The organism is Devosia psychrophila, from assembly GCF_000971275.1.
GTDB classification, from domain to species: domain Bacteria; phylum Pseudomonadota; class Alphaproteobacteria; order Rhizobiales; family Devosiaceae; genus Devosia; species Devosia psychrophila.
In genome coordinates, this window is the sequence record NZ_LAPV01000166.1 from 56,342 (window position 1) to 101,708 (window position 45,367).

At 62.3% G+C, this 45,367-nt stretch carries 43 protein-coding genes (1 of these 43 only partly in view); 13 read left to right on the forward strand and 30 right to left on the reverse strand.

The window, feature by feature from the left end; all coding sequences use genetic code 11:
• Window positions 1-1,043, forward strand: the 3' portion of a protein-coding gene (locus tag WH91_RS18930; RefSeq protein WP_046172566.1) for a cryptochrome/photolyase family protein. 508 nt of this gene lie to the left of the window's left edge; the window shows 1,043 of its 1,551 coding nt (coding positions 509-1,551); its start codon lies off the left edge, out of view; its stop codon occupies window positions 1,041-1,043.
• 132 nt (window positions 1,044-1,175) lie between these two features.
• On the opposite strand, the gene WH91_RS18935 is transcribed toward WH91_RS18930, so the two are convergent.
• From WH91_RS18935 to WH91_RS18955, 5 genes are all read right to left on the reverse strand, one after another.
• Window positions 1,176-1,802, reverse strand: a complete 627-nt coding sequence (locus WH91_RS18935) for a L,D-transpeptidase (RefSeq protein WP_046172567.1) — start codon at window positions 1,800-1,802, stop codon at window positions 1,176-1,178.
• Window positions 1,803-2,061: 259 nt separating this feature from the next.
• A complete protein-coding gene (gene pnp, locus WH91_RS18940) occupies window positions 2,062-4,203 on the reverse strand; it encodes a polyribonucleotide nucleotidyltransferase (RefSeq protein WP_046172568.1) in 2,142 nt (713 codons plus the stop codon).
• Window positions 4,204-4,703: 500 nt separating this feature from the next.
• Window positions 4,704-4,973: a 30S ribosomal protein S15 gene (gene rpsO / locus WH91_RS18945; protein ID WP_046172569.1), complete on the reverse strand. Its 270-nt coding sequence runs from the start codon at window positions 4,971-4,973 to the stop codon at window positions 4,704-4,706.
• A 132-nt stretch (window positions 4,974-5,105) separates the two neighbouring features.
• Window positions 5,106-6,800, reverse strand: coding sequence for a sensor histidine kinase (locus WH91_RS18950; protein WP_046172570.1), 1,695 nt, complete (start codon window positions 6,798-6,800; stop codon window positions 5,106-5,108).
• Window positions 6,801-6,941: 141 nt separating this feature from the next.
• Window positions 6,942-7,133, reverse strand: coding sequence for a hypothetical protein (locus tag WH91_RS18955; RefSeq protein WP_046172571.1), 192 nt, complete (start codon window positions 7,131-7,133; stop codon window positions 6,942-6,944).
• 194 nt (window positions 7,134-7,327) lie between these two features.
• Here WH91_RS18955 and miaB point away from each other — a divergent pair, with 194 nt between their 5' ends.
• Window positions 7,328-8,722: a tRNA (N6-isopentenyl adenosine(37)-C2)-methylthiotransferase MiaB gene (miaB, locus tag WH91_RS18960; RefSeq protein ID WP_046172572.1), complete on the forward strand. Its 1,395-nt coding sequence runs from the start codon at window positions 7,328-7,330 to the stop codon at window positions 8,720-8,722.
• 2 nt (window positions 8,723-8,724) lie between these two features.
• Here the strand turns inward: miaB and WH91_RS18965 are convergent, their stop codons facing one another.
• Complete coding sequence (locus tag WH91_RS18965) at window positions 8,725-9,126, reverse strand: type II toxin-antitoxin system VapC family toxin (protein ID WP_046172573.1); 402 nt, start codon at window positions 9,124-9,126, stop codon at window positions 8,725-8,727.
• Entirely contained in the window at window positions 9,123-9,359 is a 237-nt protein-coding gene (locus tag WH91_RS18970) for an AbrB/MazE/SpoVT family DNA-binding domain-containing protein (RefSeq protein ID WP_046172574.1), read from the reverse strand. Before WH91_RS18970 ends, WH91_RS18965 begins: the two co-directional genes overlap by 4 nt.
• 214 nt (window positions 9,360-9,573) lie before the next feature.
• Here WH91_RS18970 and WH91_RS18975 point away from each other — a divergent pair, with 214 nt between their 5' ends.
• From WH91_RS18975 to WH91_RS18985, 3 genes are all read left to right on the forward strand, one after another.
• Complete coding sequence (locus tag WH91_RS18975) at window positions 9,574-10,605, forward strand: PhoH family protein (RefSeq protein ID WP_244542288.1); 1,032 nt, start codon at window positions 9,574-9,576, stop codon at window positions 10,603-10,605.
• A gap of 65 nt (window positions 10,606-10,670) precedes the next feature.
• A complete protein-coding gene (ybeY, locus tag WH91_RS18980; protein ID WP_280140221.1) occupies window positions 10,671-11,075 on the forward strand; it encodes an rRNA maturation RNase YbeY in 405 nt (134 codons plus the stop codon).
• 186 nt (window positions 11,076-11,261) lie between these two features.
• Window positions 11,262-12,176: a hemolysin family protein gene (locus WH91_RS18985; protein WP_143077988.1), complete on the forward strand. Its 915-nt coding sequence runs from the start codon at window positions 11,262-11,264 to the stop codon at window positions 12,174-12,176.
• 253 nt (window positions 12,177-12,429) lie between these two features.
• On the opposite strand, the gene WH91_RS18990 is transcribed toward WH91_RS18985, so the two are convergent.
• From WH91_RS18990 to WH91_RS19040, 11 genes are all read right to left on the reverse strand, one after another.
• Window positions 12,430-12,996 (reverse strand): NifU family protein, encoded by a 567-nt coding sequence (locus WH91_RS18990; RefSeq protein ID WP_046172617.1) that lies wholly within the window; start codon window positions 12,994-12,996, stop codon window positions 12,430-12,432.
• A gap of 194 nt (window positions 12,997-13,190) precedes the next feature.
• A complete protein-coding gene (locus WH91_RS18995) occupies window positions 13,191-13,661 on the reverse strand; it encodes a universal stress protein (protein ID WP_046172578.1) in 471 nt (156 codons plus the stop codon).
• A gap of 9 nt (window positions 13,662-13,670) precedes the next feature.
• Window positions 13,671-14,702, reverse strand: coding sequence for a tryptophan--tRNA ligase (gene trpS / locus WH91_RS19000; protein WP_046172579.1), 1,032 nt, complete (start codon window positions 14,700-14,702; stop codon window positions 13,671-13,673).
• A 207-nt stretch (window positions 14,703-14,909) separates the two neighbouring features.
• The gene (murJ, locus tag WH91_RS19005) at window positions 14,910-16,472 is read right to left on the reverse strand and encodes a murein biosynthesis integral membrane protein MurJ (protein ID WP_046172580.1); all 1,563 of its coding nucleotides are present in this window, start codon (window positions 16,470-16,472) and stop codon (window positions 14,910-14,912) included.
• 195 nt (window positions 16,473-16,667) lie between these two features.
• Window positions 16,668-19,463 (reverse strand): [protein-PII] uridylyltransferase, encoded by a 2,796-nt coding sequence (locus tag WH91_RS19010; protein WP_052952976.1) that lies wholly within the window; start codon window positions 19,461-19,463, stop codon window positions 16,668-16,670.
• Entirely contained in the window at window positions 19,444-22,137 is a 2,694-nt protein-coding gene (gene mutS, locus WH91_RS19015; protein WP_046172581.1) for a DNA mismatch repair protein MutS, read from the reverse strand. The genes WH91_RS19010 and mutS overlap by 20 nt, the downstream gene beginning before the upstream one ends.
• A 230-nt stretch (window positions 22,138-22,367) precedes the next feature.
• The gene (locus tag WH91_RS19020; RefSeq protein WP_046172619.1) at window positions 22,368-23,183 is read right to left on the reverse strand and encodes a DUF2189 domain-containing protein; all 816 of its coding nucleotides are present in this window, start codon (window positions 23,181-23,183) and stop codon (window positions 22,368-22,370) included.
• Window positions 23,184-23,476: 293 nt separating this feature from the next.
• Window positions 23,477-25,087, reverse strand: a complete 1,611-nt coding sequence (locus WH91_RS19025; protein WP_046172582.1) for a glycoside hydrolase family 43 protein — start codon at window positions 25,085-25,087, stop codon at window positions 23,477-23,479.
• A 154-nt stretch (window positions 25,088-25,241) separates the two neighbouring features.
• Window positions 25,242-26,549, reverse strand: coding sequence for a xylose isomerase (gene xylA / locus WH91_RS19030; RefSeq protein ID WP_046172583.1), 1,308 nt, complete (start codon window positions 26,547-26,549; stop codon window positions 25,242-25,244).
• Window positions 26,546-28,009: a xylulokinase gene (gene xylB / locus WH91_RS19035; RefSeq protein ID WP_046172584.1), complete on the reverse strand. Its 1,464-nt coding sequence runs from the start codon at window positions 28,007-28,009 to the stop codon at window positions 26,546-26,548. The genes xylA and xylB overlap by 4 nt, the downstream gene beginning before the upstream one ends.
• Before the next feature lie 167 nt (window positions 28,010-28,176).
• Window positions 28,177-29,205 carry a LacI family DNA-binding transcriptional regulator gene (locus WH91_RS19040; RefSeq protein ID WP_052952981.1) on the reverse strand — a complete coding sequence of 343 codons (1,029 nt, stop codon included), beginning with the start codon at window positions 29,203-29,205 and terminating at the stop codon, window positions 28,177-28,179.
• A gap of 133 nt (window positions 29,206-29,338) precedes the next feature.
• Here WH91_RS19040 and WH91_RS19045 point away from each other — a divergent pair, with 133 nt between their 5' ends.
• Together WH91_RS19045 and WH91_RS19050 are read left to right on the forward strand one after the other, a co-directional pair.
• Window positions 29,339-30,349, forward strand: a complete 1,011-nt coding sequence (locus WH91_RS19045) for an aldose epimerase family protein (protein ID WP_046172586.1) — start codon at window positions 29,339-29,341, stop codon at window positions 30,347-30,349.
• A 134-nt stretch (window positions 30,350-30,483) separates the two neighbouring features.
• Window positions 30,484-31,188: a helix-turn-helix transcriptional regulator gene (locus tag WH91_RS19050; protein ID WP_046172587.1), complete on the forward strand. Its 705-nt coding sequence runs from the start codon at window positions 30,484-30,486 to the stop codon at window positions 31,186-31,188.
• 31 nt (window positions 31,189-31,219) lie between these two features.
• Here WH91_RS19050 and WH91_RS19055 read toward each other — a convergent pair whose 3' ends face one another.
• The 3 genes from WH91_RS19055 to WH91_RS19065 all read right to left on the reverse strand — a co-directional run bounded on the left by WH91_RS19055 (window position 31,220) and on the right by WH91_RS19065 (window position 34,066).
• Entirely contained in the window at window positions 31,220-31,858 is a 639-nt protein-coding gene (locus tag WH91_RS19055; protein ID WP_046172588.1) for a DUF1294 domain-containing protein, read from the reverse strand.
• Between the two features lie 228 nt (window positions 31,859-32,086).
• Window positions 32,087-32,542, reverse strand: coding sequence for an NUDIX domain-containing protein (locus WH91_RS22815; RefSeq protein ID WP_052952977.1), 456 nt, complete (start codon window positions 32,540-32,542; stop codon window positions 32,087-32,089).
• Window positions 32,543-34,066 (reverse strand): YifB family Mg chelatase-like AAA ATPase, encoded by a 1,524-nt coding sequence (locus WH91_RS19065; RefSeq protein WP_046172589.1) that lies wholly within the window; start codon window positions 34,064-34,066, stop codon window positions 32,543-32,545.
• Between the two features lie 230 nt (window positions 34,067-34,296).
• Between WH91_RS19065 and WH91_RS19070 the strand changes: the two genes are divergently transcribed.
• Together WH91_RS19070 and WH91_RS25845 are read left to right on the forward strand one after the other, a co-directional pair.
• Entirely contained in the window at window positions 34,297-35,085 is a 789-nt protein-coding gene (locus WH91_RS19070) for a glycoside hydrolase family 25 protein (protein WP_244542287.1), read from the forward strand.
• Window positions 35,086-35,221: 136 nt separating this feature from the next.
• The gene (locus WH91_RS25845; protein WP_280140220.1) at window positions 35,222-35,344 is read left to right on the forward strand and encodes a hypothetical protein; all 123 of its coding nucleotides are present in this window, start codon (window positions 35,222-35,224) and stop codon (window positions 35,342-35,344) included.
• 64 nt (window positions 35,345-35,408) lie between these two features.
• On the opposite strand, the gene WH91_RS19075 is transcribed toward WH91_RS25845, so the two are convergent.
• From WH91_RS19075 to rsmI, 5 genes are all read right to left on the reverse strand, one after another.
• Window positions 35,409-36,050, reverse strand: a complete 642-nt coding sequence (locus WH91_RS19075) for a MarC family protein (protein WP_046172591.1) — start codon at window positions 36,048-36,050, stop codon at window positions 35,409-35,411.
• A 206-nt stretch (window positions 36,051-36,256) separates the two neighbouring features.
• Entirely contained in the window at window positions 36,257-36,637 is a 381-nt protein-coding gene (locus tag WH91_RS19080) for a hypothetical protein (protein WP_046172592.1), read from the reverse strand.
• Window positions 36,637-37,587, reverse strand: coding sequence for a glutathione synthase (gshB, locus tag WH91_RS19085; protein ID WP_046172593.1), 951 nt, complete (start codon window positions 37,585-37,587; stop codon window positions 36,637-36,639). Before gshB ends, WH91_RS19080 begins: the two co-directional genes overlap by 1 nt.
• Window positions 37,588-37,713: 126 nt before the next feature.
• Entirely contained in the window at window positions 37,714-38,100 is a 387-nt protein-coding gene (locus WH91_RS19090) for a YraN family protein (RefSeq protein WP_052952978.1), read from the reverse strand.
• Window positions 38,069-38,956: a 16S rRNA (cytidine(1402)-2'-O)-methyltransferase gene (rsmI, locus tag WH91_RS19095; RefSeq protein ID WP_046172595.1), complete on the reverse strand. Its 888-nt coding sequence runs from the start codon at window positions 38,954-38,956 to the stop codon at window positions 38,069-38,071. Before rsmI ends, WH91_RS19090 begins: the two co-directional genes overlap by 32 nt.
• Window positions 38,957-39,038: 82 nt before the next feature.
• Here rsmI and WH91_RS19105 point away from each other — a divergent pair, with 82 nt between their 5' ends.
• Complete coding sequence (locus tag WH91_RS19105) at window positions 39,039-40,250, forward strand: penicillin-binding protein activator (protein ID WP_052952979.1); 1,212 nt, start codon at window positions 39,039-39,041, stop codon at window positions 40,248-40,250.
• Window positions 40,251-40,374: 124 nt separating this feature from the next.
• On the opposite strand, the gene hemW is transcribed toward WH91_RS19105, so the two are convergent.
• The 4 genes from hemW to rph are packed head-to-tail and all read right to left on the reverse strand — an operon-like array spanning window position 40,375 to window position 43,013.
• On the reverse strand, window positions 40,375-41,532 hold the full coding sequence (hemW, locus tag WH91_RS19110; RefSeq protein ID WP_046172598.1) for a radical SAM family heme chaperone HemW: 1,158 nt from the start codon (window positions 41,530-41,532) through the stop codon (window positions 40,375-40,377).
• On the reverse strand, window positions 41,522-42,166 hold the full coding sequence (locus WH91_RS19115) for a non-canonical purine NTP pyrophosphatase (RefSeq protein WP_046172599.1): 645 nt from the start codon (window positions 42,164-42,166) through the stop codon (window positions 41,522-41,524). Before WH91_RS19115 ends, hemW begins: the two co-directional genes overlap by 11 nt.
• Window positions 42,163-42,300, reverse strand: coding sequence for a hypothetical protein (locus WH91_RS24780; protein WP_158409610.1), 138 nt, complete (start codon window positions 42,298-42,300; stop codon window positions 42,163-42,165). The genes WH91_RS19115 and WH91_RS24780 overlap by 4 nt, the downstream gene beginning before the upstream one ends.
• Window positions 42,297-43,013: a ribonuclease PH gene (rph, locus tag WH91_RS19120; protein WP_046172600.1), complete on the reverse strand. Its 717-nt coding sequence runs from the start codon at window positions 43,011-43,013 to the stop codon at window positions 42,297-42,299. Before rph ends, WH91_RS24780 begins: the two co-directional genes overlap by 4 nt.
• Before the next feature lie 140 nt (window positions 43,014-43,153).
• Here rph and hrcA point away from each other — a divergent pair, with 140 nt between their 5' ends.
• The 3 genes from hrcA to WH91_RS19135 all read left to right on the forward strand — a co-directional run bounded on the left by hrcA (window position 43,154) and on the right by WH91_RS19135 (window position 45,226).
• Window positions 43,154-44,227: a heat-inducible transcriptional repressor HrcA gene (gene hrcA, locus WH91_RS19125; RefSeq protein ID WP_046172601.1), complete on the forward strand. Its 1,074-nt coding sequence runs from the start codon at window positions 43,154-43,156 to the stop codon at window positions 44,225-44,227.
• A 153-nt stretch (window positions 44,228-44,380) separates the two neighbouring features.
• Window positions 44,381-44,959: a nucleotide exchange factor GrpE gene (grpE, locus tag WH91_RS19130; protein ID WP_046172621.1), complete on the forward strand. Its 579-nt coding sequence runs from the start codon at window positions 44,381-44,383 to the stop codon at window positions 44,957-44,959.
• A 48-nt stretch (window positions 44,960-45,007) separates the two neighbouring features.
• Window positions 45,008-45,226, forward strand: coding sequence for a DUF6500 family protein (locus tag WH91_RS19135; protein WP_046172602.1), 219 nt, complete (start codon window positions 45,008-45,010; stop codon window positions 45,224-45,226).
• Window positions 45,227-45,367: the final 141 nt, after the last annotated feature.

The following is a 45,367-nucleotide window of genomic DNA, read 5'->3' on the forward strand; positions in this document are numbered from 1 at the left end:
AGCCGCTCGGCGGCCGATGGAACTTTGACGCGGAGAACCGCAAGACCGCCAAGCCCGATCTGTTCATGCCCAAGCCGCTGAGCTTCCCGCCTGACACTATCACGCGCGAGGTGATGGAGCTGGTCAGCACCCAGTTTGCCGACAATCCGGGGCGGCAGGAGCGGTTTGGATATGCCGTTACGCGCGCCGATGCGGAGCGCGCGCGGGCTCATTTCCTCGATGCAATGCTGCCGCGCTTTGGCGACTATCAGGACGCAATGCTGACAAGCGAGCAAACGCTCTACCATTCCGTCCTGTCACCCTACATCAACCTTGGCCTGCTCGATCCGCTGGCTTTATGCCGGGCTGCAGAGGTCGAATATCTCGAGGGCAGGGCGCCTCTCAACAGCGTCGAGGGCTTCATTCGCCAGATTATCGGCTGGCGAGAGTATATGCGCGGTGTCTACTGGCATGAGATGCCTGCCTATCGCGACCGCAATGCGCTCGGTGCAAAACTCGACCTGCCCTGGTTCTACTGGGATGGCCAGACCGAAATGAACTGCCTGGCGCAAGCCATCGGCCAGACGCTGGAGACTGCCTATGCCCATCACATCCAGCGCTTGATGATCACCGGCAACTTTGCCATGCTGGCAGGCGTCGACCCGTTCCAGGTGCATGAATGGTATCTGGCGATCTACATCGATGCGTTCGAGTGGGTTGAATTGCCCAATACGCTGGGCATGAGCCAGTTTGGCGACGGCGGCCTGGTGGGCTCCAAGCCCTATGCCGCCAGCGCCAACTACATCTCGAAAATGAGCGATTATTGCGAGGGCTGCCGCTTCAATCCCAAGTTGCGGCATGGGCCCAATGCTTGCCCGTTCAACGCGCTGTACTGGGATTTTCTGGCACGAAACCGGCAGGTTTTGGCCGCCAATACACGGATGAAGCGCAACTACATGGTCTGGGACCGGATGGATCCGGCCGAGCAAAGCGCAACGCTTGCTCATGCGGCCGTCGTGCTGGGACATCTCGAAACAGAGGCCAAGCGACGGTCCGGCGCATAAAAAAGCCCGCTCGGTGAGCGGGCCTTTCGATGTTGATCCCGGGCCCTTGTCGCGGCAGCAGAAAACTTTGCTCCGGTGACTACGGATTCCGAAACAAGGCGTCCCACTGCCGCGGCAGTGGCCCCGGATTGTTTAGTTGATCACGACGACTTTCGCGCCAACCGGCACGCGGGCGTAAAGATCGATAATGTCTTGGTTCATCAGGCGGATGCAGCCCGAGGAAACGTTGGTGCCGATGGTGTAGGGCTCGGTGGTGCCGTGCAGACGGAACAACGTGTCGGCGCCATTCTTGTAGAGGTAGAGCGCGCGTGGGCCGAGCGGGTTGGTCGAGCCACCCTCAAGGCCGCCGGCATAGGCGCCGTAACGGTCGGGTTCGCGCTTGATCATTGCCTGGGTCGGAGTCCAGCGTGGCCATTCAGCCTTGCGGCCGACGCTGGCCGTGCCGCGGAACACCAGGGCTTCGCTCTTGCCAACGCCGACGCCGTAGCGCAGCGCGCGACCGCCTTCGAGGACGAGGAAGAGAAAGCGGTTGGGGGTATCGACCACGATCGTACCGGGGCGCTCGGAGGTGATGTAGGGCACTTCCTGGCGCCAGAACTGGGGGTCAACACGACGCAGGTCCATGGCAGCCACCGGGAACTTTTCGTTCGGCAGGGCGCCATACATGGCCTGGTAATAGGGATCGATCTGCGGCTCCTGCACGACTGGCGTGCGGGTGGAGGAGCAGGCGGCCAAAGCCAGGGCAGGCAGGCCGATCATGAACAAACGACGAGAGAGCAAGACAAATCCTGGGGCAGGGGTGACGCGAAAAACTGTGGGTGGCCAATGACCTAAGCTGCGACCAAATGGTGCGCTAGTGCAGGAAAGCCTCATTCGCCTAACGGGGCGTAACCAAGGCGGTTCCTCGCGTCAATGTGATGATTTTGCAGTGTTGCAAGGGCGCCACATCGATCCGATTGAACAAAAGAAAAGGCCCGGATCGCTCCGGGCCTTCCAAAGATGAACGGATTCTGCACGCTTATTCGGCGGCGGCTTCCGAGCCCGAGATTTCCTTGCCGGTTGCCTGATCAACAACCTTCATGGAAAGGCGGACTTTGCCGCGCTCGTCAAAGCCCAACAGCTTGACCCAAACCTTGTCGCCTTCCTTGACCACGTCGGTCGTCTTGGCAACGCGGGCTTCAGCCAACTGGCTGATGTGGACCAGGCCGTCCTTGGCGCCGAAGAAGTTCACAAAGGCGCCAAAATCGGCGGTCTTCACAACGGTGCCCTGATAGACGGCGCCGACTTCGGCTTCGTCGGTGATCGAGCGGATCCACTTCATCGCGGCTTCGATTTCCGAACCGTCCGAGGAGGAGATCTTGATGGTGCCATCGTCGTCGATGTTGATCTTGGCGCCGGTCTTTTCGACGATCTCGCGGATCACCTTGCCGCCGGTGCCGATCACTTCACGGATCTTCTCGGTCGGGATCTTCATGGTCTCGATGCGCGGAGCGAACTCGCCCACTTCCGAACGGGACGCGGTGATGGCATTGGCCATTTCGCCCAGGATGTGGATACGGCCGCCCTTGGCCTGCTCGAGCGCGATCTTCATGATCTGCTCGGTGATGCCGGCGATCTTGATGTCCATCTGCAGCGAGGTGATACCGACTTCGGTACCAGCCACCTTGAAGTCCATGTCGCCGAGGTGATCTTCGTCACCGAGAATGTCGCTGAGGACAGCAAACTTCTCGCCTTCGAGGATCAGGCCCATGGCGATACCAGCGACGGGGCGAGCCAGCGGCACGCCGGCGTCCATCAGTGCGAGCGAGGTGCCGCAGACGGTTGCCATCGAGGAGGAGCCGTTGGATTCGGTGATCTCGGACACGATACGGATCGTGTAGGGGAATTCTTCGACCGAAGGACGGATCGGGTTGATGGCGCGCCAGGCGAGCTTGCCGTGGCCGATTTCGCGACGACCCGGGGAACCCATGCGGCCAGCTTCACCAACCGAGTAGGGAGGGAAGTTGTAGTGCAGCAGGAAGTTCTGCTTGTGGGTGCCTTCCAGCGAGTCGATATACTGCTCGTCTTCGCCGGTGCCCAGCGTGGCAACGACCAGCGCCTGCGTTTCGCCGCGGGTGAACAGCGCCGAACCATGGGTACGGGGCAGGACGCCAACTTCGGAGACGATCGGACGGACGGTCGACAGATCGCGGCCGTCGATGCGCAGGCCGGTGTCGAGCACATTCCAGCGCACGATCTTGGCCTGGAGAGTGTGGATCACTTCGCTAAGGGCTTCGGCGGATACTTCACCGGCTTCGACCTTGGCGGCAAAGGCGGCCTTGACCGACTTCTTGGCCGCGTCGACGGCAGCGTAGCGCTGTGCCTTGTCGGTGATCTTGTAGGCAGCGCGCAGGTCGGTCTCGGCAACCTTGAGCACTTCGGCTTCGAGGGCCGAGTAATCGGGAGCGTGGAACTCGCGGGGTTCCTTGGCAGCCAGCTCAGCCAGCTTGATGATCGCCTGGATCACCTTGCGGCTTTCGGCATGACCGAACATCACAGCGCCGAGCATGATCTCTTCGCTCAGTTCCTTGGCTTCGGACTCAACCATCAGCACGGCGTCTTCGGTGCCGGCCATGACGAGGTCGAGCTTGGATTCGCTACGACGATCGACGGCGAGGTTCAGCACATACTGGCCATCGACATAACCGACGCGGGCAGCGCCGATCGGGCCCATGAAGGGAACGCCCGAAATGGTCAGGGCAGCGGATGCCGCGACCATGGCCAGCACGTCAGGATTGTTTTCCATGTCGTGCTGCAGGACGGTGATGACCACCTGGGTCTCGTGGCGGTACCCATCGGGGAACAGTGGGCGGATCGGACGATCGATCAGGCGAGACGTTAGGGTCTCGTTTTCGGTCGGGCGGCCTTCGCGCTTGAAATAGCCACCCGGGATCTTGCCGGCGGCGAAGTATTTTTCCTGGTAGTTGACGGTCAGCGGGAAGAAGTCGATGCCGGCCTTGGCGGTCTTGGCGCTGACGACGGTTGCCAGCAGGACGGTTTCGCCCAGGGTGGCGAGCACTGCGCCATCGGCCTGGCGGGCCATCTTGCCGGTCTCGAGCGTCAGGGGCTGGCCGCCCCAGTTGAGCTCGACCTTGTGGTAATCAAAATTGATCGTGGACATGTATCGTCTTTCCATTCTGCCGGCCGAGCGGTAACGCAGGGGCGTAGTCATCCCGCGAACTCAGTCCGGTGCGCCCGCACTTGGCCCTGCACCCCATGTGCAGCCCAAGCTCAAAATCAGGCGCGGTTTACGGCTTTGGCGAAGACGAAACATGAGCAAGACAACAAGCAGCTCCCTGACTTGTCAGGTGCCCCACGGATCAAAACCACAGAGATGATTTTGCGAGCGTGAGGCGGATAGGAGCGGCCAATAATCCTGCCATGCTCCGGCATTCGCCGGTCTACGCTTGGAGCCTGTTCGCAAACTCTACTGTGTCGGCCAACTGCCGGCGTTTTCTGCGCTTCCGGTGCTCACGTACAGGCGTACGCTCCGCTCCGGTTCTCGAAAGACACCGACATTTGACTCGCAACAGCGAATTTTCAAACGGGCTCCTATCGCCAATATCAAGGCGAAGGCAGATGCGAGGGTTGCCCCGCATCCGCAATAGTTGGTTGCGCGCGTTAGCGACGCAGACCCAGCTTTTCGATCAGGGTCTTGTAACGGACATCGTCGACCTTCTTGACGTAATCAAGCAGGCTACGACGGGTCGACACCAGCTTCAGCAAACCGCGGCGAGAATGGTTATCCTTGCCATGGTCCTTGAAGTGTTCGGTGAGGTTGGCAATGCGTTCCGACAGGATGGCAACCTGGACTTCCGGCGAGCCGGTGTCGTTTGGCTTGATTGCGTATTCCTGGATCAGTTCGGTCTTGCGTTCAGCAGTGATCGACATCGGATAGATCCCTTACATAGGAGGATTGGGTCGCCCCGGCCGGGATGTCGTCCAGGAGGGGCCATGAGTGTCCGGGCCCGAAGAGCCAAGACAGCCGGGTCTATAGTGCAAAGATGGCCAGAATACCAGAATTTATTCCGCTGCTTCCTCGGCGGGCGGGGTCGCAGCGGCATCCTCTGGGTCGATGGCCTGGAGCGGAATGACGAAGCGCCATTCGATGCCATCATCGTGGTAGATGCGCTGCACATCGGCGCTGAGCGAGCGGCCGACCATGGACTTGAGCACCGTGGTGCCGAAACCCGTGCGCTCGCTGGTTGGAAGCTTTTCGCCAACCGTCTCGCGCCACATCAGATCCAGCTTGTCATCGACAATTTTCCAGCGCACCGCGAGGCTGCCCGTGTCGCCCAAAAAGGCACCGTATTTGACCGCATTGGTCGAGAGTTCGTGCACCGCCATGCCCATGATCTGGGCAGCCGGGGCATTAAGGCGGATCATCGGGCCGGTGGCTTTGACGCGGGCCGGATCGTCGGGGCTGAAGGCGGCGATCTGGCTATCGATCAGATCACCCAGCGAAATGCCCGCCCGGCCATGCGTCAACAATAGGTCGGTGGAGCGCGAGAGCCCGAGAATACGCCGCTCGAAGGCCTGGACGTAGCCTTGCAGGTCATCAGCGCTGCGAGCTGTCTGCTTGGCCATGGCGGCAATCACCGTCATCTGGTTTTTGGAGCGATGTGCGACTTCCCGCATCAGGAAGCGCACATCGCTTTCAGCGGACTGACGATCAAGCGAAGCCTGGGCCAGCGCTTCGGAAATTTCGGCAATCTCGGAAACCGGGTAGCGGGTCGCCGCGACGGGCTGGCCCGCGCCTAACCGCTGAGCGTCTCGCGCCAGGCCGCGCACCGACTGGCCGATGCGCCGGCTGACCCAAAACATCGCCGCGACGATCAGGCCCAGCAGGATAAACCCGCCCGCTATCAGAAAGACCATCGTCGTCATCAGCGGCTGGTTGATGGTCCAGACCGGTGCCCAGGCCACCAGCCGCCACCCTGTGGTCGCCGACCGCTGGAGAACGCCGAGCGCCGGTCCCGCCGTGGTTTCGATGTCCTGCCACCCCACCGCGTAGCGCTGTGCCATCGGATCGAAGACCGAGAACTGGTCACCGACATTTGCTACACCGGGGCTGGCTGCAAGGACGCGACCATCGTTATCGATCAGGGCGGAATTCCAGCCATCCGGCAGGCTGTTGGACGACAGTGCCGACGCAAAATTATCGGCCTGCTGATTGAGGGCGATGAGCTTTTTGCCATAGGGGCCAAGATCGACCGGCAGCAGGATATTGTAGACCCAGCGCTTGGACACCGCACCGAGTACCAGGTCGCTCACCACGATCTCGTTGGTTTCGAAGGCCTTTTTTGCCGAAGCAACGTCGCTGGTCTGGTTGGGCGGGGTGTCATAGGGCACCCGCGTGCTGGCAAAGGTGGAGAAATCCGGATTGACGACGAACAGATGCGCTTCGGTACTGTCAAGCGCCAGCTTGGTGCGGTCGTAAAAGCCCTCAAAGTCCCCGTCGCGTAGGGATGGGGAGGCGGCCAGCACATGCAGTGTCGTAATATTGGCCGCGATCTCGCGTTCCATCGCCTGCACGATCGAGCGTGATGTCGCGACGATCAGGGTTTCGACGATGTCTTCCTGGGCGGATTGATTGCGCTGGATCAGCACCCCAGCAAAGATAAAGCTGGGCACGACGCTAATCAGCACCAGCGCCACGAGATAATAGACAATCGAACGGCGGCCCGGTTTGGCCTGGGTCTTGTCCGCCTGTTCCATGCTTGCCTGCAACCCTATCCCGAGGGCCACGCGTTTCCTTGGGGATTCGCGCGATCACTGCTGAATTGTCAGAAAGCATAGTAGTTTTTGGCCTTTGCGGGCAATCGCAAAGGCCGTGCGCTGGCAGTTTAGTAAATTAGATCAGTACTTGGCACTCGAATCGCTTGCAGGGAAGCTCTCGTCGACGGCCTCATCGACCTCGTCCCAGTTTTCGGGCTTGCCGGTCTGGGCGTCTTCACCGGCGTCACGCACCTGCACCGGGGAACTCTTGGGCCCGGGCTTCTTGCCGTCCTTCATGCCGGCGGCGTCATCAGTCTTCTTGATCTCGGTCATCTCGAACTCCTGTGGTGTCCAGCACTTAAACCTTTGGGGCAGGGGCATGGTTGCAGGCTGTTTGAGTATTGGCGCAGCCATTCGGGCCTTGCCGTAGCCATTCGGCCGTAGGCCGCATGGCCTTCTCGCCTCAATTCGCTTCACTGGAGCGATTTGCCCCTTGGGGACGGCTCGAAGTCTGGTAAATAGCGGCCATGACCGAGACGCGCGCCAATACCAAGAAGCTGTTCATCAAGACCTATGGTTGCCAGATGAACGTCTATGACAGCGACCGCATGATGGATGCGCTGGCGCCGCACGGCTATGAGACGACGCTGGACATGGCGACGGCAGACCTCGTGCTGCTCAACACCTGCCATATCCGCGAAAAGGCTTCGGAGAAGGTATTTTCCGAGCTGGGCCGGCTCAAGGAATTGCAGAGCGAGCGCCGGGCGCTGGGCGGCGACATGATGATCGGCGTTGCCGGCTGCGTGGCGCAGGCGGAGGGCGAGGAGATCGCCCGCCGCGCGCCGGTAGTCGACATGGTGTTTGGGCCGCAGGCCTATCACAAGCTGCCCGAAATGGTCAGCCGCACCGAAAGCACCCGCCATCTGCATCAGGCGTTGCGCAAGCCGATTGTCGACACCGATTTTCCCGAAGAAGACAAGTTTGCCCACCTTCCGGCGGCCCGCAAGGAAGTCACCATCAAGCGCGGGCTGACCGCATTCCTCACCGTGCAGGAAGGCTGCGACAAATTTTGTTCGTTCTGCGTGGTGCCCTATACGCGCGGTGCCGAAGTTTCGCGGCCGGTTAGCCAGATCCTCGCCGAGGCGCGCGGGCTGGTGGAAGCCGGGGTCAAGGAAATCACGCTGCTTGGCCAGAACGTCAACGCCTATCACGGCGACGACGAGGGCCGGGTGGTGGGGCTGGGCGAACTGGCGCATCGACTAGCCGAAATCCACGGGCTGGAGCGGCTGCGCTACACCACCAGCCATCCGCGCGACATGGACGATGCGCTGATCGCGGCGCATCGCGACCTCGATATCTTGATGCCCTATCTGCACCTGCCAGTGCAGTCTGGCAGCGACAGCATCCTCAAGGCGATGAACCGGCGGCACACCGCCGCGGAATATCTCAAGGTGATCGAGACCATCAAGACAGCGCGGCCCGACATGGCGCTATCGGGCGATTTCATCGTCGGCTTCCCCGGCGAGACGGACCAGGACTTCGAGGACACGCTCAAGATCATCGCCGATGTGGGCTATGCCTCGGCCTATTCGTTCAAATATTCGACGCGGCCCGGCACGCCGGGGGCGAACCTCGGCGATCAGGTCGATGAGGCGGTCAAGAATGAGCGGCTGTGGCGACTGCAGGACTTGGTCAATGCGCAGACTACGGCGTTTCATGCGTCATGCGTGGGCAAGACAATTCCGGTGCTGGTCGAACGGCCGGGTCGCATGCCGGGGCAGGTGGGCGGCCGCTCGCCCTATCTGCAGGCGGTGCATCTGGACGGCGGCGCTGAGCTGATCGGGGCGATCCATCAGGTCGAGATCGTGGGGACCAGCACGAATTCGCTGGTCGGGCGGTTAAAGGTCTCGGTGGCGGCTTAGTCTCACGGAGGAACGATAAGCTCGATTCCCGGAAAATAGGTTTGATATTTCCTGGCGTCGCGGGTCAGCAACGGCAATCGGCTGACCACCGCGTGCGCACCGACAAAAAAATCGGCCAGGATATTGGATCGTTGTCCGCCCGCCCGTCGGTATTGCGCGAATGCCTTGCCGGCAAGAAAGAGAGCTGCGGTAGGGAGGTAATGCATTTCTATGCCAGCGCCTCCTAAAAAAGCGTCCAGTTCTTCGATCCGGTCGAACCCGACTGAGAGCTCGGCATAGATGATTTCGTTTATGAGCAGCGGCCGATGAAGGGATGCGAGTTCCAGGTTTTGCTGCGACCAGTCCGCCCAGTTCGGGTCGTCTGTCGCCACATCAATAAGGACATTGGTATCGACCAGCGTCACAACTCACCACGTAATAGGGCCATGATCTCGTCCGTGCTGAGGTCTGTTTTTGCGCTGCCTCGCAATTTAGCGAACCTGCTGGGCCGTGCCTGCGTGCCGTCTGCCCGGCTCAAGACAATCTCACCTTTATCGTTACGACTGAAATCGACCCGCGTCCCCGGCTCGATGCCAAGAAGGTCACGCACTGGTTTGGGAATGGTGACCTGACCCTTGCTGGTTACTGCGGCACTCATGGCGGCCTCCAATGTAAGGAATGCTGTTTGAAGGTATTACTTTTGTGCCCGGTTTTCAAGTTGATGCGAGCCGGCAAACCACCCCTTGCCGATCCGCCTCCTTGTCACAATATTACTACAGACACTGGACCCAAATCGTCCTAGCGTCATTGATAGCGACAGGCGCAAGCCCGCGTCCGTCTCTTTCGGGAGCCACACCAGTTTGAGCAGGCACTTGTCACCGACCGCAGACAACGCACTCGCATCGCAACTCGAACTCGCTTTTGAAGACAATCGCCTCGCGGCCCAGCTGTATGGCGACTTCGACCAGAACCTTGCCTTGATCGAACAAAGGCTCAAGGTCTCTGCCACGCCCCGCGGCAATCACGTCCTGCTCAAAGGGGCGGCCTCATCGGTCGACCAGGCACGACGTGTGCTGGAATCTCTTTACGGCTCGCTTGAAGAAGGCCGCAGCATCGTCATCTCCGATGTTGATGGCGTCATCCGCATGATCCAGACCGAAGACAGCCAGCTGACGCTGCCGACGCTGGAACGCAAGGGCAAGGTGCGCATGGCCCAGATCGCCACGCGCAAATCCACCGTCGTCGCCCGCACGCCCGCCCAGGACGCCTATATGCGCTCGATGGAGCGGAACGAGCTGGTGTTCGGCGTTGGTCCGGCCGGTACCGGAAAGACCTATCTTGCCGTGGCGCATGCCGCCTCGCTGCTGGAACGCGGTGATATCAACCGCATCATCCTGTCGCGGCCAGCCGTCGAAGCCGGCGAGCGTCTCGGGTTTTTGCCCGGCGACATGAAGGAAAAGGTCGATCCTTACCTGCGCCCCCTGTATGACGCGCTATATGACATGATGAAGCCCGAAAACGTCGAGCGTTGCTTGACGTCCGGGATCATCGAAGTCGCGCCATTGGCCTTCATGCGTGGCAGGACCCTGGCCAATGCCGTGGTCATTCTCGACGAGGCGCAAAACACTACCGCAATGCAGATGAAGATGTTCCTGACCCGTCTGGGCGAGAATTCCAAGATGATCGTCACCGGCGATCCGACCCAGGTCGACCTGCCGCGCGGCGAGAAATCGGGGCTGGTGGAAGCCATCGGCCTGCTCGACGGGGTCGAGGGGGTGCATATTTCGCGCTTCAACGACAAGGACGTGGTGCGCCATGCCCTGGTTGGCCGCATCGTGCGGGCCTACGAGGCCGACACTGCCAAAAAGCTGGCCGATAAAGCCACCGAAGGGGTCGTCCGCTGACTGCTTCGCCGCTCGAGATCGCCGTTATCCGCAATGACGAAGCCTGGCCGGAGGATCTCGATCCTCTGGCCGAGCGCGCCGTTCTGGAAGCGCTCAAGCAGAGCAAGGCCAGGGTCAGGGGCGCGGCAGAGCTGTCGATCCTGCTGACCGATGACGAAGAGCAGCACGATCTCAACAAGCAGTGGCGCGGCAAAGACAGCTCGACCAATGTGTTGAGCTTTCCGCAGATCGAACCGTTTGGTCCGGTGCTGGGAATCCTCGGCGATATCACGCTGGCTCGCGAGACGCTGATCCGTGAAGCGGGGGAGCAGGGCGTCAGTTTCGAGGCGCATTTCACCCATCTGGTGGTGCATGGATTCCTGCATATCCTGGGCTATGACCACATCACCGATGAGGAGGCGACCGCGATGGAAAGCCTCGAAACATCTATATTGGCCACATTGGGGATAGACGACCCCTATGCCGATTAGCCTGGCGCCCCTATATTAGGGCGAGAATTTTCATGATCGAGGACAGAAAGCCGCTTCCTTTTGCGGCGCATGCACATGAACGATAGCGACAGTACGGGCCCAGTCGCCCCCTCAAATCCCGAACCTCCTTCTAGTACCGCCTCCGTCACCGCACGGGGGCAATCCATCTGGAACCGTCTCAGGGCCATGCTGGCCCGTGGTACGGTATCCCTGCGCGATGACCTGCAGGTCGCGCTCGACGAGCAGGGGAGCGCCGAAACGGCGGACTTCTCCGAGAGCGAGCGCACGATGCTGCAAAACGTGCTCAAGCTTTCCAATGTCTCCGTCGGCGACGTCATGGTCGAGCGCAGCGACATCCAGGCCATCGAGGCCGATGTCAACCTGGGCACGCTGATCGCCAAGTTCCGCGAGGTGCGCCACTCGCGCCTGCCTGTTTATGACGACAATCTCGACAACATCCTGGGCTTCATTCACGTCAAGGACGCGCTGGGCCGCATCACCGAGCCGGTGACCGATCCCGCCAAGGACGTGCCGGTCAAGCTGGTCTCGACCGTGCTTAAGCACAAGATCATCAAGCTCGACATCACGCGCGACGCCATGTTCGTGCCGACCTTCATGCCCGTCGGCGACCTGTTGCAGTCGATGCGCGCCTCCAGGGTGCACATGGCGATCGTGATCGACGAATATGGCGGCACCGACGGCCTCGTCACTATCGAGGACCTGCTTGAAGCGGTGGTTGGCGAGATCGAAGACGAGCATGACGAGCTGGCCGCGGCGCTGATCCGCAAGGTTGGCGTCGATACCTATATCGCAGATGCCCGTGCCGAACTCAGGGACGTACAGAAGCTGATCGGGCCGGAATTCGATCCCGGCGACTATGCCGAGGATGTCGATACGATCGGCGGGCTGGTGTTCGATCTTGCAGGGCATGTGCCGAAGCGTGGCGAGCGGGTGACCAAGCTCGAGGGTTTCGAGTTTGAAATTTTGGCTGCGGACAGCCGCCGCATCAAGCGGTTGAGAATCCGGCGCAAGCGGGACGTGGTGGAGCCATTGGCGATCACCGACCAGCGCAGCGAAGCCGATAAAGCCGCAGCGGAATAGACAGAAGCCCGGAGTGACCCGGACTTTTTTGTTTCTTGGGCGGTACACGTCAGGGGCGCCACATTACCTCTTCCCTCGGGCTTGACCCGAGGGTCACTCTCACCACGGCACAGGCGGCGAATGGCCCTAGGGTCAAGCCAGAGGGAGAAGCGCAGTGGGTGGAAGGCCTGTGTGGACCGTCAGGCCCACTGACAAAAACTAAGGGCCCAGTGGTTTCCCACTGAGCCCTCGGCTTGCTGCTAAAATCGTTGGCTCAGACTTGCTGGACCTGTTCGACGCCGGGGACGAAATGGCGAAGCAGATTTTCGATGCCGCTCTTGAGCGTGGCCGTCGAGGAGGGGCACCCGGAACAGGCGCCCTGCATGTGCAGGAAGACGGTGCCTTCCTTAAAGCCCTTGAAGATGATGTCGCCGCCATCCATGGCGACGGCCGGGCGGACGCGGGTGGCCAGCAATTCCTTGATCACTTCGACGGTTTCGCTGTCTTCCTCTTCGAAGAATTCATCGACCTCGTCCAAATTGGCGACTTCGATGCCGCCCTCGACGATCACCGGCTTGCCAGACAAGAAGTGGTCCATGATGACGCCAAGAATAGCCGGCTTGATATGGGCCCAGTTGGTGTCGTCCTTGGTGACCGAGATGAAATCGGACCCGAGAAACACGCCGGTGACACCGGAAATGGCGAACAGGCCCTGTGCCAGCGGCGAATTGACCGAGGCTTCGACACCCCGGAAATCGCGCGGTTCACCGGTCAGCACATCGCGACCCGGCAGGAACTTCAGGGTCGCGGGATTTGGCGTGGCTTCGGTCTGGATGAACATCGTGGCGCCTTCGGAATGCAATTAGAACGCTTCTAAAATAGACCTTTGCGAGCAGGATGCAAGGGCGGAAATCGAGGGCCTGCCTTGCGAGAGAGTGGATCGCATATGCGGGACGGCTGGGCCATTCGGGCGCAGCCCTCATGGCCTGCTTCGCTAAAATCAGTCCCCCGGACTGATTTTGCCCGGAGGGCCGCTCAGCAGATCGCGATAATTTCTTCGTCGCTCATGCGGCCGGGGACGACGGTTAGGGGGATGGGCAGGGCGTTGGCGCGGTTGGCGAAATGGAGGACCAGCGGGCCGGGCCCTTCATTGGAGGTTGAGGCCGCCAGCACCAGGATGGCGATGTCGCGGTCGGCGTCGATGACCTTTTCGATTTCTTCGGCACCTTCACCCTCGCGGATGACGGATTCGCTGCGCACGTCGCCGATATCCTTGATGCGGGCGAGGCGCGCGTCGAGAAGGCGTTCGGCTTCTTCCACGGCTTCGGCGCGCAGCACGTCCTCGACACCGAGGCCGATGAATTCGGGCTTCTGGATAATGCTCATCAGCACCACAGTGCCGCCGGTGCGCTTAACGCGGTAGGCGGCGAAAGTCAGCGCGCGTTCGCATTCCTCGGTCTCGTCGATGACGACGAGGAACTTACGCTTGTATTCGCTATCGTACATCCGAAGCTCCTATCGAACAAAACCAACGATGTTGCGGATATCGGCCATGATTGGCTGGGCGATGGCGCGGGCACGATCGGCACCGTCGCGCAGGATGGAATCCATCTCGCCGCGATCGGCCACCAGCCGCTTCATTTCATCGGCGATGGGCGACAGCCTGGCAACGGCAAGATCGGCCAATGCCGGCTTGAACACGCCCCAACCCTGACCGCCGAATTGGCCCAGCACGTCCTCGGCCGACGTATTGGACAGCGCTGCATAGATGCCGACGAGGTTTTCCGCTTCGAGGCGAGCGGCAAGGCCGGCGACTTCGGAGGGAAGTGCGTCGGCATCGGTGGTGGCGCGCTTGATCTTTTTGGAGATCGTATCGGCATCGTCCATCATATAGATGGTAGACAGGTCCGATGCGTCGGACTTGCTCATCTTCTTTGAGCCGTCCTTCAACGACTTGACCCGCATGGCAGGCCCGGTGGCCAAGGTCTCGGTGATGGGAAAGAAGTCGCCCTTGTGGCCTAGCGCCTTGATCTGCTTTTTGAAGTCGTGATTGAACTTCTTGGCAATGTCGCGGGTCAGCTCAAGATGCTGCTTCTGGTCCTCGCCGACCGGTACGCCAGTGGCCTTGTAGAGCAGGATATCGGCCGCCATCAGGCTCGGGTAGGCGAACAGGCCCAGCGAGACGTTCTCGGAATTTTCGCCCGACTTGTCCTTGAACTGGGTCATCCGCTCCATCCAGCCCATGCGCGCGACGCAGTTGAAGATCCAGCTCAGCTCGGCATGTTCCATGACCTGGGACTGGTTGAAGATGATCGACCGCTTGGGATCGACGCCGGCAGCGATATAGGCGGCAGCGATCTCATAGGTCCAGCGCTTGAGGTCTTCGGGCTCCTGCCACACGGTGATGGCATGCATGTCGACCACGCAATAGATGGTCTCATGGGTATCTTGCAGCGGGACAAAACGCCGGATGGCGCCGAGATAATTGCCCAGATGCAGATCGCCCGAGGGCTTGATGCCGGAGAAGACGCGGGGAGTGAAGGTCATGGAATATTATGCGCATGTTTGTGACTGTTGCCCCGTTCTATATGCGCAGAAGCATATTGGGAACTGGCAGGGTGACACACTCGATGTCATCCCGGCGAAGGCCGGGATCCATCCTGAGGTCGTTCCACGATCGACGCGGGGTCAGTCATCTCAGGATGGATTCCGGCCTTCGCCGGGATGACCCGGTGGGTGTGGATGCGCGCACGCTCACCCCCGTCGCCGCAGCCGCCTGAGCAGCTGCCCCAGCGGCTGCGCGCGGGTGATGTGGACCAAGGTGAAATAGAGCACCACGCCAAAGCCGACCAGCACGCCCAGCACCCCGATCTGCTCCCAGATCGGGGCGGTAGTCGACATATGGGCGGCGCCGCGCTGGGACAGCAGATACAGCGCGGCACCCATTATCGCGCTGATGACCAGGATCAGCCCGTGCTTGAGCCATTCGGCTGGGCTCAGCTTGAAATGGCCGCGGAGCGCCAGAAATAGCGCCAGCATGATTGCATTGAGCCAGGACGAGACCGAGGTGGCAATGGCAATGCCGACATGGACATAGGCCGGGAACAGCAGCAGCGAGAGCGCGATGTTTGCGACCACGGACACACCGGCAAAAATGGTGGGCGTGACAGTGTCTTCGCGGGCGAAATAGCCCGGCTGCAGCACGCGGATCAGCACATAGGCGGGCAGGCCGGTGGAAAAGGCGACCAGCGCCTGTGCGGTCTGCTGTGTTGCCAGCGCGTCGAAGGCGCCGCGCTCGAACAGCACACGCACGATGGGATCGGCCATGGCAATCAGCGCGGTGGCGGCGGGCATGGAAAGCAGCATCGCGATCAGCAACGACTGGTCCTGCGTGGCGCGGGCCTCGGCGTCGCGCCCGCCTTTCAGATGCCGGGACAATTCAGGCAACAGCACCGTGCCAATGGCGATGCCGATGATGCCCAGAGGCAGCTGATACAGCCGGTCGGCATAGTTGAGGATGGAAATTGCATTATCGACGCCCGAGGCGATGATGGTGCCGACGAAAATATTGATCTGGGTAATGCCGCCGGTGAGAATGGCCGGAATGGCCAGCACCCAGAAGTGCCGCACCTCGGGGTCGAAGCGGGGCAGGCGGAATTCGGGCACGAAATCGGCGCGTTTGATCGCCGACCAGACCAGCCAGAGCTGGGCCAGGCCACCGGCCATAGTGGCGACCGAAACCCAGGTGGCAGAACCCGCAGGGTCCTGCACCCAGAAGGTAACCAGCGGGATCATGGCTGCGATATTGACGATGTTGAGGATGACCGGAGCGAAGGCGGCGGCAAAGAAGCGGCCCAGCGAATTGAGAATCGCGCCATAGGCCGCCATCAACGACATGCAGGCGAGATAGGGGAACATGATCCGCGTCAGCAGCACGGTCAGATCGAATTTTTCCTTGTCATCGACAAAGCCCGGCACGAAGGCGACCATCAGCTGCGGCATGAAGATTTCGGCAAGAATGGTCACCACGACCAGCATGGCCACCAGCCAGCTCATGATCCGCGCGGCAAGATCGAGGGCCGAGTCCGGCCCTTCTTTTTCCAACGCACCGGCAAACATCGGCACGAAGGCGGTATTGAAGGCGCCTTCGGCAAATAACCGCCGGAACAGGTTGGGGAAGCGAAAAGCGGCAAAAAAGGCGTCGGCGGCCGGGCCGGTGCCCAGCACGGCCGCCATCAACGCATCGCGGGCAAAGCCGGCAATGCGCGAGACGAGCGTCAGCCCGCCGACGGAGAGGAAGTTGCGGTAGAGGCTCATCTTGCCTGTGCCACCGAGTCAGGGGCTCCTGCCCTCCCTCCCCCTTGAGGGGAGGGTAGCGCAGCTTGGCCGAAAAGGCATAGCGGAGCTGGGGTGGGGGTGATTCGGTAGCCACCTGACGGACCCCCACCCTCGATCCCTCCCCGCAAGGGGGAGAGAGGCACAAGAGCCGACATTTTCGGGGCAGGCAGTCGCCTACCCATTGACCACCTTCGTCGCGGCGCCGGGGTGGAACACGCCCATCAGCGCGTCGTGGATTTTGCGCTGGCGGGGCTTGGCCATGATTTTCTGGCCGGTGAGATCGGTGACGTAGAAAACGTCGACGGCCTTTTCGCCATAGGTGCCGATATGGGCCGAGCCGATGGTCAGGTTAAGATCGGCGATCTGGTGGGTCAACGAGTGCAACAGGCCCATGCGGTCGAGGCCGGAAACCTCGATGACGGTGAACTTTTCCGACAGGGCGTTGCTGACCGAAACCTGCGCCGGCAGGGCGAAGGGCTTCAGGCGCTTGTTGTGGCGGCTTTCCTTGCCCAGATCGATCAGGATGGTGCGCTTGCCCTGGAGGAGATTCTTGACCGTATCGATGATGCGGGTGGCGCGCACCTTTTCGTCCTCGTCGCTGGTGAAGCTGCGGCGCAGGCGGAAGGTGTCGATGGCGTGGCCGTCGCGGGTCGAGAAGATCTGCGCGCCGATGATGGATGCATCCTGCATGGTACAGGCGCCGGCGATCAGCGACAGCAGGCGCGGATGGTCGGGCGTGTAGAAGGAAACCTCGGTGATGCCCTCGAAAGCCTTGATGCGGATCGAGCCGGCAAAGGCGTCGCCGGCCATATCGGCGTGGCGGATCATGCGGGCGTGTTCGACCTGCAGTTCGGGCTCGGCGCGCAGCCAATAGTGATCATAATGGCGCGCCACGTAGGTGTCGACGTCAGCCGCGGGCCAGGCGTGCAGTGCCTCGGCCAGTTCGCGGCGGGCATAATTGATGCGGTCGGACTGGGTGACCTGGCTGTGACCACCGGAGAGCAGCGGTTCCGTGGCATAGTAGAGCGCGCGCAATAGCGAGCCCTTCCAGCCGGTCCAGACGCCGGGACCCACCGCGCGGATGTCGCAGGCGGTGAGGATCATCAGCAAGGCCAGGCGCTGGGGCGATTGCACCACGTCGGCAAAGGCCTTGGCGGTTTCAGGGTCCTGGATATCGCGGGCCTGGGCGATTTCGCTCATCAGCAGGTGATGCTCGATCAGCCAGGCGACGGTGTCGGTTTCGGCAGCGGAGAGGCCAAAGCGCGGGCAGAGCTTTTTGGCGATCTTGGCGCCGGCGGTGGAATGATCCTCGGGGCGACCCTTGGCAATGTCGTGCAGCAACAGCGCCACATAGAGCAGGCGCGTATCGTTGAGCTGCGGCAGCAGTTCGTGGGTCAGCGGCAGCTGGTCGCGCAGCCCGCCATTGGCGATGTCGGCCATGACGCCGATCGAGCGGATCAGGTGCTCGTCCACCGTATAGTGGTGGTACATGTTGAACTGCATCAGCGCGACGATCTTGCCGAAATCGGGCACGAACTTGCCGAGCACGCCGCTCTCGTTCATCTGGCGCAGGATGCGCTCGACCGATTGCGGGCTGGTCAGAATGGTCAGGAAATGCTCGTTGGCCTTGCGGTCGTTGCGCACCCTGTTGTCGATCAGGCGCAGCGAGCGGGTGATGACCTTGATGGCATCGGGATGGAACAGCAGTTGTTCGCGCCCCGCCACCAGAAAAATCCGGATCAGGTTTACCGGATCCTTCTCGAACACATCCGGGCTGGCGATGTTGAGCCGGCCGGTATCGAGAACGAAATCACTCTCGCCCTTGATCTTGGACTTGCCTTGCCGAAACGGCGCCAGCACGCGCCCGATCAGGTCCATATCCTTGGCGTGGTTGAACTCAAGGCTGGCGCAGATGATGCGGGTCAGGTCGCCGACATCCTTGGCAACAAGGAAATAGCGCTTCATGAAGCGCTCGACGCCCAGCATGCCGACGCGCTGGGCATAGCCCATGCGCTGGGCCAGCTCGGGCTGCACGTCGAAGGTGAGCTTTTCTTCGGCGCGGCCGGTGACGAAATGCAGATGGCAGCGCACCGCCCACAGGAAGTCTTCGGCGCGCGAGAACAGGCGATATTCAGAAGCGCTGAGAACGCCGCGCCCGATCAGCTCATGGCTGGTCTTGAGATGGTAGAAATATTTGCCGATCCAGAACAGCGTGTTCAGGTCGCGCAAACCGCCCTTGCCGTCCTTGATATTGGGCTCGACCACATAGCGGGTATTGCCCATCTGTTTGTGGCGTTCGTCGCGCTCGGCCATCTTGGCGGCGATGAATTCGGGGCCGGTGCGCGGCATGATCTCGGTTTCGAAGCGATGCACCAACTGGTCGAACAGAGCCTTGTCGCCGGTAAGGAAGCGCGCTTCCAGAGTTGCCGTGCGCACCGTCATGTCGGCCTTGGCCATGCGCAGGCTTTCATCGACCGAGCGGACGGCGTGGCCGACTTTCTGGCCGAGATCCCACAACATGTAGAGGATGTATTCGGTGACCTGCTCGCCCCATGGCGTCTGCTTGTAGGGCAGGATGAACAGCAGATCGATGTCGCTCCCCGGCGCCAGCGTGCCGCGGCCATAGCCGCCGACGGCCGATAGCGCGATGGCCTCGGCGCCGCTGGGATTATCGACGGTATAGACGCGGCGGGTGGCAAACATATGCACCGCGGTGATGATCTCATCCTGGGCGGCGCTGAGGTTCTGCGCGCAGCGCGTGCCTTTGCCCGTAGCGAGCAGCTCAGCCTCGGACTGTTCGCGGGCTTCGGCCAGGGTCTTGCGAATATGGGCCAACACCAGCGCACGGGCGGCGGTGGATTTGGGTGCTTGGTCGCCAATAGCGGCGTTGAGCTCGTCGAGAATGGTCTCGGCGGACTTCAAAGCGAAAAGCGGTTTTCGCGGCTTTGCCTCAACTTCGGCGAGCGTCATCGCGGATTTTCTTCAACTGATAGAGCGCTTCGATTGCTTGTTTGGGGGTCATCTCGTCGGGACGAGTGGCATCGAGCGCTATATGTACCGGGTCTTTCTCAACGGGGCGTGAAGCTGGCTGATGAGCAAAGAGTGGCAGATCGTCTAGCACGCTGGCTTTCTGGCTGGAAGAGGCAGTGCCTGCCGAACGCTGCTCAAGCACGGTCAAAACCTGGCGAGCACGCGCCAGCACCGGCTCGGGCAGGCCGGCCAACCGTGCCACCTGGATGCCATATGACCGGTCAGCCGCGCCGGGACCGACTTCGTGCAGGAACACCACCTCGCCCTCCCACTCGCGCACCTTCATGGTGACATTGGAAACCCGTGTCAGGGTCTTGGCGAGGCTGGTCAGCTCGTGAAAATGGGTAGCGAACAGCGCCCGGCAGCCGGTGGTTTCGTGCAGGGCTTCCACCGCGGCCCAGGCTATCGACAGCCCGTCGAAAGTGGCGGTGCCGCGGCCAATCTCGTCGAGCACCACCAGTGAACGCCGCGTGGCGCGATTGAGGATGGCGGCGGTCTCGACCATTTCGACCATGAAGGTGGAGCGGCCGTGGGCGATATCGTCACTAGCGCCAACCCGCGAGAAGACACGGTCGATGACGCCGATATGGGCGGAGCTGGCCGGCACGAAGCTGCCGGTCTGGGCGAGAATGGCGATCAACGCGTTCTGGCGCAGGAAGGTGGATTTACCGCCCATATTGGGGCCGGTGACCAGCCAGAGCCGACCGCCGCCGATGGCATCGTCACCAGAGAGGTCGGCATCATTGGCGACAAAGCTGTGGCCTTCGTTAATCACCATGTCTTCCACGACGGGGTGGCGGCCGCCGTGGATGGCAAAAGCCAGCGAATCGTCAATGTCGGGGCGGGTGTAGGAACGCGTGGCGGCGAGGTGGGCGAAAGCGGTGGTCACATCAAGTTCGGCCAGCGTATCGGCCAGTTCGCGAAGCGTGTCGGTCTGCTCCAGGACCTGTTGACGCAGACTGGCGAAGACCCTGAGCTCGATTTCGAGCGCGGCCTCATGGGCGCGGGCGATGCGACCTTCGAGTTCGGCCAGTTCGGTGGTGGTGAAGCGCATCGCATTGGCCATGGTCTGGCGATGGATGAAGCTCTGGCGATGTGGCTCCTCAAGCAGCTTGGTGCCATGGCTGGCGGGCACTTCGACGAAATAGCCGAGCACGCCATTGTGCCGGATTTTTAGCGAACGAACGTCGGTTTCGTCGATCAACCGGGCTTGAAGCGCAGCGACCACGGCGCGGGTCTGGCTGGCTAATGCGCGCTCGTCATCCAGCGTCTGGTCATAGGACTTGCGCACGAAGCCGCCATCGCGGGCGAATAGAGGCATGTCATCGTCGAGCGCGGCGGCGAGTTCCGAGGCTAGGGGCAGTGGCGCGGCAACAAGGGTCCTGCTCAATCGCAGCAGCACGGTGGGCGCGTGTTCCAGCCGGGCAAAGTGGCCGGCAAGCGCCGATGCGGCGCTGACAGCCTTGCCCACCGCAGCGAGATCGCGCGGGCCACCGCGATCCAGCGCCAGACGGGTCAGGGCGCGCGCCAGATCTGGCACGGCCTTGAGATCGGCACGCAGCCGACCCGTCAGAAGCGTGTCATTCGCCAACAGACCCACCGCATCGAGGCGTTCGTTAATCGCCCTGGCGTCGGCCAGTGGCGAGGCGAGGCGCGCCGACAGCAGACGCGATCCGGGCGCGGTCACCGTGAGATCGATCACCTGCCGCAGCGAACCGCGTTGCTGGCCGCGCTGAGTCTGATGCAGTTCGAGGCTGGAGCGGGTCGCCGCATCGATGGCCATGTGGCGTAGGGTGGTATCGGAAACGGGCTGGCGCAGGGCGACGCCGACGCCCTTCTGGCTCTCGCGCACATAGGCGACTACCGCGCCCAGCGCCGAGCGCGCAGCGCGGGACAGGGCCGATGGATCGAACACGCCGCCGGGAAAGGCTTCACGCAGGGTGGCCGTCGCCGCTTCGCTGTCAAAGCTTTCGGCGGGCGCGGCGTGAGCGACAGGCAGCCAGCTCGGTGCAAAAAAATGGCGTTCGACCAGCGCCAGACGCGTCGCTTCTGCCATCAGCAATTCGGCGGGATCGATACGGGCGAGTTCGTCCTGCAGCTGCTCAGCGCTCAGGTCAGCAGTGAAGGTTTCGCCGGTCGAGACATCGGCCCAAGCAAGCGCGAAATCGGCCTCGCCGTGGCGGACCATCGACAGCGCGGCGAGAAAGTTGGAGGCGCGGGCGTCGAGATGGTCGTCCTCGGTCAGCGTGCCGGCGGTGATCAGGCGGACCACGTCGCGCTTCACCACCGACTTGGCGCCGCGCTTCTTGGCTTCCTTGGGGTCTTCCACCTGCTCGCAGATGGCGACGCGGTGGCCCAGCTTGATCAGCTTGTTGAGGTAATCATTGGCGGCATGAATTGGCACGCCGCACATGCCGATATCCTGGCCCAGATGCTTGCCGCGCCTGGTCAGCACGATGCCCAGCGCGGCGCTGGCGATCTCGGCGTCCTCGAAGAACAGTTCGTAGAAATCGCCCATGCGGTAGAACAGCAGATAGCCGGGATTGACCGCCTTGATCTCGAAATACTGCGCCATCATCGGCGTCAGTTGTGGCTGGATCGAAAGCTGGTCCATCAGGCGTGCGGTCTCGGCGGGAAAGCCGAGACCTTATGGGGTTTGGGGCGCAAATCCAACTCTTGGCGAGTGATTTTCCCGGATCGTTCAGTCGACACCCTCCCCCTTGCGGGGAGGGTCAGGGACGAGGGCGATCGGCCCTTACATAGGGGCTAACCGATACCCCCTCCTGGCCTCCCCCGTCGAGGGGGAGGTACGGTGCAGAGTTTGCGGCGCGATAGAGACCGAACTCACATCCCACGGATCATCGAGGCCGGCTCGACCAGCTTGCGATAGAGGTGCCAGGTGGCGTGGCCGAAAATCGGAATGACTACCGCAAGGCCGACGAACAGCGGCAGCGAGCCGAGGAACAGGCCGGCCCCGACGATCACACCCCAAGCCAGCATGGGCAGGGGATTGGCCACCACGGCCCGGAACGAAGTTTCAATGGCGACAAACGCGCCGACGTCGCGGTCGAGCAACAGCGGAAAGGCGATCACGGTGGTGCAGAGCGTCACCAGCTCAAATAGCGCGCCCAACAGTGAGCCGGCGATCAGCAGCGTCGTGCCGCCAGGCTCGTTGAACACCTGCGCCATCAAGGCATCGAGCGTCTGCGGGGTAGATGCGCCGAACAGGCTTTCGTAGAGCGCCTGCGCCGATGTCAGCCACAGCGTGAAAACGACGAACAGCATGACGCCAATCGCCGCGATCGAACCGATGGCGGGGGAGCGCAAGACATCGAAGGCATGCGGCCAGCTGGTATCCAGCTCCTGCTCACGGCGGCGAGAAATCTCGTAAAGGCCAAGCGCGGCAAAGGGGCCGATCAGGGCGAAGCCGCCGACCAGCGGATAGAGCAGGGACCAGGTGTGAAAGCCATTCATCCACACCGTCAGGACAATGCCGACAATCGGATAGATCAGCACCAGCATGGCGTAGTGGCTGGGTTTCTCCCAGAAATCGGCCAGGCCGAGCCGCAGCGCATCGCCGAGGTCGGACATCTGGATTTTGCGGATCATCGGCATATCGAGCTTGTCGCCCGCGCCGGCAAGGACGTGGAAATTGGACATGGCTTCGGTCTCCATTTCAAGGAGGTCCCAAAACTCGCGCGAGCGCTGCCCCAAACGTTCGGCGCGACTTCGCGACCGCAACGCAGGCAGTCTAGCCATAGTGCGACCGATTGTCGCTATGGTTCGGGGGATTGTGATCGGGGCGGGGGCATTGGCCACACCCACCGGACGGCACCTCCCCCCTCGACGGGGGAGGTTGGGAGAGGGTGTTGAGAGCCCCGATATTCGGGCTTTCGCCCCCGCCCTTGATCCCTCCCCGCAAGGGGGAGGGTGTCGACTGATGCTATCGAGCCCTAGACCTCGTAGCGGTCGGTTGGATCCTTGACCGGACGGTAGGTGAAATAGTCGAAATCGGCGGGGCTCGCGGTGCCGTTTAGGTCGTGCGCAGCGACACCGACGAAGGCGCCGGTGAAGCTGCCGTGGGCCTGGTGGCCACCGCATTCGTCCGACAGGATCGAGGCGTCGAATACCGGACCGATGGGCTGCAGGTCCTGGCCTTCCAATGCGTAGAAAAACTGCAGCTTGCGACCACGGATGGTGAGGGCGAGCTTGACCTTGCCTTCATTGGGGATTTGCACCGGATCGGCGGGAAAGCTCAGCTTGCCATCGGGCCAGCTGACCTCGGAATTCATGATCAGCAATTCGCGCTGGCCATCGGAATGGGCCGTCACCGCCAGGTAAAAGAAATTGTAGCGGCTGTAGTAGGCGGTCAGCCCGGCCATGGTGCGTTCGTCGGTGGCCTTGAAATCCACTACAGTTTCCGCGTCATAGCTGAAATGGGTCTGTCGGCGGGCGACCAGCGCCTGCTCGAACCACGAGCCGATGGACTCGCGGCCGAACAGGCGGAGCTTGCCCGTTTCGGTCGATAGAATCCGCTCCGGCTCGGGCGTGCGCAGCCACTGGAAATCGATCGGCAGACCGTTGTCGAAGGTGTAGCGCTGCTCGGCCCAGTATTTGGCCTCGTCGCGAGTGCCGGGAACTTCGACATGCAGGGACGGGACGGGCCCGTGTTTCACGTGAATCCAGTCGTCTTCGCCCCAGTAAGCTTCCTGAATCGAGGTTTCGCGGCCCAGCACGCAGCGGCGTTCCTGCGTGGTCGGGCGACCGCTGAGATGCACCAGATAGGTCTTGCCGTCGGGGGTATCGACGAGGTCGCCATGGCCGGCACGCTGAAGCGCGGCGAAAGGCGCATCCTTGGAGGTCAGGATGTGCTTGTCGGGATGGGTCTCATAAGGACCGTCGATGTTGCGGGAGCGGGCAAAAGTCACGGCATGGTCATAGGCCGTGCCACCCTCGGCGGTCAGCAGATAATACCAACCGTTTCGCTTGTAGAGATGTGGACCCTCGACCAGTTCGAGATCCGTGCCCTGGTAGATATTGGTGATTGGCCCGACCAGCTTGCCGGCCTTGGGGTCGAATTCCTGCAACGCGATGCCGGCGAACAGCAGCGGGCGGCGACGGTGGTCCCAGGTCATGTTGACGAACCATTTGCGGCCGTCATCGTCGTGGAACAGGCTCGGATCGAAACCCGATGAATTGGTGTAAACCGGATCGGACCACGGGCCTTCGATCTTGTCAGCCCAGACGATGTAGTTGTGCGCGTCCTTGAACGAGCCGTCCTTGCGTTTGACGTCGGTATAGACCAGCCAGAATTTTTCGCCGTCATGGGTCAGGCAGGGGGCCCAGACGCCGCAGGAGTCAGGATCACCGCGCATGTCGAGCTGCGCCTTGCGGGTCAGCGGGCGGGTGACCAGCTCCCAGTTGGCGAGGTCTTTTGAGTGATGGATCTGTACGCCGGGGAACCACTCGAAGGTGGAAGTGGCAATGTAGTAATCCTCGCCGACGCGGAGGATCGACGGATCCGGATTGAAGCCGGGCAGGATGGGATTGGTGATTAAGGGCATGAGAGGGCCTTTGCGCAGTACATGCAGTCGACACCCTCCCCCTTGCGGGGAGGGATCAGGGAGGGGCAGGCTGACCCGCATATCGGGGCTAACCGCCCCCCCAACCTGACCTCCCCCGCAAGGGGGGAGGTGGACGACTGAGGCGTCAGTGGAATCAAACGAACCGGTTAATCAGGTTTTCGAGATATTCCTGCTGGCCGGAGCGGGGCTGCGGGTTGATGTTTTCGGCATCGACCTTGGCGGCCAAGTCATCGAGCGACAGCTTGCCGCCGAGGATGTCCTTGCCGAGACCTTCGTTCCAGCCGGCATAGCGGGCATCGACGGTCTTGTCATAGGTACCGTCGGTGATCAGAGCCGCCGCCGCCTTGAGCGAGCGGGCCAGCACGTCGAGGCCGCCGATGTGGCCATGCAGCAGGTCGGCCGGATCGAGCGACTGGCGGCGCACCTTGGCGTCGAAGTTCCAGCCGCCGGAGTTCAGGCCGCCGTTCTTGAGAATCTGGTAGAAGGCCAGCGTAGTTTCGGGCACCGAATTGGGGAACTGGTCGGTATCCCAGCCGGACTGCAGGTCGTTGCGGTTGGCGTCGACCGACCCGAGAATGCCCAGCGATGCGGCCAGTGCCAGCTCATGCTCGAAGGAGTGGTTGGCAAGGAAGGCGTGGCCGACCTCGATGTTGCACTTGATCTTGGTGTGCAGGTCATACTTGCGGAGGAAACCGTACACGGTGGCGACGTCGAAGTCGTACTGGTGCTTGCTCGGCTCCTGCGGCTTTGGCTCGATCAGGATCTGGCCCTTGTAGCCGATCTTTTCGGCATGCTCGATGACCATGTGCAGGAAGCGGCCCATCTGGTCCTGTTCCTGGCCGATCTTGGTATTGAGCAGGGTTTCATAGCCCTCGCGGCCGCCCCACAGTACATAGTTGGCGCCGCCCAGTTCGTGGGTCAGCTCCAGCACGTTCTTCACCTGGCCGGCGGCATAGGCGAAGACTTCGGGATCGGGATTGGTCGCAGCGCCGGACATATAGCGGCGGTTGGAGAACAGGTTTGCCGTGCCCCAGAGCAGCTTGGTGCGGCTGGTTTCCATCTTGCGGGCGAAGATTTCACCGATGGCGCGGACGTTCCTATTGCTCTCGGCCAGCGTCGCGCCTTCGGGGGCGATATCGGCGTCGTGGAAGCAGAAGAATGGCATGTCGAGCAGGTCGAACAGCTCGAAGGCCACGTCGGCCTTGAGCTTGGCGCCGTCCATGCCGTTGTCGAACCACGGCCGGTCGAAGGTGCGGCCGCCGAACGGGTCGCCGCCTTCCCAGGCAAAGCTGTGCCAATAGGCGACGCCTGGACGGATGTGCTCCTCCATGGTCTTGCCGAGGACGACTTCGTCCTTGTTATAGTGGCGGTAGGCCAATGGGTTGGTGCTGTTGGCACCCTCAAACTTGACGGGCGAAATGCCCTTGAAAAAATCAGTCACGAACGTGCCTCCTCAATGGCGGGGTAGAGTGCGCGATAACGCGCATATTGGTCGGAATAGGCGGCCGACAGGTTTTTGTCGGGCGCGATGACGGTTCTTATGGGCGGCATGGTCATCACCGATTGCGGGCTGGCGCCCTCGGCGGCACAGAGGCCGAGCCGCGCCGCGCCGAGTGCCCCGCCGAAATCGCCGTCTTCGGGAAGGGCGATTTCCATGTCGAGATTGGTGGCGATCAGCTTGAGCCAAAGCGCCGACTTGGAGCCACCGCCGACGGCGAGCAAGCGGTGGATTTTGGTGCCGGCGTCATGCAGCACGCGCTGGCTGTCGCGGAAGGCGAAGGTCACGCCTTCCATCACGGCTTGGGCCAGCTTGGCCGTGTCGGTGGAGTGGGACAGGCCGACGAACGAGCCGCGGGCTGCGGCATTGTTGTGCGGCGTGCGTTCGCCAGACAGATAAGGCAGGAAGATTTCCTCGCCGGGCCCAGAGAATTGCGCTTCGGCGGCGCCGGACAGTTCGGCCTGTTTCTGGCCGGTGATCTTGCTCAGCCAGTTCAACGAATCACTGGCCGATAGGATGACGCCCATCTGGTGCCAAGTGTCGGGAATGGCGTGGCAGAAGGCATGCACCGCGCCTTCGGTATTGGGGCGGAACTTGTCGTTGGAGACGAAAATCACGCCCGAGGTGCCAAGCGAAACAAAGCCTTCGCCTGGACGAATGGCGCCGATGCCACAGGCCGCTCCGGCATTGTCGCCCGCGCCACCGGCGACAACGACATTGGCTTGCATCCCCCAGCGTTGCGCGAACTCGCGCTTGAGATGGCCCGAAATGGCCGAGCCTTCGACCAGACGCGGCATGTGGCTGCGATCGAGGCCGGTGACGGCCAGCAGTTCGTCGGACCAGTCGCGCTTGGCGACGTCGAGCCATAGCGTGCCGGCGGCGTCGCTCATGTCCTCGACATGCTCGCCGGTCAGCAGCAGGCGTACATAGGCTTTGGGCAGCAGGACTTTGGCGATTTTCTCGAAGATGGCCGGCTCGTGCTTGCGGACCCAGGCTATCTTGGGGGCGGTAAATCCAGGCATGGCGATATTGCCGGCGATCTGGCGTAGGCTGGGGAGCGCCGCTTCCATCTCCTTGCATTCGGCAGCCGAGCGGCCGTCGTTCCAGAGGATGGCTGGGCGCAGCACGTCGTCGTCCTTGCCCAGCAAAACGGCGCCATGCATGTGGCCGGACAGGCCAATGCCGCGGACTGCGGCGAGCTCGGTCGGGTGCGATGCCTTGAGCGTGTCGATAGCGGCGAGGCACGCCGTCCACCAATCGGCGGGGTTCTGCTCGGACCAGCCGGGATGCGGCCGGACCGGCTCGATGGCGGCGGCCGAGGCGTCGCCCAACGCCCTGCCTTGCTCGTCAATCAGCAGCGCCTTGACGCCGGATGTACCGATATCAATGCCGAGATAAGTCATGAGGCACGTACCTCATGGACGGGTAACAACAGCATCTGAACGTCCTCCCGACCCACTTTTTGGGGCCACGTGATCTCTTTATTGGCCGACAGCCCCTCGCATGGCTCTGGGCGTTCCTCGCTTAAAACGATCCACTGAATCGTTTTTCCCCTGCGGGTCGCTCCTCATTAGCGCAGATTATCGCGCAGGAAAATCCCGATTTCAATGGGGTCGGTGGTTGTGGCGCTATTGCCGCCCAAAGCCAGCATGCGAGCTGCAGCGATTGCCTCGCGAATTTCCCCGTCCGGGTTCTGGTCGAGCACGATGTCGATGGCACCCGATTTAAGGCCGCGCCGGGTGGGTTCGGTCAATTCATGGGCGATAACGCGGATGGCGCCGGAGCGGCTGGATGATTCTAGCGCGGAGACCAGGCCACCATTGCCAGCGCCCAGATTATACAGCCCGGCCAAGTCAGGATGCTGCGCTAACAGTCCGCCGATGATCGCCTGCGTTTCGCTGCGCTCGTCGTGGCCTTCCACCGGGCCGATCAGCTCAAGCGATGGAAATTCTGCAGCTAACCCGGCCTTGAACCCCGCCAAGCGGTCGGAATGATCGCGCAGATGCAGCGAGCCAGCGATAACGGCGACCTTGCCGCCCTGTGGCAGAAAGCGGCCCATCAGGGAGGCCGCGGTACGGCCGGCCGCAACATTGTCGATGCCGATAAAATGGCGGCGTTGCGTTCCCGGCAGGTCCGAGACCAATGTCATCACCACGACACCGCGCTTGCTGGCGGCATCGACGGCGGCCTGCACCGAGGGCTCTTCGCTGGCGACGATGATGGCGCAATCGCAATGACGCGGATCGAGATTGTCGAGGCTTTGTGCCAGCGCATCGGCATCGAGCGCGCGAATGCGCAGCGTCTCGATATGCACACGATCGCTCAGGGCAGGGCCGGCGCGTCGCGTCACCGCATCGGCGAGACTGGCCATGAATTCGTTGGAGCCATCGGGAATGACGAAGGTCAGCCTGAGATCGCGCGACCGCGCCAGCAGCGAAGCGCCCAGATCACGCTGGAAACCGATCTCGGCGATAGCCGCCTCGACCTTTTCGACCGTGGCGGCGCGAACGCCAGGCCGGCCATTAAGCACGCGATCGACCGTGGCCAGCGACACCCCCGCCGCCCGCGCCACATCATGCACCGTTGCGCGGCGTCTCAACCCGATCTCGTTCACGTGCCGTCCCTGCAAGCTTCATCCCGACCTTTGGCAGGCTGCGACAAAAGGTCAAGTGCGGCGTTGCGGCCATGCAAAAAAGCAGGCTACAGGTGAGGCGCAATTGAGGAGGCACAGCATGGCCATTGCGATTTCGACATTCGGTGAATTCAAGGGCAAGCGGGTGGATCAGTTCCGCCTGACCAGTGTCACTGGCGTCAGCGTCGACATCATCGGCTATGGCGTGGCAGTGCGCGACTGGCGTGTGCCGGTTGCCGGTAGCGAGCGCTCGGTGGTGCTCGGCTTTGACAGCATGGATGCCTATGCCCAGCACAGCCCGCATTTCGGCTCGCTGGCCGGCCGCGTCGCCAACCGCATCAAGGGCGCGTCGTTCGATCTCAACGGCAAGACCTACAAGCTTCCAGCCAATGCCGGCGACCTGCAGCTACATGGCGGCGAAGCCGGCCTTGGCCGCCAGGTCTGGGACGGTCAGGCCGACGAAGGCAATAACAGCGTCCGCTTCACCCATTTCTCGCCCGACGGCGCCATGGGCTATCCAGGCAATGTGAATTTTTCGGCGACCTACACACTCAAGGGCAATCGCCTGCGTCTGGAGCTGGCCGCCACGACCGATCAGGCGACACCGATTAGCCTCGTGCAGCACCAGTATTTCAATCTCGGCACGACCGACGACGTGCTGGACCACACCATTCAGGTCAATTCCAGCGCCTATACCGGGCTGGGCGACGACCTTGCTCCAACTGGCGCCATCCTGCCATCGCGCGGCACGATTTATGACCTGCGGCAGCCCCGCACCATGCGGGACGAGAACGGCGCGCCGGTCGAATACGACATGGGCGTAGCACTCGACACCGGCCGCAGTATCAATGAGCCGGTCGCCACGGTGATTTCGCCAGCCAGGGATTTGACGCTCAAGCTATGGAGCGATCGTCCGGGCTTGCAGGTCTATAACGGCGTCTGGACCGACATTCCGGTGCCGGGCCTCGATGGCAAGACCTACAAGAAGCACGCCGGCTTCTGCCTCGAAGACCAGGCGTTCGCGGATGCCGTGCACAACCCGCATTTCCCCAACGTGATTTATTCGCCAGACCGGCCATACTCGCACTGGTGCGAATTCGAAATCGCCTAGGCGCTACTCGGCCTGCTGACGCGCCCTGTCAGGGCTTTGCGGCATTGTCTCTCCATCGAACATGGAGAGACAGCCATGCAAAGCTTCAGTATCGTCGTACGCTGGCGCCTGGACGGGTTTGAGGAGAGCCGAGCATGGACAAGACCGAGCGTCTCTTTGCGGTCATGGATGCGCTGCGGCGACACCGTCGGCCGGTTACGGCGGCGGTTCTCGCCGAGGAGCAGGGCGTTTCGGTGCGTACGCTGTATCGCGACGTGCAGACGCTTATTGGCCTCGGCGCGCCGATCGATGGCGAGGCGGGGGTCGGCTATATGCTGAAGCCCGGTTTTTTCCTGCCGCCCCTGATGTTTACGCCCGAAGAGCTCGAAGCCCTGGTGCTGGGCGCTCGCTGGGTTGGGGCGCAACCCGACGATGGGTTGGGTTTGGCGGCCAAGAACGCCTTGGCCAAGATCGCTACCGCTTCGCCGGAGGATTTGCGCGACCGCATCAACGATACGGGGCTGTGGCCGGTGGCGATGTGGAGCAAGGATAGCCGGCCGCCGATGCCGGTGCTGGGGCAGGTTAGGCTTGCCATGCGCACCGAAAAAGCCGTGACGATTTCCTATCAGGACGAGGCGGGCAAGCCGAGCGAGCGCACCATCTGGCCGGTGCAGCTGGCCTATTACGAGGGCAAACAGACCATTGCCGCCTGGTGCTGCCTGCGCACGGCATTTCGGCATTTTCGTACAGATCGCATTGCGGCGCTTGCTGTGACGGAAGAGCGCTATGGCAAGCGCCGGGCTGTGCTGGAACGCGAGTGGCGCGATAGCTGGGAACATGATCGGCGCGCGGAACAGTAGGTCCACTGTTCCACGTGAATCAGCGGATGGCTTAGCCCAATACGCCGCCAAATGCGTCGTGCAGCAGGCCGAAGGCCAGGGCGGCGAGACCCAGCGTGTGCACCAGAGTGATGGCCCAGGTGCCAGTGACGAAGCTGGGTTTTACCGTCTTGTGGCGATAGACTTCCTGCGCGGCCAGCCCACCGATAATGCCAAAGCACAGGTCGACATAGTGCAGGTTGTTTTCGCTGACGCGATACTCGCCCTTCATGGCGTAGAGCTTGTCGAAGCGATAAAGCAGGGCCGAAGCCGCTCCCATTGCGGCATAGAGCAGGCCGATCCAGACGGGCGCCCTTTCGGTGCCGATGGCCCAGAGAATCAGCAAAGTCATCAAGGTTGCCGCGGCGGTGCGCAAGCCCAGCTTGTAGCGCGACACCGAGCGGGACGGGCGCATTGACTCGCGCAAGGTCTGGACCGGCGCCGGGGTGGTCTCGGTGATGACGACCTCGATGGCGGCCGGTCGGGCATTGCGGCCCTTGCCGGTTTCGAAAGAGAGCTTGTCACCCAGCTTGGGGCGGTCGCCATTGGTCATGCTGGAGATATGGACGTAGTAATCCCGCCCCGCTTCGTCCCGCACGAAGCCGTAGCCGCCCTTGTTATTCCATTGAACCAGTTCGCCCGATCTTGACATCGTTATCCTGTGGCGCGTCTGCGTGACCAATAAGAGGCAGGGGTTAACGGATGTTTGCCATTTTGGGCAGTCGTACTTAGTGCCAATCACGGCGTATTGCGCGCGCCGGTCAGGGCCGGCTCCAGGAGTCCCGCCGATCCGGGAAATGCAAGTCCATCTGGCGGTGGGGGTGAAAGCGAGCCATCTGGATTCACGTGAAACACTTATCCACAGCCTTATTCACAGCGCTCAGAACAACAGCTCACGTAGCGACAGCTTGATGGCGCCGGGAAAGCCGGAGGCTAGGTCCCGGGTTAAGCGGGTACGCAGGGCTTCGGGAAACACATGGCCTTGCGGAAGCCCATCCAGCGCAAACCAGCCGGCCTCGACAATGCTTTCCCTATCGGCGGGATTGGCCGAGACATCGATCTCGCCCGACATATAGTCGGCCAGAAACCAGAATTTGAGCATGCGCAACTCAGGGCTCCAGCCTTCGTCGATATAGGCGAGACGCGTCGCGATCACATTGATAGCGGTCTCCTCGAAGACCTCGCGCTCGGCGGCCCGCGCCAGTTCTTCATTGCCCTCTACTCCACCCCCGGGCGCTGCCCAGAAATCATGAATTCCCGGCCGATGATGCCGCACCAGCAGTATCTTGTCGTCGCGCAATACGAGGGCGCCGCAGGAAATCCGGTGTTGCTGCATTCAGGCCAGTCCCAGGTTGAGCCGGTAGCTCAGGGCCTCGGCAATATGCGGACGAGACACCCGCTCGACCCCTGCGAGGTCGGCAAGCGTCCGCGCGACCTTCAATACACGATGATAGGCCCGCGCGGAAAGATTGAAGCGCTCGGCCGCCTGCAACAGCAGTGCCTGGCTCTCCTTGTCGGGATTGACGATGGTTTCGATCAGCGTCGATCCCGCGGCGGCATTGGTGAAAACGTCCGGCGACCCGTGCTCGGCAAAGCGCTGGCGTTGCCTGTGCCGCGCCCGGGCGACGCGTTCGGCCACAACAGCCGAGCTTTCCGCCGTGCCGGATGGCGTGATCATGTCGGCAACGGTGACCGCCGGCACGTCGATACGGATATCGATGCGATCGAGGAACGGTCCTGAAATTCGCGCCTGGTAGTCATCGGCGCAGGCCCGGCCGCGCTTGCAGGTATGACCCGGCGTGCCGGCCATGCCGCATTTGCACGGGTTCATCGCGGCGATGAGTTGCACCCGACTTGGATAACTGACCCGGGCATTGGCCCGCGCGATGACTGTCTCGCCAGATTCCAGCGGCTGGCGCAGGCTATCGAGAACGTTGGGCTGAAATTCCGGCAACTCGTCAAGGAACAACACTCCATTATGCGCGAGGCTTACCTCACCCGGTCTAACCTTCAAGCCACCGCCCACCAGGGCTGCCATCGAGGCGGAATGATGCGGCGCGCGGAACGGACGGCGATCCGACAGCGCGCCATTGACCAGCTCGCCGGCAATCGACTGGATCATCGAGATATCCAGTAGCTCACGGGGATCGAGCGGTGGCAGGATCGACGGCAGCCGGGCAGCCAGCATGGATTTACCCGCGCCGGGCGGCCCCACCATCAGCATATTGTGGCCACCTGCTGCCGCGACTTCCAGGGCCCGCCGCGCCACCTGCTGGCCGCGCACATCGCAGAGATCGGGCAGGGTTCCATTGGGCAGGTATTTCAGCGGCTTGGGCCGTGCCGCCAATTGATGACCGGTCAGGTGGTTGACCAGTGCCAGCAGGCTTTCCGCCGCAATGATATCGAGATCTTCCCCCGCCCAGGCCGCTTCCGCCCCCGACGGCGCTGCGCAGATAAGCCCCAACCCGCGACTTTGCGCAGCAATCGCCGCGGGCAGTATGCCACCGACATGGGCCAGCCGCCCGTCGAGCCCCAGCTCGCCCAGCGCCAGATACCCATCCAGCGCGTCCTGCGGTATGGCGCCGATAGCAGCCATGATGCCCAAGGCGATCGGCAGGTCGTAGTGACTGCCCTCCTTGGGGAGGTCGGCCGGCGCCAGGTTGACGACAATACGCTTGGGCGGCAGGCCGAGGCCCGAGGCGATCAATGCCGCCCGCACTCGTTCGCCGGATTCATTGACGGCCTTGTCGGGCAAGCCGACCAGGATGATCTTGGGGAATCCCGGCGCGATCTGCACCTGCACATCGACCGGTACGGCGTCGATGCCTTGAAACGCCACCGTCGCAACGCGCGTGACCATGCCTTACGTCCCCCAGTTGCGGGAGCCTATCCCAAGCATTGTGCCGCAAGCAAGAACATAAAGCGAACAAAATGCGGCACGTTAACCACGTGGCTTGCCACAATGGTAAACCTAATCTCCCATTAACCGCGCCATGTTGAATCAAACCTCAGTTTTGTATTTGCGTGAGTGCTGCACCAATGCTTGCCAGACGGCCCTTTCCCTCGTTTTCCGGACTCGCAAAAGTCGCCATGTCGGCCCTAATGGCCGTGGTGCTGGTGGCCTGTTCCTCAGGCGGCGGTCTTTATGGCCCGGTGCAGGGCGATAACCGGCCTCACTCAGGCGTCGACCGCGCCCGCGGCATGCCGATCCAGGGCATCGACGTGGCGCGCTATCAGGAAAATATCGATTTCCGCCAGACGCTACAGTCCGGAATCCACTTCGTGTTTATGAAGGCGACTGAGGGGAAAGACTATCTCGACCCCAATTTCCGGGCCAACTGGCAGCGGGCGCGCGACGCCGGCATGCCGCGCGGCGCCTATCATTTCATGACGTGGTGCTCGCTGGCATCTGAGCAAGCCGCCTGGTTCATCCAGAACGTACCCAATGATCCCGATGCACTGCCACCGGTGCTCGATCTGGAATGGAACAACCATTCGAGCTGCAAGACCAAGCCGAGCCGCGCCGATGCGCTGGAAAAAATCCGCTACATGCTGGAAGCGATGGAGCGCCACACCGGCAAGCTGCCGGTCATCTATACCGATATGAATTTTCACCGCGATGTTTTGAACGGCGAGTATTTCCCCAACGCCTTCTGGCTGCGCTCCACCGCCGCCGAGCCGCATGAGCGCTATGGCAATCGCACCTGGACCTTCTGGCAGTGGACCCAGACGGGCGTCGTGCGCGGCGTGCGGGGCGAAGTCGATCGCAATGCCTTTTATGGCGGGCAGAACGAGTGGATCACCTTCCTGCTGACCGGTTGCGACGCACGCGCCATTGCCTCGCTTGGGCCTACCGGCAGGTGCCGGTCGGCCAAGTAAGGCGCGCTGATCCGGCGTTTGGGCTCGAAAGCGGAAGCCTGGGGGCATTGAGGAGCTTGCCACCGATTCAGCGGAGGTCTAGCTTCCGGTGATTATTGATCCGGGCCAGCGGGCCCGCAGTGTGGGAGAACGCGTCATGGCCAAGGGTCAGATGAAGAGCAACAAGGAAGCCAAGAAGCCGAAAAAGGACAAGGTTGACGCTGTAAAGAACGTCACCGGCCTCGGTTCGGGCAGCGCCGGCAATTCGGCGAAGAAGTAGGCTGAAAGCCTCGATTAATTCAGGAGGGCGGTGGGCGTGAGCCGGCCGCCTTTTTGCTGTTCGCTTAGGCCGCTGCGCTACCAAGCAGGCCGCTGGCCTTGATGCCGTCGAAGACGAATTGCACCGCAAGCGCCGCCAGCAGGATACCCACCACGCGAGACACCACGGCAAGGCCGGTGACGCCGAGCAGGCGCTGGATCGGGATGGCGACCAAAAGGGTCAGCCAGGCGAGGAACAGGATCACCACAATCGCCACCAGCACGGCCCAGAATTCGAGGTCCGTCTTGGTGCCCGTGGTCAAGAGGATCACCGCGCTGATGGCGCCGGGACCGGCCAATAGCGGCATTGCCAGGGGAAACACCGCTATATCGTCGCGCTGACGGGCTTCCACTTCTTCCTCGTCGGTGGTGCCGGTGCCGCCGGAATGGCGCGCGAACACCATGTCGATGGCGATCAAGAACAGCAACAAACCGCCTGCGGTCCGCAAAGCGGGAATGGTGATGCCGAACAGATCGAGAATCGGATTTCCCAATACGCCGAACAGCAGCAGGATCAAGCCGGCGATAATCACCCCGCGCGTCGCAAAGGCAAAGCGCTGCTTGGCGGTGTTATGCTTGGTCAGCGCCGCGAAAATGAAGGCGATATCGGCCACGCCAACCGTAGCAAACAGGGTCGCGAAGGCGACGAAGAATGTCGTACTGGGCATGACACTGGTCCCCTGTGATCGGGATAGACCTAGCGGGATTAAAATGGTTTGCCCACCCCTTGGTGGCTAGCCAGTTTGCTCGCTGCTCGGCGCCTCCCCCTTGACGGGGAAGGCTTGGTGGGAGTGCGAGAGCTACGATATCGGGACCAAACCTCCCCCTCCCTGACCCTCCCCGCGAGGGGGAGGGTGTCGACTGGGAAATCAGGTCACAGCACGCGCGCGGCGGTTGCGAGGGCGGCGAGTGCCAGTAGGGCTATAGCGTCGAGCCAGCCGCGTGACTGCGTCAGCCAGAGGGGCTGCGGCCTGGTGGTGGGCATGAATCGCGCTAGCCACACCGCGCCATAGGCGACCCAGACAAGGAAGAAGGCGACCATCCAGAGATTGGTCCAGCCGCCGCGGCCAAAGCCGACCATGACGCGGGTGACGCCGGCGCCGAGCAGGATGAACAGCAGGTAGAAGCCGGTGACGAACAGTGAGTTGCGCCAGTAGGGCAGGGTCAGCCGCTGGTCTATCGGCAAGGTGCTGCGCCAGCGGCGAAACAGCAACCAGCCAATGCCACCCAGGATCGCCGCCAGCAGAGCCCACATCAGGCGCGGCGCTTTTCGATGGCGTCCCAGATCATGACGGCAATGTCCGGCCCGCCGAAGCGCTTGATTTCGCGGATGCCGGTGGGGGAGGTGACGTTGATCTCGGTGAGGTAGTCGCCGATCACGTCGATGCCGACAAAGATCATGTCGCGCGCTTTAAGAGCTGGTGCAATCACAGCGCAGATTTCGAGGTCACGCGGCGTCAGCTCGATGAATTCGGGGCGGCCGCCAACATGCATGTTGCTGCGGGCTTCGCCCTCGGCGGGGATGCGATTGAGGCCGGCCACCGGCTCGCCATCGATGATGATGATGCGCTTGTCGCCCTTGCGCACATCCGGCAGATATTTCTGGATCATGAAGGGCTCGCGGTAGTTCTGCTCGAACAGCTCAAGCAGGCTTGCGAGATTGTGGTCGACTTCCTGGATGAAGAACACCCCGGCCCCGCCATTGCCGTAGAGCGGCTTGACGATGATATTGCCGTGCTCCTTGCGGAAGGCGTGAATCATGGCCCGGTCGCGCGTCACGAGGGTCGGCGGCATCAGCTCAGGAAACTCAGTGACGAGGATTTTTTCGGGTGCGTTGCGCACGGCCGCAGGCGGATTGACCACGAGCGTCCTGGGGTGGATGCGCTCCAGCAGGTGGGTGATGGTAATGTAGTTCATGTCGAAGGGGGGATCCTGGCGCATCAGCACCACGTCCTGGTTCGACAGATCGACGCGGCGCTCCTCGCCCAGCGTAAAATGCTCGCCCTTGGGCTTGTCTTCGACGATGATCGGCGCTGCCAGTGCCGTCAGCACGTTATCGCGCAGGGCCAGCGTATCGGCAGTGTAGTGGATCAGCTGATGGCCGCGGGCCTGCGCCTCCAGCATCATGGCGAAGGTGGAATCGCCCCTGGGATTGATGGTGGCGACATGGTCCATCTGGACCGCGACTTTAAGGTTTTTTGCCATTTTCAGCGTCTCAAGTGGCCCGAAATCTCAGTAGACCTCATCCTGAGCCTGTCGAAGGACGAAGACGTGGCAAGATCGGCGCGCCCGACCTCGTGGTTCGACAGGCTCACCATGAGGTCGCATGGATCAGCTTGCATCAAACGCGTTGGAGATGTGGCGCGGCCATCGGCCCCGCGCAAGGAAAATCACGTCGAAGCGAAATTGTGTTTCCGTGCGACGAGGGTGCTTGGCCACCCAGTATTGCGCAGCGCGGCTGATGCGCGAGCGGTTTATCCCCTCAAGCGTCTGGCCGAGACTGGATGCCTTGCTGCGGGCTTTGACCTCGACGAAGGCAATGGTGCCGAAGCGGCTAGCGATCAGGTCGATCTCGCCGAGCGGGGTTTTGTAGCGCCGGGCGATGATGCGGTAGAGCTTGAAGCGCAGGTACCAGGCGGCCAGCGCCTCGCCACGATGGCCACCAAGATAGGCCTGGATGCGGGCCTTACTTTTCGGCTTTGAGGGCGAGGGCGGCATCATAGACCTCCTTGCGCTTGAGGCCATATTGCTCGGTCACCGCATCGACGGCGGCACGCAGAGGCTGGTTGGCCATGGCGGCGATCAGCGAGGCCTGCCAGTCGGCGGCGTCAGGCGCGGTGGGTTCGGCGGCGCCGGCCACGACGATCACCGCTTCGCCCTTGGTTTCGGTATCGGCAAATTCCTTGGCCAGTTCGACCAGCGTACCGCGATGGACGCGTTCGAAGCGCTTGGTAAGCTCCAGCGCGACGGCAGCCTGCCGTTCGCCCCAGATTTCGGCCATGGCAGCGAGGGTGTCGTCGAGTCGGCGCGGGCTCTCGTAGAACACCAGGGTTTCACGTGAATCGGTGAGCGCCTTGAGCGCATTGCCCTTGGCGCCGGCCTTGGGGGGCAGAAAGCCGTGGAAGGCGAAGGCGTCGGTGGGAAGGCCGGCGACGACCAGCGCCGAAAGCAAAGCCGAGGCGCCGGGGATGGCGAACACCGGCTGGCCGGCTTCGGCGAGAGCGCGGATCAACGGAAAACCGGGATCGGACAGCAGCGGCGTACCGGCATCGGAGATCAGCGCGATGGCGGCGCCGGCGGCAACGCGGCTGACAATGTCGTCGGCCTTGGCGCGCTCATTGTGCTCATGCAACGCGATGCGGCGGCCCTTGATGCCGTAGTGATCGAGCAGGCGTGCCGACATCCGGGTGTCTTCGCAGAGGATGGCCGAGGCGGCGGCCAAAGTTTCGAGCGCCCGGATGGTGATATCGCGCAGATTGCCGATCGGGGTGGCGACGACATAGAGGCCAGGCGCCAGCGGCGGGGCGGTAAAGGTGTTGCCGGCGATGAAATAGCCCGGGGTGGTTTCCGTCATGCCTGGCACGTCCGTCGGTTGATAATTGGTTAAGCAATTGCTGCGAAAGTGTTAACAGACTGCTAGCATCGAGGGGCCGAAAATGCGGATTTTCGGGAAGGCTGGTTACGGTATCACGCTTTTTGCGCTGGCCGCCTGTTCGCCGATCCAGATCGGATCGCGCACTCTGGATTTTGGCGGCGGCGGCGGCGGTGCTCAGACATTTCCCACCCAGACCACAATGCCGATCCAGCCCACCAGCGCAGCGCAGCGCTTCGGGCGCGGGCCGGTGCAGGTATCGCTGCTGCTGCCGCTGTCGGGCGAACCGGGGCTGGCGAGCGTCGGCCAGGCGCTGGCCAATGCGTCGAGGCTGGCTATCGCCTTCATCGAGGCCAATCCCAATATTGCCGAGAACATCACCATCACGCTGCGCGATACCGGCGCGACAGTGCAGGGCGCCACGGCGGCGGCCAGCGCTGCGGCGAGCGAGGGCGCCAGGCTGATCCTCGGCCCGTTGCGGGCCGATCAGGTGACGGCGGTCGGTGCGGTGGCGCGCTCGTCGGGCATTCCGGTGATCGGCTTTTCCAATAACCCCACAGCGGCGGGGCCGGGGGTATATCTGCTGAGCGTGCTGCCCGACATGGAGATGAAACGCTCGCTGAACTGGATCAAGACGCAGGGACGGCGCGGCATTGCGGGTATTTTCCCGGCGACGGATTTCGGTCAAGCGCAAGAGGCAGCGTTCCGCCAGCAGGCAGCTATTGCCAGCTTTGCCCCGAGCGCGGTCTATACGTTTTCCTCGTCCGGCGAAGCGCAGCAGATCGTCAATCAGGCGCTGCCGCAGATCCAGAATGGGATGATCGACACGATCTTCATTCCCGACCGAGCGACGGCGCCAAGCTTCGGCGTGCTGCTGGCACAGGCGGGGGTGAAGCCGGGGGCGGTGCAGATCGTCGGGTCGGCGGACTGGGAGGGCGATCCGGCGATTGCCAACGCACCGCAACTGGCCGGCGCCATTTATCCGGCGGTCGACCCGGCCGGCATGGCGGCGATCGGCGCCGACTACCAGCGCCAGTTCGGCGGGGCGCCACACGCACTGGCCACCATCGCCTACACAGCGACGATCCTGGCCAATGTGAACACGCTGTCGATGGCCAATCCGCCGTATAATCCGGCGCTGATGTCCAGTGCGACTGGCTTCAACGGCCGCGACGGGGCGTTCCGGTTTCTGGTCAATGGCCGTGCCGAATATGCGCTGGTGCTGAAACGGATTGCGCCGGGTGGAGCGCAGGTGTTGGAGGGGGCGAAGCTGTGAAGGCGCCTCATACCCGATCGTCACCCTCGGGCTTGACCCGAGGGAACTGAACTGGTCTGACGAAGTATAGAGCCCTCGGGTCAAGCCCGAGGGTGAGGAGCGGTGGATGTTTGTCGAATTGCGGCTAAGCCGCGAGATCCGCCACGACCGCGTCCAGCACTGGAAAACCCTTGTCCGTCACGCGCAGATTGCCGTTGGGGAGGGTTTCGACAAAGCCGTAGCCTTTGAGGGTGTCGATCTGGGTGCGGGAAATCTGGCGTCCGGACAGGGCGGTGAAGCGCGCCGGGGAGATGCCTTCCTTGAGGCGCAGGCCCATGACGAGGAACTCGTCGCCCTGCTCTTCCCAGGTCAAAACGTCATCGACCACGAGGCCATGGCCTTTGGCGACGACGTTCTTCTGCCAGTCGAAGGGCATTTTTTCGGCGGCGGTGGCGTGGCGCTGGTTGTTGATCATCAGGCGGCCATGGGCGCCGGGGCCGATGCCGGCATATTCGCCATAACGCCAGTACAGCATGTTGTGCGAGCTTTCCTGGCCCGGGCGGGCGTGATTGGAAATCTCGTAGGCGGGCAGGCCGGCCTCGGCGGTCAGCTCATGGGTCATTTCGTAGAAATCGGCGGCAAGGTCTTCATTGGGCATGGCGAGCTTGCCGGCGCGATGCAGGTCGAAGTAGCGCGTGCCCATTTCGATGGTGAGCTGGTAGAGGCTGATGTGACCCTGCGCCATCCACAGCGCTTCCTTGAGCTCGTCTTCCCAATCTTCCAGCGACTGCTTGGGGCGGGCATAGATCAGATCAAAGCTCGAGCGATCGAATACCGACTGGGCGATGCGCACGGCGGCAATGGCTTCATCGACGGTGTGGCGACGGCCGAGTTCGGCCAGCGGGCCTTCGCGCAGCGATTGCACGCCGAGCGAGACGCGGTTGACGCCGGCGGCGCGGAAGCCCTTGAAGCGGTCGACCTCGACGCTGGTCGGATTGGCTTCGAGGGTGATCTCGGCCTTGGAATCGAGCGTCCAATGCTTGGCGATGGCGTCGATGATGCGGCCGGTCGACTGCGGGTTCATCAGCGATGGCGTGCCACCCCCGAAAAAGATCGACTGCACGACACGGCCGGGCGCCATCGCCGCAGTGGTGGCGATCTCGCGCTCATAGGCGGCGACATAGTCGATCTCGTCGAACGGGCCGCGATGAACGTGCGAGTTGAAGTCGCAGTACGGGCACTTGGAGGCGCAGAACGGCCAGTGCACGTAAACCCCGAACATGTCGTTGGGGCTACTGCTCAATTTGCTGTTCCACGAACTTGGCAAACGAGCGGGCGCGGTGGCTGAGGCCAAGCCGGCCGGGCGCCCAGGAGTGTTTCATTTCGGCGGTCATCTGGCCGAAGGTAATGTCATAGCCATCGGGCATGAACACCGGATCATAGCCATGACCGCGTTCGCCGCGCGGTGGCCAGACCAGGGTGCCGAAGCACTGGCCATGATAAATCACGTCGCGACCATCGGGATGGGCGAGGCAGAGCGTGGCGTTGAAGGAACCTTTGCGCTGGCCCGGCGACGTGGCATTGGCGGCCTGCAGCGCATCTTCGACGCGCTTCATGGCGTGGCTGAAATCGCGCGGCACGCCCGCCCAGTCGGCGGTATAGACCCCGGGATCGCCGTTGAGCGCGTCGACGCAGAGGCCCGAATCATCGCTCAGCGCCAGCATGCCGGACGCCTGCGCCGCCGCGTGGGCCTTCAGGCGGGCGTTTTCGGCAAACGTCGTCCCGGTTTCTTCGGGCTCGGGCAGGCCGAGTTCGCCGGCCGAGGTCAACTCCAGTCCGAAGGGCTCGAACAGCTCCTGGAATTCCTTGAGCTTGCCGGCATTGTGGGTGGCCAGAACCAGGCGGTCACCTTGGCGCAGCCGGGCAATGGGGCTCATTTGCCGGCCCTCGGCTTGGCGGCAAGGGCCCGGGATACGTCGTGCCACAGTGCACAGTTTTCCGGCGAAACGACGCGTGCCGTCTTGACCGGTTTTTGCGCGGCTGCGACTTTCTTGAGGAGCCAGCCGATCATGCGGAGAGGGCCTCTTGCTGCAACAGGCCGAGTTCGCCGATGCCCTGTTCGGCAAGCTCCATCAGCGCGTTGAGCTCATCGCGGCTGAAGGGCACCTGTTCGGCGGTGCCCTGAATTTCGACGAATTTGCCGGAGCCGGTCATGACGAAATTGGCGTCGGTATGGGCTTCGACATCTTCGAGATAATCGAGATCGAGCACCGGAGCACCGCGATAGATGCCGCAGGAAACCGCAGCCACCGAATCGCGCAAGGCCTTGCCCTTGGTCAGCTTGCGCTCGTCCATCCATTTGATGGCGTCGGCCAGCGCTACATAGGCGCCGGTGATCGAAGCGGTGCGGGTGCCGCCATCGGCTTCGAGCACGTCGCAGTCGATGGTGATCTGGTTTTCGCCGAGCAATTGCATGTCGACCACGGCGCGCAGCGAACGGCCGATCAGGCGCTGGATTTCCTGGGTGCGGCCGGACTGCTTGCCGGCAGCGGCTTCGCGGCGGGTGCGCGAACCGGTGGCGCGGGGCAGCATGCCATATTCGGCGGTGACCCAGCCCTGGCCCTTGCCACGCAGCCAGCCGGGAATGCTGGTTTCGACCGAAGCGGTGACGAGAACTTTGGTGTTTCCGAAGGAAACGAGGCAGGAGCCCTCCGCCTTCATGGCGACATTGCGCTCGATAGTCACCGCACGCATTTGATTGAGCTCACGTCCGGAAGGGCGCATCAATAATCCAGTTAGAAAGTGTCGTTAACCGCCTCTTAACCCTCATTGGTCGAGCTCACAAGCGGCGGTGGCTTGGCGCGAAGCAGCAATGCGCTTAAATGAGGCAGCACGGTTAAAGCGGAAGATTTTATCCAACAGCCATGGCCAGACCGCCCGAAGACTTTCTCAGCGTGCTCAATGCCCGCAGCCAGGACATATTCAAGAAGATCGTCGAGCGCTATCTCGACACCGGCTCGCCCGTGGGTTCGCGCGATCTGAGCCGGATGCTGCAGACTGGATTATCCCCAGCCTCGGTGCGCAACGTGATGGCGGATCTCGAAGATCTCGGCCTGATCGCGGCGCCGCATACCTCGGCCGGGCGGGCACCAACGCAGGAGGGCCTGCGGTTCTTCGTCGATGCCATGCTGGAGGTCGGCGCCGTCAACGAGGCCGAACGCAGCCAGATCGCCAAGAGCATCGAGGGCCAGCATCGGGGACAGGTCGAAGACGTGCTCACTGAAGCCAGCCAGTTGCTCAGCGGCTTGAGCCAGGGGGCTGGCGTGGTGATTGCCACCAAGGCTGACATCATCCTGCGCCATATCGAATTCGTGCGGCTCGATGCCGCCCGCGCCATGGCGATCCTTGTGGGGCAGGACGGGCAGGTGGAAAACCGCATCATGGACGTACCGCCCGGGCTGACGGCGTCGGCGCTGACCCAGGCGGGCAATTATCTGGCGCGCTATGTGGTGGGCCGGACCATTCCCGAGGCGCGCAAAGCGCTGGGTGAACAGCGGGCCGAACAGCGGGCCGAGCTGGATGAACTGACGCAGAAGCTGGTCGATGCCGGCATTGCGACGCTGGGGCAGCCCTCGGCCGCGAGCCAGCCGACGGTGATCGTGCGGGGGCGCGGCAACCTGATCAACGATACGATGGCGAGCGACGAGCTGAGCCGGATGCGGCAATTGTTCGACGAGCTGGAGAGCAAGGACGGGCTGCTCGATCTGCTCGGTGACGCCGAAAAAGCACAGGGCGTGCGCATCTTTATCGGCTCGGAAAACAAGCTGTTTTCGCTCTCGGGCTCGTCGGTCATCCTGTCGCCGTACAAGGATGCCAATGACAAGGTGGTCGGCGTGCTGGGCGTGATCGGGCCGACGCGGCTCAACTATGCGCGCATCGTGCCGGTAGTGGATTATACCGCCAATGTGATCAGCGCGATGATGGCCAGAAAACGATAGTCGTGCCGTTCGGGCGTAGCCCTCATGGCCTTCTCACCTCAAATCGCTCCAGCGGAGTGATTTGCCGGCAACCCAGAGGCATCGAAGGCTTGAAATTCAGCCCGGTTTGGCCGATATGCGGGACAAATTCAGTTATTGCGGAACGGAACAATGATGAGCGACGAAAACGCCGCCTCGGGCGATACGCCTGAAGTTGAAATCCCGGTAGAGCAGGCCGTCGATCCGATCGAAGCCCTGCGCATCGAGAATGCCGATCTCAAGGATCGCGTTTTGCGCAGCCATGCCGAGATGGAAAACCTGCGCAAGCGCACCGAACGCGACGTCAATGACACGCGCAGCTATGCCATCGCCGGCTTTGCCCGCGACATGCTGAGTGCCACCGATGCGCTGAGCCGCGCGCTGATGGTGCTGCCGGCCGAAGCGCGGACCAGTGGCGATGCGACCACCAAGAGCCTGATCGAGGGCATCGAGCTGGCCGAGCGCGAAATGCAGCGCCTGCTGGCCAAGCATGGCGTCAAGCCGATCGAGGCCGAGGGCCAGAAATTCGATCCGCACAAGCATCAGGCAATGTTCGAAGTGCCCGATCCCAGCAAGCCGGAAGGTACTGTGGTGCAGGTGGTGCAGACCGGTTTTGCCATCGGCGACCGGGTATTGCGGCCTGCGATGGTTGGTGTTGCCAAGGGTGGCCCGAGCCATGCGCCGGCTGATGAGGCGATCGACAAGAGCGCCTGAGGCTTTTCTTGCCACCAGAGTTAAGGTCGCAAGAATGGACCCCAGCCGATGAGACCAGCATTCCGACAAAAGGCCATCGCCGTTTGCAGTGCAAAGATCGCTGGAAAGGGTGAGGGCGTCGGGCTGTCGTTCTACGCCTTTTTCGCCAATCGGAACGACGATCCGGAATTGCTGATGGAAGCGGCCACCTGGTGGATCCGGACCCACAAGCTCGACCATTTCGAAAAGGCCATCAAAATCAGGGCTATGTTAGAGGCGATGGCCTGAAAAAACGGGCCATGGTTTCACGTGAATCCCCGCGCAAGTGGGGATTTTTGTTTGTGGGATATTTATCAGTCGACACCCTCCCCCCTGAGGCACAGTGTGTGCATTGTGCGCAAACCTACCCCCACCCGACCCCTTCGGGGC

What these genes read in the sequence shown, in the direction of transcription:
- murJ (WP_046172580.1), bottom strand. Translation starts at nt 16,472, where the DNA reads ATGAGCCTCTACCGCAACTTCCTCTCCGTCGGCGGGCTGACGCTCGTC.
- WH91_RS19105 (WP_052952979.1), top strand. Translation starts at nt 39,039, where the DNA reads ATGCGGATTTTCGGGAAGGCTGGTTACGGTATCACGCTTTTTGCGCTG.
- WH91_RS19075 (WP_046172591.1), bottom strand. Translation starts at nt 36,050, where the DNA reads ATGCCCAGTACGACATTCTTCGTCGCCTTCGCGACCCTGTTTGCTACG.
- WH91_RS18995 (WP_046172578.1), bottom strand. Translation starts at nt 13,661, where the DNA reads ATGTACGATAGCGAATACAAGCGTAAGTTCCTCGTCGTCATCGACGAG.
- grpE (WP_046172621.1), top strand. Translation starts at nt 44,381, where the DNA reads ATGAGCGACGAAAACGCCGCCTCGGGCGATACGCCTGAAGTTGAAATC.
- rpsO (WP_046172569.1), bottom strand. Translation starts at nt 4,973, where the DNA reads ATGTCGATCACTGCTGAACGCAAGACCGAACTGATCCAGGAATACGCA.
- rsmI (WP_046172595.1), bottom strand. Translation starts at nt 38,956, where the DNA reads ATGACGGAAACCACCCCGGGCTATTTCATCGCCGGCAACACCTTTACC.
- WH91_RS24780 (WP_158409610.1), bottom strand. Translation starts at nt 42,300, where the DNA reads ATGATCGGCTGGCTCCTCAAGAAAGTCGCAGCCGCGCAAAAACCGGTC.
- trpS (WP_046172579.1), bottom strand. Translation starts at nt 14,702, where the DNA reads ATGACCTTCACTCCCCGCGTCTTCTCCGGCATCAAGCCCTCGGGCGAT.
- WH91_RS19115 (WP_046172599.1), bottom strand. Translation starts at nt 42,166, where the DNA reads ATGAGCCCCATTGCCCGGCTGCGCCAAGGTGACCGCCTGGTTCTGGCC.
- WH91_RS18935 (WP_046172567.1), bottom strand. Translation starts at nt 1,802, where the DNA reads ATGATCGGCCTGCCTGCCCTGGCTTTGGCCGCCTGCTCCTCCACCCGC.
- WH91_RS19020 (WP_046172619.1), bottom strand. Translation starts at nt 23,183, where the DNA reads ATGTCCAATTTCCACGTCCTTGCCGGCGCGGGCGACAAGCTCGATATG.
- WH91_RS19050 (WP_046172587.1), top strand. Translation starts at nt 30,484, where the DNA reads ATGGACAAGACCGAGCGTCTCTTTGCGGTCATGGATGCGCTGCGGCGA.
- WH91_RS19135 (WP_046172602.1), top strand. Translation starts at nt 45,008, where the DNA reads ATGAGACCAGCATTCCGACAAAAGGCCATCGCCGTTTGCAGTGCAAAG.
- WH91_RS18985 (WP_143077988.1), top strand. Translation starts at nt 11,262, where the DNA reads ATGCTGGCCCGTGGTACGGTATCCCTGCGCGATGACCTGCAGGTCGCG.
- pnp (WP_046172568.1), bottom strand. Translation starts at nt 4,203, where the DNA reads ATGTCCACGATCAATTTTGATTACCACAAGGTCGAGCTCAACTGGGGC.
- WH91_RS22815 (WP_052952977.1), bottom strand. Translation starts at nt 32,542, where the DNA reads ATGCAGCAACACCGGATTTCCTGCGGCGCCCTCGTATTGCGCGACGAC.
- WH91_RS19055 (WP_046172588.1), bottom strand. Translation starts at nt 31,858, where the DNA reads ATGTCAAGATCGGGCGAACTGGTTCAATGGAATAACAAGGGCGGCTAC.
- WH91_RS19025 (WP_046172582.1), bottom strand. Translation starts at nt 25,087, where the DNA reads ATGCCCTTAATCACCAATCCCATCCTGCCCGGCTTCAATCCGGATCCG.
- WH91_RS19065 (WP_046172589.1), bottom strand. Translation starts at nt 34,066, where the DNA reads ATGGTCACGCGCGTTGCGACGGTGGCGTTTCAAGGCATCGACGCCGTA.
- gshB (WP_046172593.1), bottom strand. Translation starts at nt 37,587, where the DNA reads ATGGCAAAAAACCTTAAAGTCGCGGTCCAGATGGACCATGTCGCCACC.
- WH91_RS18970 (WP_046172574.1), bottom strand. Translation starts at nt 9,359, where the DNA reads ATGAGTGCCGCAGTAACCAGCAAGGGTCAGGTCACCATTCCCAAACCA.
- miaB (WP_046172572.1), top strand. Translation starts at nt 7,328, where the DNA reads ATGACCGAGACGCGCGCCAATACCAAGAAGCTGTTCATCAAGACCTAT.
- WH91_RS18955 (WP_046172571.1), bottom strand. Translation starts at nt 7,133, where the DNA reads ATGACCGAGATCAAGAAGACTGATGACGCCGCCGGCATGAAGGACGGC.
- WH91_RS19080 (WP_046172592.1), bottom strand. Translation starts at nt 36,637, where the DNA reads ATGTGGGCTCTGCTGGCGGCGATCCTGGGTGGCATTGGCTGGTTGCTG.
- WH91_RS18950 (WP_046172570.1), bottom strand. Translation starts at nt 6,800, where the DNA reads ATGGAACAGGCGGACAAGACCCAGGCCAAACCGGGCCGCCGTTCGATT.
- rph (WP_046172600.1), bottom strand. Translation starts at nt 43,013, where the DNA reads ATGCGCCCTTCCGGACGTGAGCTCAATCAAATGCGTGCGGTGACTATC.
- xylB (WP_046172584.1), bottom strand. Translation starts at nt 28,009, where the DNA reads ATGACTTATCTCGGCATTGATATCGGTACATCCGGCGTCAAGGCGCTG.
- WH91_RS18990 (WP_046172617.1), bottom strand. Translation starts at nt 12,996, where the DNA reads ATGTTCATCCAGACCGAAGCCACGCCAAATCCCGCGACCCTGAAGTTC.
- WH91_RS19070 (WP_244542287.1), top strand. Translation starts at nt 34,297, where the DNA reads ATGTCGGCCCTAATGGCCGTGGTGCTGGTGGCCTGTTCCTCAGGCGGC.
- WH91_RS19045 (WP_046172586.1), top strand. Translation starts at nt 29,339, where the DNA reads ATGGCCATTGCGATTTCGACATTCGGTGAATTCAAGGGCAAGCGGGTG.
- WH91_RS19010 (WP_052952976.1), bottom strand. Translation starts at nt 19,463, where the DNA reads ATGACGCTCGCCGAAGTTGAGGCAAAGCCGCGAAAACCGCTTTTCGCT.
- WH91_RS19090 (WP_052952978.1), bottom strand. Translation starts at nt 38,100, where the DNA reads ATGCCGCCCTCGCCCTCAAAGCCGAAAAGTAAGGCCCGCATCCAGGCC.
- hrcA (WP_046172601.1), top strand. Translation starts at nt 43,154, where the DNA reads ATGGCCAGACCGCCCGAAGACTTTCTCAGCGTGCTCAATGCCCGCAGC.
- mutS (WP_046172581.1), bottom strand. Translation starts at nt 22,137, where the DNA reads ATGGACCAGCTTTCGATCCAGCCACAACTGACGCCGATGATGGCGCAG.
- WH91_RS25845 (WP_280140220.1), top strand. Translation starts at nt 35,222, where the DNA reads ATGGCCAAGGGTCAGATGAAGAGCAACAAGGAAGCCAAGAAGCCGAAA.